This window comes from Streptococcus sp. SCPM-O-B-15294 (M123), from assembly GCF_058200455.1.
The window spans coordinates 57,672-115,342 of sequence record NZ_JBYQGU010000006.1; the positions used below are offsets into that span (position 1 = coordinate 57,672).

A 57,671-nucleotide genomic window follows, 5' to 3' on the forward strand; every position below is an offset into this window, starting at 1 on the left:
GTAACCTTTACAGCACGTGGAGAGCACAAGTATCAACGTAACTCTCAGGCAGTCATCGACGAAACTGTAGAACCATACATCGTTGACAAAGATGGTAACCGTGCAACTCTTGATGCAGAAGGTTACTACGTAGTTCCAGGTCAAGGTAAATACAAGATTACTGCCAATGGTAAAGACGTAGACGTTGAATTTATCCCAGAAGATAACTTCCTAGGAACTGCAGATGGTATCTCTATCCGTCGTGTAGATAACAATGGTTACGATACGGGTTGGTCATCAAAATTCCCAGATCAAGAACCAAACATTGATGGTCAGTTGAATACTATGGATGGTCAATACGTTCCAACAGTCACTCCGATTGAAATCGAAGGGGTTGACAAGACATCGACTGATATTCAAGGTGCAACTCAAAAAGAAACACCAACCTTTAACACAACTGCTACTAACGCAAAAGGTGACAAGATTGCAGTCACTCCAAGTGCAGAATATCCTGCTAAGTTGGTAGACCCAGCAACTGGTCGTACTACTGATGAGACGTCTGTAACAGTAGCTGGAGAAGGAACATACACGATCAATCCTTCAACAGGTGAAGTAACCTTCACTCCAGAACCAAGCTTTGTAGGAACAGCTAAAGGCATTGAAGTTACATTGTCAGCACCAGTTGGTCGTAATAAAGATGGTAAGGTTCAAGAGGAGTACATTAAGACTGCTACGGCTAAGTACACACCAACAGTTGTAGGAGTAACACCAACAGCAACACCAGCTGAAACAAAAGATATCCAAGGTGCCACTCAAACAGGTAAACCTGAATTCAAGGGTGGTACAGTTGAAGTAAACGGTGTTGAAAAGACTGTTCCAATCAACGAAGATGTTCCAGCAACATTTGACGATGGATCAACAACTAAGACCGTTGAAGGCGTTGGTAAATTTACGGTTGCAGCAGATGGTACAGTAACATTCGTTCCAGAACCAAACTTTGTAGGAACTGCACCAGCGGTGACAGTTGTCCGCGAAGATAAGAATGGAACAAAAGCTTCAGCGACATACACACCAACTGTTGTAGGAGTAACGCCAACAGCAACACCAGCTGAAACAACAGACATCCAAGGTGCAACACAAACAGGTAAACCTGAATTCAAGGGTGGTACAGTTGAAGTTAACGGCGTTGAGAAAACTGTTGAAATCAACGAAGATGTTCCAGCAACATTCGACGATGGTTCAACAACTAAGACTGTTGAAGGTGTTGGTACTTACACAGTAGCAGCAGACGGAACAGTAACCTTCGTTCCAGAAAAATCATTCGTCGGAACTGCACCAGCCGTGACAGTTGTCCGCGAAGATAAGAACGGAACAAAAGCTTCAGCGACATACACACCAACTGTAACTCCTGTAACACCAACGGCTGAAGATGCAACTACAACTGACAAACAAGGTCAAACACAATCCGGTAAACCAACCTTCACACCAGGTAATGAAAATGTCCCAATGGATGATGATACACCTGCAACATTTGAAGATGGATCAACAAGCAAGACAATTCCAGGTGAAGGAACTTACACAGTAGCTCCAGATGGAACTGTTACTTTCGTACCAGAAAAAACATTCACAGGAACAGGTACAGGCGTAACTGTGAAACGTGTTGATAAGAACGGTACACCAGTTACAGCTAAGTACACACCAACTGTAACTCCAGTAACACCAACTGCAACTCCAGCAGAATCAGAAGCACCTCAAGGTGTGGTTCAAACTGGAACTGTAACCTTCACAGAAGGTGACCCAGTTGCACCAATCGACAAGGATACCATTACTCTTCTTGACGAAAATGGCCAACCAGCAGAATCTGTAGTTGCCAAGTCACCAGAAGGTAAAGAAATCGGTACTTTCACAGTCGATAAAGAAACAGGTGTTGTAACCTTCACACCGACTGATAAATCTTACTCAGGTGAAGTCGTTCCAGTTAAGGTTCAAGCTAAAGATGCTAACGGAACAGCTGTAGAAACAACCTACACACCTAAGATTACTCCAGTCGTGCCAACTGCTGAACCTGCAACATCTACAGATATCCAAGGTAAAACACAAACAGGTACACCGACCTTCACTCCTGGTAACCCTGCAATCCCAATGGATGATGATGTGCCAGCAACCTTTGAAGATGGTTCAACTACGAAGACAATTCCAGGTGAAGGAACTTACACAGTTGCTCCAGACGGAACAGTAACCTTCGTACCAGAGAAATCATTCACAGGAACAGGTACAGGCGTAACAGTGAAACGTGTTGATAAGAACGGTACTCCAGTTACTGCAACTTACACACCAACTGTAACACCAGTAACACCAACTGCTGAGCCAGCAACTTCAACTGACAAGCAAGGTCAAACCCAAACAGGAAAACCAACCTTCACAGCTGGTCATGAAAATGTTCCTTTGAACGACGCAGTTCCTGCAACCTTTGAAGATGGTTCAACTACCAAAGAAATTCTTGGTGTTGGTATCTACACAGTAGCAGCTGATGGTACTGTAACCTTCACACCAGACCCACGCTTTGTTGGTGAAGCACCAGCAGTGACAGTCGTTCGTGAAGATATGAACGGAACCAAAGCTTCTGCAACTTACACACCAACTGTAACTCCAATTACTCCAACAGCAGAACCAGCTACATCAGAAGCACCTCAAGGAATTGTTCAAACAGGCAAACCAACCTTCACAGAAGGTGATCCAATTGCACCAATGAACCCTTCAACCTTGAAACTTTATGATGATTCTGGTAACCCAACTGATCAATTGGATGCCTTCTCACCTGCAGGAGATATCATTGGTATCTTCACAGTAGATAAAGAGAAGGGTGAAGTGATCTTCACTCCAACTAACAAAGCTTACTCAGGTGAAGTTCTTCCTGTAGGTGTTCAGATGGAAGATGCAAACGGTACAATTGCTCGTACAACTTACACACCATTCATCACTCCAGTAGTTCCAACAGCAGAACCAGCTACATCAACTGATATCCAAGGTGCTACACAAACAGGTAAACCAAGCTTCACAGAAGGAAACCCTGCAGTACCAATGGACGATGATGTACCTGCAACATTCGTTGATGGCTCAACGACTAAGGTGGTTCCAGGTGAAGGAACTTACACAGTTGCTCCAGACGGAACAGTAACCTTCGTACCAGAGAAATCATTTGTCGGAACTGCCACAGGTATCGTGGTTCAACGCCAAGATAAGAATGGTACAGTTGTGAAAGCAATGTACACACCAACTGTAACTCCTGTGACACCAACTGGTACTCCAGCAGTATCTACTGATGTACAAGGTGCGACTCAAACTGGTAAACCAAGCTTCACAGAAGGTGACAGCCGTGTGCCATTGAACGATGAAGTTCCAGCAACATTTGACGATGGATCAACTACGAAGACAGTTGAAGGTGTTGGTACTTATACTGTAGCCCCAGACGGAACAGTGACATTTGTACCAGAGAAATCATTTGTCGGAACTGCACCAGCAGTGACAGTGGTTCGTGAAGATGTGAACGGAACAAAAGCTTCTGCGACCTACACACCAACTGTAACTCCTGTGACTCCAACAGCTGAGCCAGCAACTTCTACAGACATCCAAGGTCAAACACAATCTGGTAAACCAACCTTCACACCTGGTAACCCAAGTGTACCAATGGATGATGAGGTTCCAGCAACCTTCGAAGATGGATCAACTACTAAAGTTATTCCAGGTGAAGGAACTTACACCGTTTCTCCAGACGGAACAGTAACCTTCGTACCAGAAAAATCATTCACAGGAACAGGTACAGGCGTAACAGTGAAACGTGTTGATAAGAACGGTACTCCAATTACCGCTACTTACACACCAACAGTAACACCAGTTGCTCCAACAGGTGAACCAGTTACATCAATTGGTAAGAAGGGTGCTACTCAAACAGGTAAACCAAGCTTCACAGAAGGTGATAGCCGTGTACCAATGAATGACGAAGTTCCAGCAACCTTTGAAGATGGTTCAACTACGAAGACAATTCCTGGTGTTGGTACTTACACAGTAGCAGCAGACGGAACAGTAACCTTCACTCCAGAACCTGAATTTACAGGAACTGCACCAGCAGTGACAGTAGTTCGTGAAGATGTGAACGGAACAAAAGCTTCTGCAACTTACACACCAACTGTCTTGCCAGTAACAACATTCGTTGACGAAAATGGCAAAGAAATTCCAGGCTTCCCAACTGAAGATGGTGAACAACCTAAGAAAGACATTCCTGGTTATGAGTTCGTGAAGACTGTGGTAGATGCAAATGGTAATACACAACACATCTACAAACAAGTTGTAACACCTGCTCCAGAAACTCCTTCAACTCCAGAAACTAAGGAAGTTGCATTCATCAATCCAACTGATGAAAAAGCAGTTCTTCCTAAGACTGGTACAGAGGAAAGTTCAAAAACTGGTCTTGCAATTCTTAGCGCTTTGACAGGTCTCTCATTATTCGGACTTGCTAAACGCAAAAAAGAAGACTAAGTTCTAGGATTTGTCTCATCAAAACCGCGAGAAATCGCGGTTTTTTTGACGAAAAAAATAGAAAGTTTTGATCGTGGAACCAATAGTTGGAAACTGTCTTTTCAAGAAAAATTTGATAAAATAGGAGTATCAGTGTAAAGGATGTAAGAATGAGTAAGAAAGTAATTGGCATTTGGGCTCAGACAAAGAATGGAGTTATCGGCAAGGATCAGGTCATGCCTTGGCATTTACCAGCTGAATTGCAGCACTTTAAACAAACGACAACGGGCCATGCGATCCTTATGGGGAGAGTTACCTACGAAGGATTAAACAAACGCGTCCTTCCAAATCGGACCAATATCATTCTCTCTAGAGATGACAAGTATGATGTAGAGAATGAAAGGGTCTTGTTAAAAACTTCCGTAGAGGACGTTTTAGACTGGTATAAGGATCAGGATCAGTCGCTCTTTATTATCGGTGGGGAGAAGGTGATTCGCCTGTTCGAGTCTTATCTAGAGGAGCTCTATCAGACTGTGATTGATGCTGAATTGGATGGAGATACCTATTTCCCAGAAGACTTCCATTGGGATCAGTTCCAGTTATTAGACGAGCGGACGATCGAAAAAGACGAAAAAAACCCTTATGACTTTACCATTAGACATTTTGAAAGAAAGGAAGACTAGTTCATGGAACGTAGTATCTTTGGCTTTTTTACAGCCGTTCTATGTGTGATTTGCTTAGTATGTGCTTCCCAGACTCTTCGGAAGAAGCGCTATGGCTTAGCCACCCTCTTCTTATTAAATGCCTTTACCAATCTTGTGAATTCGATTCACGCCTTTTATATGACTTTATTTAAATAAATTACAAACAGACTTTAGAATCGGGAGAAGAAAATGCCTACAAATCAATCAAATGATATGATGGTTTATTGTTCGTTTTGTGGTAAGAACCAAGACGAAGTACAGAAGATTATCGCAGGGAACAACGCCTTTATCTGTAATGAATGTGTTGAGTTAGCTCAAGAAATCATTCGCGAAGAACTAGCTGAGGAAGTCTTGGTAGACCTCTCAGAGGTTCCAAAACCAATCGAACTCCTCAATATCCTTAACCACTATGTTATCGGTCAGGATCGTGCTAAACGAGCCCTCGCAGTAGCGGTATATAATCACTACAAACGGATTAACTTCCACGAAAATCGTGAAGAAGACAATGATGTGGATCTCCAAAAATCAAACATTTTGATGGTGGGACCTACAGGTTCAGGAAAAACTTTCTTGGCTCAAACACTTGCTAAGAGCTTGAACGTGCCATTTGCCATTGCGGATGCGACAGCCTTGACAGAAGCAGGTTATGTCGGAGAAGACGTTGAAAACATCCTTCTGAAGCTCTTGCAAGCAGCTGACTTCAATATTGAACGTGCAGAGCGTGGCATCATCTACGTTGATGAAATCGATAAGATTGCTAAGAAGAGTGAGAACGTCTCTATCACCCGTGATGTGTCTGGTGAAGGGGTACAACAAGCTCTCTTGAAGATCATCGAAGGAACTGTAGCGAGCGTGCCACCTCAAGGCGGACGCAAGCACCCACAACAAGAAATGATCCAAGTTGATACCAAGAATATCCTCTTCATCGTTGGTGGAGCCTTTGATGGGATTGAAGAAATCGTGAAGCAACGTCTAGGTGAGAAGATCATCGGATTTGGTCAAAATAACAAAGCCATCGATGAATCAAGCTCTTATATGCAAGAAATCATTGCAGAAGATATCCAAAAATTCGGCATTATTCCTGAGTTAATCGGTCGTCTTCCAGTTCTTGCTGCATTAGAGCAATTGACAGTGGATGACCTGGTTCGTATTTTGAAAGAACCAAGAAATGCATTGGTGAAACAATACCAAGCTCTCTTATCCTTTGACGACGTTGAATTGGAATTTGATGACGAAGCGCTTGAAGAAATTGCAAGCAAGGCCATCGAACGTAAGACTGGTGCTCGCGGACTACGCTCCATCATCGAAGAAACGATGTTGGATGTGATGTTTGAAGTTCCGAGTCAAGAAGATGTCAAACTGGTTCGAATCACCAAAGAAGCAGTTAACGGAACTGAAAAACCAATTTTAGAAACTGCCTAGAAAGAAATTCTATGAAAGTAAATACTCATAATGCGGATATTCTCTTGAGCGCTACCAATAAAAGCCATTATCCTCAAGATGATATCCCAGAAGTTGCACTTGCCGGTCGATCAAATGTCGGCAAGTCTTCTTTTATTAATACCATGCTGAATCGTAAGAACTTGGCCCGTACATCAGGAAAACCAGGAAAAACACAATTATTGAACTTTTTCAATATCGATGACAAACTTCGTTTTGTCGATGTACCTGGCTATGGATATGCTCGTGTTTCCAAAAAAGAACGCGAGAAATGGGGCAAAATGATTGAAGAATATCTGACATCAAGAGAGAATTTAAGAGCTGTTGTCAGCTTGGTTGATCTTCGTCATGAACCCTCGGCAGATGATGTCCAGATGTACGAGTTTTTGAAATATTACGAAATCCCTGTTATCTTGGTTGCGACCAAAGCCGACAAAATTCCAAGAGGAAAATGGAACAAGCATGAATCCATGATCAAGAAGAAGTTAGATTTTGATAAAACAGATACCTTTATAATCTTCTCATCGGTCAATAAAACTGGAGTAGAAGAAGCTTGGGATGCAATTTTTGACTATAGTTTTTCGGAATAAATCGTATTATTACTAACCTGTTATTTATTTGTTTGATTTATCTCGATATTGTAATTAAAATGTAATATTGAGCTCAACAATTTAATGCTTTTCTGTGCTATAATCATCTTAAAGAGTTTTCATTAAAACATTAGGAGATTATCACATTGAAAAAATTACTAAATAAATCGAAATTGATTGGATCCTTAGTAGCTCTGGTAGCTGCAGGAACAGTTGCGGCAGCCATGAGTGAGCACGTAGGAAACGTTGGAGCTAATGATGAAGCATATTCTCAATATGCAGATCCAACAGAAGCCTTCATCTCACAAATCGGTGAATCTGCTCGCCAACTTGGTCAAGAAAATGACCTGTATGCATCAGTTATGATTGCTCAAGCCATCCTAGAGAGTGGAGCTGGTCAATCTGGTTTGTCATCTTATCCACACTACAACCTTTTTGGTATTAAAGGTAGCTATGCTGGTCAATCAGCAGTGATGCAAACATGGGAAGATGACGGTAATGGAAATGCTTATACTATCAACGATGCTTTCCGTTCATACCCTAGCTACTATGAATCATTGCAAGACTATGTTGCTGTTTTGAAACAAGGTCACTTTGCTGGCGCTTGGAAAAGCAATACAACTAGCTATCAGGATGCAACTGCAGCCTTAACGGGTGTCTATGCTACTGATACAAGTTACTATGCTAAATTGAACCACATCATCGAAACTTACAACCTTACTCAGTATGATTCACCTAGTGTCTATGGTGGCTATGAAGGCACAGTCTACAACCCATATCGCCAACAATACACAACTCAAGAGATCTTGAACTTGGATATCGCTTGGGCAAATCGTTTCTTGTAAGATATGAATTAAATTGAATGATAAACAGGCCATTAAGGTCTGTTTTTTCTTCTCTTCGGGTTAAATCGTTGTTTTATAGAACACAAAATTTTTGCTAATATTTTTTTGAAAACCTTTTCAGGGAGTTGGAACTATGATATAATGAAGAAGTTCACAAATTCAATATATAAGGAGATTCAGATGGGAGAATCAAATTTTGTTCTTAAAGTAGAAGCAGCATGTCAGAAGAAGGAAGAACTATATACAGCTTCTAAAGCTCGGTATGCTGTCCGCTCTATGTTTGCGGGTGCATTTCTAACAATGAGTACAGCAGTTGGGATTGTGGGTGCAGATTTGCTCAATACCTTCTTGCCAGGTTCTGGTCGTTTCTTGTTCCCATTTATTTTTGCCTGGGGATTGGTTTATTTACTATTTTTAAATAGTGAGCTAACGACTTCAAATATGATGTATCTGACAGCTGGTGTTTATCTAAAGAAGATAAATTGGAAGAAAGCTTTAGAGATTCTACTTTATTGTACATTCTTTAATCTAGTTGGCGCCTTGTTCCTCGCATTTCTTTTCAATCAGACAAGTGCTTTTTCTCATTTGAATCCAAAAGGATTCCTTGGCTCGGTTGTAGAGATGAAGCTCCAACGTTCCAATCAATTGATTTTCTTTGAAGGAGTGATTGCTAACATCTTTGTTAACATAGCAATCTTGTCCTACCTTTTCTTTAAAGATGAAACAGCGAAAGTTCTGATGGCTTTGTCAGCTATTTATATGTTTGTTTTCCTTACCAATGAACACATCGCAGCGAACTTTGCTTCTTTCTCATTAGCTACATTTAATTCTATTTCTAAAGATTTGCCTCATTTAGAGTTCTTCAATGTACTTCGTCATTATGCAGTCACTTTTGTAGGTAACTGGGTAGGTGGAGGAGTGATCATGGGCTTAGCCTATGCATGGCTCAATCGTACTAAGACGATCTATAAAGATTAATTATTTTTTAAAAAAAGTTTGCAAAAATACTTGCATTCTTTTTTTTTATGTGATACACTAAATAACGGTTTGAAAAAACTGCCTAAGACAGTAGGGGAGCTCGACTCATAAAGATCCTACCGAGGACAAAACGTATCATGTAAAAGAAGCGTATTGTACTTTCGTGTCTAGGTTTGGGCGCGTTTTTCTTTTGGAAAAATTCCCCAAGCAAAATAATTACGGAGGTGAACACACTAATGAGTGAAGCAATTATTGCTAAGAAAGCGGAACTAGTTGACGTAGTAGCTGAGAAAATGAAAGCTGCTGCATCAATCGTCGTTGTAGACGCTCGTGGTTTGACAGTAGAACAAGATACAGTTCTTCGTCGTGAGCTTCGTGGAAGCGAAGTTGAGTACAAAGTGATCAAAAACTCAATCTTACGTCGTGCAGCTGAAAAAGCTGGTCTTGAAGATCTTGCATCTGTTTTTGTTGGACCATCTGCAGTAGCATTTTCTAACGAAGATGTTATCGCACCAGCGAAAATCTTGAACGACTTTGCTAAAAACGCTGAAGCACTTGAAATCAAAGGTGGTGCAATCGAAGGCGCTGTCGCATCTAAAGAAGAGATTCTTGCTCTTGCAACTCTTCCAAACCGCGAAGGACTTCTTTCTATGCTCCTTTCTGTACTTCAAGCGCCAGTGCGCAACGTTGCTCTTGCAGTCAAAGCGGTTGCAGACAACAAAGAAGACGCAGCTTAATCTTAAGCTACGCAGCGTAGCCTAGCTACAATAAAATAAAAACATAAAATATATAAACTTATTTGGAGGAAATAACAATGGCATTGAACATTGAAAACATTATTGCTGAAATTAAAGAAGCTTCAATCCTTGAATTGAACGACCTTGTAAAAGCTATCGAAGAAGAATTTGGTGTAACTGCAGCTGCTCCTGTAGCTGTTGCTGCAGCTGGTGCTGCTGACGCTGGTGCTGCTAAAGATTCATTCGACGTTGAATTGACATCTGCAGGCGACAAGAAAGTCGGCGTTATCAAAGTTGTACGTGAAATCACTGGTCTTGGTCTTAAAGAAGCTAAAGAACTTGTTGATGGTGCACCTGGCGTTATCAAAGAAGGTGTTGCTACAGCTGAAGCTGAAGAAATCAAAGCTAAATTGGAAGAAGCTGGAGCTTCAGTTACTCTTAAATAATCGAGTTTCCAATCAAAACGAAAACCGAGGTTTAGGCCTCGGTTTTTTTATTCTTTAGGAATTGTAAATAATTATCAAGTTCAAGAATTCTTTATTTAAATTCTCCAATAATCAATATATTGAAAACGTTTTATTTATTTGTTAAAATAGTTTTAATAAGTTAAAAGGAGATTACTTATGAAATATTTTAAACGTCTGGTCTTTATTGCTTTGTTTGCTTTTAGCGCTTTGTTTCTTGTTTCCTGCGCTGGGGCTGGCTCTAGCGATAATGGTGTCTATGTATTTGAACCTACGTCAGAAGAAATCCTAGAAATGGTGGAAAAAGAAACTGGGACAAATAGTGCTGCTAACCTTTTCGTTGATCAACTAAAAATTAAAGTGGAACTTGAAATTAAGGATAATTCAGGAAAAATATCTGCTTCAGTTAGTATGTTTGGTAACAAGCAAGAGAAATCTGTAGATATAAAAGTAGATCAAAAGAACAAAACTTTTTGGTCAGAAGAGGATCCTGAGAAAAAGGTGACATATAAGATCGAAGGAGATGTTTTAACAGTCGAAAATTCTGACCTAGACATTGGAGATGAAAATACGTCAGCATTCTTAAAATACGTAAAATTCAAACGTCAAAAATAAAATATAGAAAGTAGATAGTATAGGGCTATCTACTTTTTTGTCTCTAGAAAATAGGTATTGAACCGATAAAAAGCCTGATTTCTGTTGGATTTATCAAATCGAAACCAAATTCTTTTGGTGAGTGTTAGCTCCACCGTATATTCTTATACTTCTTAAGTTCTTACTCATTTATTATGTTGTTAGACTTCTATTTTTTTGATAAAATAGTATTTATCAACAAAAAAGGAGATTTCTGATGAAATACTTTAAACGTCTTGTCTTTGCTGCTTTGTTGGCAGTTGGTGCGGTTTTCCTTGTAGCTTGTGGTTCTACAACTAGCGACAATGGGAAATATGTCTATAAAGCTGAAAAGGAACAAATTAAAAGCATCCTTAAAGATCAAGGGGCAACTGATGAGCAACTTGAGAAGGTCATTGATCAATTTTCATTGACAATGACAATTGAAATTAAAGATACAAAAGCTAAAATGATTTTCGAAATGAAAGCTCTTGGTGAAAGCAAAGAGAAAACTATTGACCTGAAAGCTGATCAAAAGGCTAAAACTCTTGAAGGCGGTAAAGACAAAGTCAAGTATAAGATTGATGGTGATGTTTTAACTTTGGATGTATCAAAAGCAGATTCTAGTGATTATGAAGTTTTTAATTTCTTCAAAGATGCAAAATTCAAACGTCAAAAATAATCGTATCTAGAGGGGGTAGCGGAGGCTATCCTCTTTTTTATTCTTTGATTTTCTTCTGCTCTTTTCCTTGCTAGCCTAGGGGGGATCTGATATAATAGGGATGACTTGAAGGAGCCAACGTGCTTTGTAAAATAGCTTAAAAAGTGCTTGAGGGTGCTTTTTTATTGTATAGGGAGGAGAAAGGTATGGGATATATTTGGTCCTATTTGAGAAAATATCCAAAATGGTTGTGTTTGAATTTTACAGCAGCCATCTTTTTTGTGATTGTCAATCTCGGTTTGCCAACTGTTCTAGCTCGTATGATTGATGAGGGGATCAATCCGAGAGATATGGAGCGGGTTTATTTTTGGGCTTGGGTTATGTTCGGTGTGATCATCGTCGGGATTCTAGGTCGAATCGTTCTGGCCTATGCCGTTGGGAAGATTACTACAACCATGGTCATGGATATGCGAAATGATCTTTATGAGAAGCTTCAGGAATATTCCCACCATGAGTATGAGAAGATTGGGGTTTCTTCCTTGGTAACGCGGATGACGTCTGATGCCTTCGTCTTGATGCAGTTTTCTGATCAGATGTTGAAGCTTGGCGTCATTACCCCTATCATGATGCTGTCCAGTATTCTGTTGATTTTACAGACGAGTCCATCCCTTGCTTGGATTGTGGCGATTTCGATGCCATTTTTGGCGGTGGTTGTCTGGTATGTAGCTGTTAAGACCAAACCTTTGTCAGAAAAGCAGCAGGAAACCTTGGATAAGCTCAATCAATATGCGCGCGAAAATCTTACAGGACTCCGAGTTATTCGTGCTTTTGCGCGTGAGGAATTCCAAGAGGAAAAGTTTGGCCAAGCCAATGCAGTCTATGCGGACAACTCCAATAAACTCTTTAAACTGACTGGTTTGACAGAGCCACTCTTTGTCCAAATCATCATCGCCATGATTGTAGCTATTGTATGGTTTGCCCTAGATCCTCTAGGGGATGGAAGTTTAGAAATCGGGAATCTTGTCGCCTTTATCGAATACAGTTTCCATGCCTTGCTTTCTTTCCTTTTCTTAGCTAATCTCTTTACCATGTACCCACGGACAGCTGTCTCTAGTCATCGTTTGAAAGAAATTATGGACATGCCGATTTCTATTGATCCAAATGAAAATGGGGTTACAGAGACAGAAACCAAGGGCTATCTGGAATTTGACAATGTTACCTTCGCCTATCCTGGTGAGACAGAGAGTCCAGTCCTTCATAATATTTCCTTTAAAGCTAAGCCGGGGGAGACCATTGCCTTTATCGGATCGACCGGTTCTGGGAAGTCCTCTCTAGTACAGTTGATTCCTCGATTCTATGATGTGACCCTAGGGAAAATCTTAGTGGATGGTGTAGATGTACGTGATTTCAATGTCAAAGCCTTGCGCCATAAGATTGGATTCATCCCACAGAAGGCCTTACTCTTCACGGGGACTATTGCCGAAAACCTTCGTTACGGAAAAGAAGATGCCAGTATTGAGGAGCTAGACAAGGCAGCAGATGTGGCCCAAGCTAAAGAGTTTATCGAAAGCAAGGAAGAGCAGTTTGACACTCATTTAGCAGAAGGGGGAAGCAACCTTTCTGGTGGACAGAAACAACGTCTATCCATTGCGCGTGCAGTTGTTAAAGAGCCGGATATCTATATCTTTGATGATTCCTTCTCTGCTCTTGACTACAAGACAGATGCAACACTGAGAAAACGTCTCAAGGAAGTAACAGGAGATGCGACCGTCTTGATCGTAGCCCAGCGGGTTGGGACCATCATGGATGCGGATCAAATCATCGTCTTGGATCATGGAGAAATCGTCGGTCGTGGAACCCACGAGGAACTCCTGGCAACCAATGAAATCTACAGTGAGATTGCTCGCTCTCAGTTGAATAACCAATCATTAACAGAAGAATAGGAGGGGAAGAAAATGAAAGAAAAACGTTCCAGCTTTGTACGTCTTTGGGGCTATCTAAGAGCTTATCGTTTTGCCGTTATTTTCGCTACACTCCTAAAGATTCTGAGTGTGGTTATGAGTGTCATTGAGCCCTATATTCTTGGACTCGCTATCACAGAATTGACCGCTAACCTGACAGATATGGCTAGAGGAGTAGCGGGAGCTGAGATTAATGCTGGCTATGTTGGCTGGGTCATGATTATCTATCTCTTCCGAGGAGTTTTGTATGAGCTTGGATCTTATTATTCCAACTATTTCATGACCAATGCCGTCCAAAGCATGATCGAGGATATGCGTAATGACCTATCTAAAAAAATCAATCGCATCCCTGTTTCTTACTTTGATCAGCACCAATTTGGAGATCTTCTGGGTCGCTTTACCAGCGATGTCGAGACAGTTTCCAATGCCTTGCAGCAGTCCTTCCTTCAAATTGTGAATGCTATTTTTACCTTAAGCTTGGTCATCGCTATGGTGCTCTATCTCAACCTCACTTTGGGGCTGATCGTGATTTCCTCTATCCCAATCACCTTCTTTGGAGCCCAGTTGATTATGAAGAAATCCCAGCCATACTTTAAAGAGCAAGCAGATGTCCTTGGAGCTTTAAATGGTTTTGTTCAGGAAAACTTGAGTGGCTTCAACGTCTTAAAACTCTATGTACGGGAGGAATCATCGCAAGAAGACTTCCGTGACATTACCCGTCGCCTGCAGCAAGTTGGATTTAAAGCGAATTTTATTTCTGGACTGATGATGCCTATTCTGAATGCAATCTCTGATTTGACCTATCTTTTGGTCGCAGTTATCGGTGCTATTCAAGTTCTTGCAGGTCGTCTGACAGTTGGGAACATGCAGGCTTTTGTCCAATATGTTTGGCAGATCAATCAGCCTATTCAAAACTTGAGCCAGTTAGCTGGAACCTTGCAAAGTGCCAAATCTTCACTAGATCGGGTTTTCCAAGTCCTTGATGAACCAGATGAAGTACTTGGTAAAAATGAAGCTCTGGACAAGGAATTGACTGGACAGGTTAGCTTTAATCATGTGGACTTCCAATACGTGGAAGATAAACCGTTAATCCGTAATTTTAACCTGGAGGTCAAGCCTGGGGAGATGGTGGCCATTGTTGGACCGACAGGTGCAGGAAAAACCACGCTCATCAATCTGCTCATGCGTTTCTACGATGTGACCAAGGGGGCTATTACGGTAGATGGACATGATATCCGTGACCTATCTCGACAAGATTATCGCAAGCAGTTTGGGATGGTTCTTCAGGATGCTTGGCTTTATGAAGGGACCATTAAAGAAAATCTGCGCTTTGGGAACTTGGATGCAACAGACGAAGAGATTGTCGCTGCTGCCAAAGCTGCCAATGTAGACCACTTTATCCGGACGCTTCCGGGGGGCTACAATATGGAGACGAACCAAGAGTCTAGTAATATTTCTTTGGGACAGAAGCAGTTGTTGACTATTGCGCGTGCTCTGCTAGCTGATCCTAAAATTTTGATTTTGGATGAAGCGACATCTTCAGTGGATACTCGTCTGGAACTCTTGATTCAAAAGGCTATGAAGAACTTGATGAAGGGACGGACTAGCTTTGTCATTGCTCACCGCTTGTCTACGATTCAAGAAGCAGACAAGATTTTAGTCCTTAAAGAAGGACAGATCATCGAACAGGGGAATCATGAGTCTCTTTTGGAAGCAAAGGGATTCTATTACGACTTGTACATGAGCCAATTCTCCAAGAAAGAGGAAGCTCAATAAAAACGTCAAAAAAGAGCAGTCGCTCTTTTTTGTTAGGCAAAACACTTCATTTTGTTAGAAGTCGGATTTCTTGAAGGTGGTTGTTTTATTTGCTATAATCGTAGCAGAAATGGAGGCTTTATGCGCTTAACCAGCCAATTAATCACTGAAACGTTCCCAGATTTGGACAAGGTCGAAAGGCTTAACATTGAGGCTTTTCCAGAAGAGGAACGGATTCCTTTATCGGAGTTTTTACGCTATACGGACAATGATGACGCTCACTTTTTCGCTTTTTACAATGAGGAAGAATTTGTCGGATTTGCCTTTGCTATTTCAAATGCCAAGGCCTTTTACGTCAGTTTCTTTGCCATTATGCCTCACTTGCGGAGTCACGGCTATGGTCAAGAAATTATTGAAAAATTAGTTGAATTTTACCAACGGACCATGCTCCTAGAGGTTGAGCGACTAGATGAAGAATGTGATAATCTAGAGCAACGTCAAGCTCGGATGGATTTCTATATCCGAAATGGCTTTAAAACAGCCAATGCTTTTCTTGAATACGAAGACCTTAGTTTCGAGATTCTCTACCGAGGAGAGGGTTTCGATGAGGAGGCCTACCGTGATATCTTCCGTAAACTTCAGGAAGAGAATTATTTTGATTTCCGAATCCAATACCGACGCTTTAGTGAAGATTAGAAACAAAAAGTGCTCCTCTGTTAGATAGCAGAGAAGCACTTTTTTAATTAATGGATGAAGAAGTATATAAGAATCTACAGTAGAGTCTTCTTTGTCTTAAGTTATTTTTAAATGCAATTATTCCAGTAAAAAGAATTGCCGTGGTGGAAGAAAGCTGTTATACTAGATAAGATTGAAAAATGTAAAGGAGAACACATGTTACGAAAAGGTTCCTTAACAGGTTTACTGTTATTTGGTATTTTCTTCGGTGCAGGGAACTTAATCTTTCCGCCTGCACTAGGTGCCCAATCGGGTAGCCATTTTTGGCCAGCTATTGCTGGATTTGTCTTATCAGGAGTAGGAATTGCGATTATTACCTTGATCATTGGGACGCTCAATCCTAAGGGCTATATTCACGAGATTTCACGTAAAATCGCACCTTGGTTTGCCATCGTTTATCTGGTAGCTTTGTATTTGTCTATTGGTCCTTTCTTTGCCATTCCAAGAACGGCTACTGTTTCCTACGAAGTTGGAATTGCCCCCTTGTTAGGACAATCAGGTAGTAGACTCTTCATTTTCACCTTGGTTTATTTCTGTTTAGCCTATTTGATTGCCCTTTATCCATCTAAGATCCTGGATAGTATTGGTCGGATTTTGACACCAATCTTTGCAATCTTGATAGTTGTATTGGTTGTCCTCGGCGCCCTCAAATACAGCGGACACGCGCCACAAGTAGCAACAGAAGCCTACCAAGCCTCTGCCTTTGGTCAAGGTTTCCTTGAAGGGTATAACACCTTGGATGCCCTCGCTTCAGTGGCCTTTAGTGTGATTGCGGTAACCACCCTCAATCAACTTGGTTTCACCAGCAAGAAGGAATACATTAAAACCATCTGGATCGTTGGAATCGTTGTAGCCATTGGCTTTAGTATTTTATACATTGGCTTAGGTTACCTTGGAAATCATTTCCCAATTCCAGCAAAAGTAATGGCATCTGATGCCAATAAAGGAGTCTATGTTCTTTCAGAAGCGACCAAGGCTATCTTTGGCCCAGCTGCTCAAATCTTCCTTGCAGGTATGGTGACGGTGACTTGTTTCACAACAACAGCCGGTTTGATCGTATCGACAGGGGAATTCTTCCATAAAACCTTCCCTAAAATTTCTTACAAGGTCTATGCGACTCTCTTTACCTTGATTGGATTCTCCATTGCCAATCTTGGTTTGAGTGCCATTATTGCCTATTCATTGCCTGTTTTGATGATCCTCTATCCAATCACCATTACTATCGTGTTGATTGTGATTGTAAATAAATTTACTCAACTATCAAAACCAGGAATGCAGATGACTATGTTCCTAGTTAGCTTGGTTGCGATTGCAGATGTTCTGGCAAGTACCTTTAAACTTGCAGGATTAGCAAACATCATTAAGCACTTGCCGTTTGCTGCCCAATCCCTCCCATGGTTGCTACCAGCAGTAGTTGGTATTGTCCTTTCGCTTTTCTTGCCAAATAAACAAAGTTCAGAAGAAGAATAAGTCGTCAATTGAACTCCAGAGTGAAATACTTTGGAGCTACAAAATAGACAAACTGTATTATATCCAGCAACCTAAGTGATGCTGAAAAAAATATAATGATAAACACTGAGCTCGTTAGGCTCATTCAAACATACACTGAAACTTTCCGCCGTGAGAAAAGTGCTAGAAACACTGTTGTTTCTAGCACTCGGGAGTTTTGAGACCTCAGGCTCAAAACTAAGTCATGGAACTTCTTCGAAGTTCGCTGACGTCCGTACTCACTTAAGGAAAGATTCTAGAATGACTTTGTATTTAATCTGACTCCGAAGTGATATGCTTTGGAGTTTTTGTTTGGCTTTGAAACTAGTTTCTAAATGATCGTTTAGAAATCAAAGCGTAGCAGAAATTTTTAATTTAGGAGCTGGAATGTTATACTAGTTGTAGCATATCAATATACGGAGTGTTTTATGAATCAAATCGTTTTCTCCTTCACTGTCTTTCTGGCAGGGATTCTCTCCTTTTTCTCTCCCTGTGTCTTTCCTTTGCTTCCGGTATACATCGGGGTCTTGCTAGGAAGTGATCAGGAAAAATCCATTCAGATTTTTGGGAAGAAGATTCGCTGGCATGGTCTTGTAAAGACTTTGTGTTTTATCGCAGGGATTTCTGTTATTTTCCTCATTATTGGTTTCGGGGCAGGTCTACTTGGTCAAATTATGTACACCAACTGGTTCCGATACTTGATGGGAGCGCTGATCATTATCCTTGGTCTTCATCAGATGGAAGTCTTTCACTTTAACTTCTTAGAAAAGCAAAAGACAATGGATTTCGGGGCGAACAAGCACAAGAATGAATTACTTTCAGCTTTTCTGCTTGGGCTTGGTTTTAGCTTTGGCTGGACGCCATGTATCGGTCCGGTTCTAGGCTCCGTACTTGCCTTAGCAGCATCCAATGGTCAAGATGCCCTCATGGGTGCTCTCTATCTCTTTATCTATACAATAGGGATGGCTATTCCGTTTTTACTTTTGGCCTTAGCGTCTGGGATTGTTCTCCCATACTTTAATCGCCTGAAGCCCCATCTCTTGTTACTGAAGAAGATAGGTGGCTTAATCATCATCATTATGGGGATTTTGTTGCTCTTGGGACAATTGAATAGCTTGTCTGCTATCTTTTCATAAATCAAATGGAGGTTTACTCATTATGAAAGTTATTAAATACGCCTGTTTTTCGCTTCTTTCTCTATCCATCCTGACTGCTTGCTCGATGAATCAGTCCGAAAGCGGCATGAACAATCAATCCATGGATAATCAGTCCATGACCAACACAACTGCTAGTAAACATCCCTTAGTAGGAAAAGAAGCTAGCGACTTCGAGCTAAAGGATATGAAGGGGAATACGGTCAAACTTTCAGACTATAGAGGCAAAAAGGTTTACTTGAAATTCTGGGCGACTTGGTGTGGTCCTTGCCGACAAAGTATGCCTGAACTGAATAAACTGGTCGAAGAAAAAGACCGAGACTTTGAGATTCTTACCGTTATGGCACCAGGGATGCAAGGTGAAAAAACAGAAGATGAGTTTGTTGAATGGTTTGCCCAACAAGATTATCAATCAGTCCCTGTTTTGTACAATCCAGACGGATCTGCCTTTATGGATTACCAGGTTCGTTCGATCCCTACTGAAGTCTTTATCGATAGCCAAGGAAAGATTGGACATGTTCAATTAGGGGCTATTTCAAACGAAGATGCCAAGAAGATTATCAAAGAGTTGAAATAAAAAAGAGAGTGGGACAGAAATCGGTAATTCGTTAGAATTCGATTTCGTTGTCCCACCTCCGCACAGTTGAGTAGGGCTGTAAAAGCTGATGAAATCAGCGTAGTAGAGGCCACTCAACCACTGCGTCTTGCTCGACAATCCAAAGACAATTAAGAGGCTAGGACTTTTGTCCTAGCCTCTTTTTATTAGTTGCTTGCACCAGATGTAGCATCAGCAGCTCCGTCACCGTGTCCTCCAGCATCTGAAGCACCTGAAGTTGCATCTGCATCACCATGACCACCAGCAGGAGCAAATGGTCCGCTACCGCCTACAAGGCGTTGACCTGTTGTTTGAAGATACCAGTCCAACCATGGTTGGAAGTTAAAGACGATCTCATTGATACCAGCATATGAGCCATCTGGATAGTACATTGCTTGGTAGTTATGAGTATTAATCACGCCTTCAGGGGATCCTGGAACAATAGTACGTACATATTCCTGGTTTCCGTTGCGAAGAGTACCGATTACCCATTCAACGTTTTTCATACGTGCTGGTGGAAGGGAACCGTGAACAGTTGACATCCGGCTACCAGATTGAGGTGGCACGCGTTTAGCAAACATGGTATCTGGATCTTGGTGGGCATTGTTGTAGTAAAGGAACTGGTTGTTGTCATCAGCATATGTTAATTCGAAAGGCATAGCTTTCAAGAACATATCGATTTGATTAACAGTCAGGATACCGTGGTCCAATTTAACATATGTATCGCCTGATACAGCACCTGTAATTTCTGCAACTTTTTCTACCCAATTTGGATCATCTGGGTCAACCTCGGTAATAGTAGTAGCGATTGGTTTTCCGCAATCCAAATCTTCTGGTTCAATTGGTTTTGGTTTTTTCAATTTAGAAACGACTCCTACGTATTTCACAAAGTTATCTAAACAAGTTTCAAGGAATTTAACTGTTCCTTCGTTCGTGATGTTGCCATCTGCATCAAAAGCTTCTTTCGCTTTTCCGAGAAGGAATTCGTTCCCCGGAAGGGTATAGGCATTGACACCTGGAGCATCCAGAATCTTACGAAGGTGAACTTGGGCACGAGAAGTACCTTGGTCGTAGTAAGAAGCACCTACAATCATGACAGGTTTGCTTTCAAAAGGATGCACTTCATAGGAAAGCCATTCTAAAACAGATTTTAGTCCTGCTGAAATGGTGTGGTTGTGTTCAGGTGTTGCGATAATCACACCATCGGCACGAGTGATTTTATTGTTAAGGAGACGCAATTGGAAGCTTTCGTCCCATTTTTCATCTTGGTTGAACATTGGAACTTCGTCGATTTCAAGAACTTCTAATTCAAATTTGATCTTAAAATGACGACGGATGAATTCCAAAAGTTTGCGGTTATATGATTGGTCGTAGTTAGATCCTACAAGTCCTACAAATTTCATGCTAGTATGTCTCCTATCTTACAAGTTTTCCCAGTCGAAGTCTTCGGCATCTTTACGAAGTAATTCTTGAGCGTTGCGCAATTTTTCAGTAACTTTAACAAAGATACGGAAGTCATCAAAGATAGCATCCAATTTCTTGATGACGTCAAGATCTACTAAGTCACCATTTTGATCAAATGCTTGAAGAGAGTGAGAAAGCAAGAATTCGTCTGGAAGGACAGTGGCTTTAATTTCTGGTGAGTTCAAGATTTGACGCAGTTGCAATTGGGCACGAGATGAACCAAGTGTACCATAAGAAGCACCAGTAATCATCACTGGTTTGCTTAATAATGGGTAGATCCCATAAGATAGCCAAGCAAGTGCACTCATCAATACAGCAGGGATGGAGTGATCATATTCTGGTGTACCAATGATTACGCCATCAGCGTCCTCAATTTTCGCAGCAATCTCTAAGATAGCTTCAGGAACTTGTTTGTTGGCTGGCTTGTTGAAGACAGGGATATCTTTGATCTCAACTAACTCAATCTCTGCCTTGTCAGCAAAATGCTTTTGCATGTATTGAAGTAGTTGGCGGTTTGTTGAACGTTTGGAGTTTGTTCCAACGATCGCAATAAGTTTTGTCATGGAAATTCCTTTCTGAAATTAAAATTACAAATAATCATGAAGCCCACTAGTATAGGCGATGCGACCTGACTGATAGACTAGAATAGCATCCATGCCAGGTAAGGTTTCAACAATATTTAAAATGTTGGTCGGTTCTTCACCGAACAAGCGGGTGGTCCAAATCTCTCCGTCAACTGATCGATCAGAAATCATCGTGAGACTTGCCAGTTCCGTTTCGACAGGATAGCCAGTTTGAGGATCAAAAATATGATGGAAGGACCGGCCGTCAACCTCGAGGTGACGAACATAGGTACCTGATGTTACGACGGACTTATCTGTAACAGATAGAACTAGTAAATGTTCCCCTCTAGGAAGCTGAGGATCTTGAATCCCGATTCGCCAAGGGCGATGACTGACAGGGTTTTGACCAAGGGTAAGGATATTGCCCCCCAAATCAATTAAAGCCTGTTCAATCCCCTGACTCCTGAGATAGTTAGCTAGTAAATCAGCACTAAATCCCTTTGCTAAAGCACCTAGATCAATTTTCATCCCTTTTCTTTTGAGAAAAATAGTTTGTTGATCCGGATCCAAGAAAATCTGATGAGGGTCAATGACTGTTAGGGCTTGTTCAATTTCCCCTTGTTCAGGTTTCCTAGCATCAGAGAAACCAATTCTCCAAGTTTGGACAAGTGGACCAATCGCAATGTTTAAATGACTTCCTTGCGCCTGACTATGGCTGGTCCCTAGAGCAATCAGTGAAAAAAGATCAGGATGAACCTCTACGGGTTCAATGCCAGCCTTTTGATTGACCTCCATCAATTCAGAAGAAGGGTCATTAGCACTAAAGCGATGCTCATAGGATCGCAGGAGACTAAAGCAATCGGCAAGTATTTGGTCAGCTTGTTGATGAGAAATCGAAACGGTTATGGTGGAGCCCATTAGGCGTTCGGATCGACTAGTTAGTTCCACAAATAATAAACCACCTTTCCAATATTCACCTACTTCAAGTTTAACAAAAAGAAAGCCATTTCACAATCCCCTCGAGCAAATTTATTGACATTTTTCAGGACTTATGCAAATAGAATTGAAAATAATATCACAAATTGTAAGCAAATTAATTGGAAACGATATCATTTTCATGTTATAATTGTATGGTAAATAAAATTAAAGGTAGGATTATTTCTATGAGTAAAATCGTAGTTGTGGGTGCTAACCACGCTGGAACTGCATGTATCAACACAATGTTGGATAATTTTGGAAACGAAAATGAAATCGTTGTTTTTGACCAAAACTCAAATATCTCATTCCTCGGATGCGGAATGGCTCTTTGGATTGGTGAACAAATTGATGGACCTGAAGGCTTGTTCTATTCTGATAAAGAAAAATTAGAAGCTAAAGGCGCTAAAGTTTACATGAACTCACCAGTTCTTTCAATTGATTACGACAACAAAGTTGTGACTGCAGAAGTCGAAGGTAAAGAACACAAAGAAACATATGAAAAATTGATCTTCGCAACTGGTTCAACTCCAATCTTGCCACCAATTGAAGGTGTTGAAATTGTAAAAGGGAACCGTGAATTCAAAGCAACTCTCGAAAACGTACAATTCGTTAAATTGTACCAAAATGCTGAAGAAGTTATTGAAAAGCTTGAAGATAAGAGCAAACACCTTGAGCGTATCGCTGTTGTCGGTGGTGGATACATCGGTGTTGAACTTGCTGAAGCTTTCGAACGTCTTGGAAAAGAAGTGGTCCTTGTTGATATCGTAGACACTGTCTTGAACGGATACTATGACAAAGACTTCACACAAATGATGGCGAAAAACTTGGAAGACCACAACATCCGTTTGGCACTTGGTCAAACTGTTAAAGCTATCCAAGGTGACGGTAAAGTAGAACGCTTGATCACTGACAAAGAAACATTTGATGTGGATATGGTTGTTCTTGCAGTTGGTTTCCGCCCAAACACAGCTCTTGCTGATGGTAAAATCGAACTCTTCCGTAACGGTGCCTTCCTTGTAGACAAGAAACAAGAAACTTCTATCCCAGGTGTATTCGCTGTAGGTGACTGTGCGACTGTTTATGATAACGCTCGTAAAGACACTAGCTACATCGCTCTTGCTTCAAACGCTGTTCGTACTGGTATCGTAGGTGCTTACAATGCTTGTGGACATGAGCTTGAAGGAATCGGTGTTCAAGGTTCTAACGGTATCTCTATCTATGGACTTCACATGGTTTCAACTGGTTTGACTCTTGAAAAAGCAAAAGCAGCAGGATACAACGCTGTTGAAACTGGCTTCAACGATCTTCAAAAACCAGAATTTATCAAACATGACAACCATGAAGTTGCCATCAAGATCGTTTATGATCAAGATAGTCGTGAAATCCTTGGTGCCCAAATGGTATCACGCGATGCTGCAATCTCAATGGGTATCCACATGTTCTCATTGGCAATCCAAGAGCATGTAACAATTGAAAAATTGGCTTTGACAGACCTATTCTTCTTGCCACACTTCAATAAACCATACAACTACATCACAATGGCAGCACTTACTGCTAAATAATGTTGTCCAAAAAACGCTCATTCGAGCGTTTTTTTAATGATCTTATACTCAGGAGCTGTGAAAAATAGTATAATAAAGACAATCAATTTTGGAGTTTAAGAAAATTTATGAAACAAAGTCAGCAAATCCAAAAAGAATTTAAATCGACCTCAAGATCTATTTTATCTCAGGTTAGCAGAGGTGCTTTAGTGGGACTCGTAGTTGGCGCGATCGTCTCGAGTTTTCGTTTTTTTATTGAGCATTTCTTTCATTTTGTTCAGGGGTTATATAAAGATCTTGGAAGAAGTCCGATCAATTGGATCATCATCCTCTCTATGTATCTTTTTATTATTCTATTAGCAAGCCAACTGATCAAAAAGAACCAAAACGTAAAGGGCTCCGGTATTCCCCAAGTTGAAGCAGAATTAAAAGGATTACTTCAGATAGACTGGTGGGCCACACTTTGGCAGAAATACATTTTAGGAATCCTAGCAATTGCAAGTGGCTTGATGTTAGGTCGTGAGGGTCCAAGTATCCAGCTTGGCGCTATGGGAGGAAAGGGCTTGGCTAAAAAACTTGCTCTTAGTCCAGTAGAAGAAAGGGCCTTGATTGCAAGTGGCTCTGCAGCAGGTTTGGCAGCAGCTTTCAACGCTCCGATTGCGGGTCTTCTCTTTGTAGTAGAAGAAGTTTATCATCACTTTTCTCGAGTCTTCTGGGTATCTACCTTGGCTGCTAGTTTGGTCGCCAACTTTGTCTCTCTCAACGTTTTCGGTCAAACTCCTGTTTTAAACATGCCCGATCACATCCCCCATATCGATTTATCCAGCTATTGGATTTTTCTTGCCATGGGTATTTTTCTCGGACTATCTGGCTATCTCTATGAAATAGCTGTTTTAAATATTGGACGTGTCTATGAAAAACTAGGCAACTGGCTTCATGTAACAGCTCCTTATCGTTCCATCTTTGCCTTTCTTTTGATTCTACCAATTGGTTTCTATTTCCCTCATCTACTGGGAGGTGGTCACCACTTAGTTTTAGACCTAGCCCACATTCCTCTTAGCGTCCAGACCTTGTTCCTTTATTTTGCTATTCGTTTTATCTGGAGTATGATCAGTTACGGTAGTGGTCTTCCTGGTGGTATCTTTCTACCTATCTTAGCTCTTGGCTCTGTCTTAGGAGCCTTGGTTGCTGCGGTATTATTGCCGTTCGGTCTCATTCAGTCCAATCAACTACCTTTGTTTGTCATTTTGGGGATGAGTGGCTATTTCAGTGCGATTTCAAAAGCTCCCTTAACGGCTATGATTCTAGTGACCGAAATGGTCGGAGATATTCGAACCTTGATGCCGATTGGCTTGGTTACATTGACAGCCTACATTACCATGGATCTACTAAAAGGAGCCCCTGTCTATGAGGCCATGCTAGAACAATTGATGCCTGAGGTGACCAGCGGTTCGGATCTCTTAACCTTGATCGAAATTCCTGTATCAGAGAAAATAGCAGGCCGTCAAGTACGAGACTTGAACCTGCCGAGAGACCTCCTAATCACAACTCATCAGCATAATGGCAAAAATAGTACAGTACATGGTAGCACCCGCCTCTATCTAGGAGATAGCATCTACCTCGTAGTAAAAGAGACAGATATCGGTCGGGTGAAAGAGTTGCTCCTCTAATTCGTTTTATTAAAGTTTTCTGACAATTATTGAAAAATGAGAAAAACTTTGCTATAATAGACCACGTAAAAAACGAATCTAGGAGAAAAGACTCATGAAAAAACTTGCAGTAGCACTCTTATCCGTTGCTTTATTAGCAGGATGTGCCAATTCATCCTCAAATAAAACCACCTCAAAAAGTTCCTCATCGACAGTGACTTTGTCTAAAGAGGACCAAAAAGCTTTGGATCAGGCGACAAGTGAATACAAGGAGTTTGTGCAAGGCCAAATCGACCAATTGTTAAAAGATACAGAGGAATTTCAAAGAGTCCTCAAAAGTGGTGATTTAGAAGAAGCCAAGAAGGTCTATCCTTTGATTCGGATGTCTTATGAACGCTCTGAACCGATCGCTGAAAGTTTTGGGGAGTCTGATGTCAAGATAGACTTCCGTTTAGTTGACTATGTTGACGAAAACAAATCTGAAGAAGGATGGTCAGGCTTCCACCGTATCGAACGCATCTTGTGGGAAGAAAATACCACCGAGGGAACAGAAAAATATGCAGAACAATTGGTAAATGATATCAAAGAGTTGAAAGCTAAGATTGCGACAGTAGAAGTGACGCCAGATTTGATGTTGACTGGTGCGGTTGACCTCTTGAATGAAGTGGCGACACAAAAGATCACTGGGGAAGAAGAAATTTTCTCTCATACTGATCTCTATGACTTCCGTGCCAATATCGAAGGGGCTGAGAAGATCTTTGCTCTCTTTAAACCTCTTATTGAGAAGAAGGATGCCAAGCTAGTGAAAACCCTTGAAACAGAATTCAAGGCGGTGAATGACCTGTTAGACAAACATATGACAGATGATTCCAACTATAAATCATATACAGATCTAACAGAAAAAGATACCAAAGAACTAGCAGAAGCAGTAACGAAATTAGGGGAACCTCTCTCTCAAATGGGAATCATTTTAAACGGTAAATAACGATGACAAAAGACGAAAAATTTTTTGAAAAGAAAATGGATCGTCGCGAATTTCTGAAAAAAGCAGGTATTGGGGGAGCAGGCTTAGCACTTGGTCTCTCCGGTGCTTCTGCTTTTTTCGCTAATAAGGAGCAAGGCTCCAGGAAAATCGCAGACGGTCAAGAAGAAATTAGTTTTTACGGTAAGCATCAGGCAGGGATTACAACGCCCATGCAGAAGAATATCTATTTTGTGGTGCTCGATCTCCGGACGACAGATAAAACTGACGTGATTCAGTTGTTTAAGGATTGGACAGATTATAGTGAGAAATTAGTTAACGGAGACTTGGTCAAAAAGGATGGTTCCAACGCCCTCTTGCCGCCAAGTGATACAGGTGAAACTGTCGGACTTAATCCTTATCGCCTGACCCTAACCTTTGGTGTTTCGGCTAGCTTTTTGACCAAACTAGGCCTTGAGAAGAAGCGTCCCAAACTCTTTCGGGATCTGCCAGCTTTTCCTAAGGAACAGTTGAGAGAGCAGTATACAGGTGGTGATATCGTTATCCAAGCATGTGCAGATGATGAGCAGGTGGCCTTTCATGCTGTCCGCAATCTGATCCGTAAAGGACGGAACAAGGTGACCATGAAGTGGAGCCAATCAGGATTTGCTGCTATTGGGGATCGCATGGAAACTCCAAGGAACCTCTTCGGCTTCAAGGATGGGTCTGCCAATGTCACGACAGAGAAAGATTTTGATAAGGTCGTTTGGGCTGATAGTCAAGACTGGATGAAAAACGGCTCTTACATGGCTGTCCGCAGGATTATCATGCACCTAGAGACCTGGGACAGGACCAACCTGCAGGAGCAAGAAAATACCTTTGGACGCTACAAAGAAAGTGGCGCACCATTTGGAAAGAAAAACGAGTTTGACGAAGTGGACCTCTCCCTCTTACCAGTTGACTCACATGTCCGTTTGGCCAAAGAAGTGGATCTGCCAATTTTGCGACGCTCTTATTCTTACTCTGATGGGATTGATCCGAAAACAGGGCAGTTTGATGCAGGATTGCTTTTTATTGCCTTTCAAAAGGATCCAGACCGCTTTGTGAAAATCCAAACCAATCTTGGGGCAGACGATAAGATGAATGAATATGTGACCCATATTGGCAGTGGCCTCTTTGCCTGCTTCGGAGGTGTGAAGGAAGGAGGGTACATTGGTCAAGACTTATTTGAATAAATTATTAGTCGTCCTAGTAGCCTGTCTCTTTTTCATCGTATCCCCTGTCCAAGCAGAATCATATAGTGATCTCTTTATCAAAATTACCGACGCAACAACCGCAGTTCAGGATAAGGATCAAGAAAAGGCTCACACTCTTGTCGCAGAGATAAAAGAAGAGTTTCTAAAGAAGGCCAATCATGATTCCAAGGCAGGAAAAGAAGTCCAGAAAAGTCTGGACTTGGAAGGCGAGATCACAGAAAAGCAATTGGTGACCGTCTCTACTTCCTTGTTAGCCTTTGAAAAAGAGCAAAATCCAGTCGATCTGGATGCTGAAAAGGAGAAGCTAGAAACTCGCTTGCAGCCTTACTTTGAGAAGCTACAAGAGGCGATCACAGCAAAGGATCTCCAAGCGACACGAAAGGCTTACGCTGATTTAAACAATACCTGGACTCGGAATGAAGCGGTTGTCAGAGATCACAGTACCGCTTATTACGGAAAGGTAGAAACAGCCATTTCCTTCTTGAGAAGTGCGATCGAAACAGAGCCTACAAACTTTGACTCCATCCAATCTTCTTACAATGACCTAAAAAATGTCTTGGATCAGTTTATCAGTGGGGAAAAGATTGAGGAAACCTCCACCAATCTGACCCTTTCTGACGGGATTAAGCTCCTCAAGAAAGCCCTTGGCCTCTTCCAAGCCAATGATACCACTCAAGCTACTCAAGTTATGAAGGAATTTATTACCATTTGGCCAACGATCGAGGGCGATGTCAGCACGACCAATCCGGGTCTCTATACCCGAGTGGAAAGCCAAAGTCCAGTCATTATGGTTAAGGGAAATGAAAGTAAGTATCAAAAGCAACTAGAAGCACTGATTAGTGATCTGTCTGCTATTGATACCACTGCCTCCTATACAGCGGTTGACGCCATGTTGATCCTCTTACGTGAGGGAGTCGAAGCACTCTTAATTGTCATGGCTTTGGTGACGGTCCTCAAGTCAGCAAAACTATTCAAAGGCTTGAAGTGGGTCTATGCAGGGGCTCTTCTAGGTATCCTGGCTAGTGCAGCCATTGCAGTTGCTCTTCAATTCTTATTCCCAGCTGTTACCTCGGCTTCCAACCGTGAGGTCATCGAAGGGGCAGTAGGGATCATCGCAGTAGGGATGATGATTGTCATTGGGATTTGGCTGCATCGCAAGTCCTCTGTTCAAAAATGGAACCAATTTATGGAAAGTCAGATGAAGGCTGTGACAGCAACTGGAAGTTTCATTTCCATGTTTGCTCTCAGTTTCTTAGCTGTCTTCCGTGAGGGTGCTGAGACGATCCTTTTCTATGTGGGAATTCTCCCTCGTATTCGCTCCTTTGATTTCTTCCTAGGGATCGGCTTGGCTCTTGCAGTTTTAGCCATTCTCGCCATTCTCATGACCAAGGCAAGTCATCTGATCAAGCCTCATAAGATTTTCTTCATCCTGACTTGGATGATCTATGCCCTGGCCTTTAAGATGCTAGGGGTGAGCCTGCACGCGCTCCAATTAACCAATATGCTTCCAAATCATATCTTGAGTAATTTCCCGACCATTGATTGGGCAGGGATCTATCCAAGCTGGGAAGTTCTTACTTGCCAAGTTCTATTCGTTCTTATTATCGTAATTGTGACGGTGAAGCAGCATGAAAAATGAAGATAGTAATCTCACTATTGTAGAGCATTTAAGCGAGTTTAGACGACGCTTCATCGCTTGTATCCTTTGTTTTTTCGTTGTCTTTTGTGGAGCCCTCTTGTTTTCTGATCAGCTTTATGCCTTTTTGACGGCTGGCTTTCGGGAAAAACTCTTGGTGCTTGGACCTAATGACATTTTAAGCATCTACCTTCAGTTGGCAAGCTTAATGGCTTTTACCATCACCCTGCCCTTCACCCTCTTTCAAGTCTGGCAATTTGTAAAACCAGCTTTGAAAAAGGGAGAAGCAGGAGCTATTCTGCTCTATGTGCCGGCCAGTTTGATTTGTTTCTTGCTAGGCTTACTCTTCGGCTATTATCTGGTTAGTCCAGCTATCTTAGAGGTGCTCTTAAAGTTGGGGCAAGGCCAATTTACCATCCAGTTAACGGCACAGAACTACTTGGCTTTCATCTTTCATACGACAGTGCCTTTGGGTGTCTTGTTTGAATTGCCGGTCCTTGTAGCCTTTTTGACCTCGATTCATATCTTAACGCCAGACTGGTTAAGGCGCTATCGTCGAATAGCCTACTTTCTATTGCTAGTACTAGCGGTCATCCTGACGCCGGCTGATTTTATCAGTGACTTAGCAATGACCGTGCCTCTGATCTTGCTTTACGAAGTAAGTCTGGGCATCAGTCGCATCATCTATAACCGCATACAAAAAAGGAGATAAATATGGGAATTTTACGTGATATTGGAGCACCAGGACTGATTATTATCATCCTGGGAGCCCTCTTAATCTTTGGACCAAAGCGTTTGCCTGAGTTAGGACACTCGCTTGGAAAAATGTTTTCTGAATTCAAGTCAGCCGTCAACAATGGTGCTGCTGAAAAAGAAGAGGACAAAGAAAAGAGTGGCAAAACTGAAGAGAACTAGTCTTATAAGTAGTTTAAAAGCATTTCATGATGATGGAATGCTTTTAAATTTTGTTTCCTTTCAAATATTCATACACTAAAGTAGCAGGAATAACGATGAAAACGCAACCAAATATGCTATACTATAAGAGTAGATAGAAGGAGGAACAACTGATGAGAAGAAAATGGGTCATGATCATTTCTATTTTGTTTTTAATCCTATCTGGTGGTTACTTTGTCTATAATAAGATTACTAAGCCGAATCTTGGACCTAAAACAACTAGATTATACAAGCGTGGCTTTCGACTTCTAGAAGAGCAAATCGGAACCTACATCAAAGAACACTATACTGGGATCGAAAAGATTGAATTTTCCCCAATCTATGTTACCGAAGAAGGGTCAACATTCTCAAATGTCTATATCCGTCCAACTATTTATGATAAGCATGGAAATAAAGCTACTCTCGGTACTAAAGTTAAAAATTTAATTCCAAGTGATATTGGTATCATCTCATACATAATAGTTGATTTTGATGGAGATGAGAATGAAGTTATAGAATTAATGGACTCAAATGGGAAATTTATTGATGTTTCCAATGAACAACACTTAACTAATGAAGTTAAACTGACTAGACAGGAGCTTATTGATGAAAATATAGAATTATTAGTAGAAGATGGTCAGTTAAAGGGAGTCGTGAAGGATGGTAAAGGAAGTCCGAATGCAAAAATTGTTTATAATACGGAACTCCAAAAAGGGGGAGCAGAATGAAAAATAAAATGCTAATTGTCAGAGCAGTTCTTGTAGCTTTACTTTTTGGTGGAGTGTTTTACGTATCACAGTATAACTTCTTAACCGGTTTGAGAAGGAAAGAAGAAAAAATTATTAAACATGGTTTTCGTTTGTTAGAAGAACAGATTGGGACTTATATCATAGAAAATTACTCTGGAATTGCTAAAATTGAATTCTCGCCTATTTTCATCCAAGGTGGCAAGGATAATCCGCCATTTACAGCGCATGTCCTTCCAGTAATCTATGACACAGAGGGAAATAGAGCTGTTTTAGGAGGACAGTTTGGGAAAAAAGAATATCCGGCTTATGGATTAAGTAGTGATCTAAAGTTAGATTTCGACTATGATGATCATGAAATTATTGAATTAGGAAATTCAGCAAAGGGATTAGGGGTTGAAATAGATGTAAGTAACGCTAAATCCTTACCAAATGAAGCTAAGATTAAGACAGATATTAAACCGATTGATGAAAATATTGCAGCGTTAGTAGATACTAAAAAATTAAAAAATGTAAAAAAGGACAAAGCAAGTAGCCCTAAAGCCAAGATAGACTATAACTTGGAAATCAAAAGAGGAGAATATTGGAAATATCAATAGACTTTGAAAAAGATAAATGATGTTATCATTTTTCATATCTCTGCCCAGAGGAAAGAAGTTATGAAGAAAAAAATCTTACTAATTTTTAGCACACTTATTATTTTATTTTCGACTGGCTTTGTTTATATGACTCAATTTCACAGCTCAACCGGTTTAGACCGGAAGGAAGAAAAAGTTATCAAACATGGTTTCCGTTTGTTGGAAGAACAGCTGGGGCTCTATATCAAAGAAAACTACTCAGGAATTTCTAAAATAGAATTCTCGCCTATTTTCATTCAAGGTGGCGAGGATAATCCGCCATTTTCAGCTGAAATAGTACCAGTAATTTATGATGAGGATGGGAATAGGGCTGTTTTTGGAACTTTAATTGGCAACCATCTTTATGCTTCCTATGGGATACCCTATAGCATTTATCTAGATTTGGATGAAGAGGATACGGAATATATATTATTAAGAGATTCAAATGAGGAACATATTGAAGTATCTAATTATAATGAATTACCTAAGGAAGCTAAATTGACTTCTAATCCTCCTATAGATGAAAATATAAAAGGTTTACTTGATGATGGTCAATTGAAAAAAATCAAAAAAAATAGGGCTGGGAGTCCGAATGCTAAAATACGCTACAATTTGGAAATCAAAAGAGGGAGTCGATTAGAATGGGATTAAGTTACGAAAATAGCGTGACAAAAATCTTACTCTGAATTAGATTTTCCATAGGAGGGAAACAATGAAGAAAAGAATTTTGACGGTACTAGCTCTCATTATTGTCTTAGTATCTGGTGGCGTTTTTATCTATCATAAACTAACGAAACCTGACCTTGGACCTAAAACAACCAAACTCTATCAGCATGGCTTTCGTTTGCTAGAAGAGCAAATTGGAACGTACATCAAAGAACACTATACTGGGATTGAGAAGATTGAGTTTTCGCCCATTTATGTAACTGGAGATGACGGATCTTCTATGTTGAATGCAGAAGTGGTTCCAATAGTTTATGATTCTCACGGAAATAAAGCGATATTTGGAGGATCATATAAAAATTTTCAACATCCTGCTTATGGAATTATAGGGTCATTGCGTTTAGATTTTGACTATGATTTGAAAGAATCTATTGAATTAAATACAGACTCAGGAGAATTTGTAAGTGTTGTTTTTGGTAAACCACTCCCTCGTCAAGCTTTTCGTACATTCATAGATTCAATAGATGAAAATTTTCAAACTTTGATTGAAGAAGGAAAGCTACAAGGTGTTGAGAAATCAGACCTGGGAAGTCCAAGTGCTGAAGTGATTTATAATTTAGAACTGAAAAAAGGAGTGATTCCGAATGACACTGAATAATACGGAACTCCACAAAGGAGGAGCGGAATGAAGAAGAAAATGCTAATTGTCAGCGCAGTGCTTGTAGCTTTACTTTTGACTGGTGTGTTTTACGTATCGCAGTATAACTTCTCAACCGGTTTGAGAAGGAAAGAAGAAAAAATCATCAAACATGGGTTTCGTTTGTTAGAAGAACAGACGGCAACATATATTATGGAAAATTATTCAGGGATTTCTAAAATAGAATTCTCGCCTATTTTCATCCAAGGCGGTGAGGATAATCCACCATTTACAGCTGATGTACTTCCAGTAATCTATGACGAAGATGGGAACCGAGCGGTGATGGGTCAGCGAATTGGTAAAAAAGGTTATCCATCATATGGAACAACAGGAGATTTAATTCTGGACTTTGATCAACAGGGGAATGAAATTATTTTTCTAGAAGTTTCACCAACTCTGGATAAAAAAATCGATGTTAGTAATGCGGATCAGTTACCAGAGGAGGCAAAATTAACACCTCCAATTAAAGGGACAGATGATAACATTGATGCACTGGTAAATGATGGTCAGTTGAGAAATGTTAAAAAAAGCGATTCTGGTAGTCCAAATGCTAAAATTAGCTACAACACGGAAATTAAGCGTGGGAGTTATTCAGAATGGAAACCATGATTTGAAAGCTGATTTAAATAAGTAAAGGTAGAAGAAAATGAAGAAAAGAATTTTAGCGGGATTAACCCTCATTCTTGTCTTGCTATCAGGTGGCTTCTTTGTCTATCATAAGCTAACTAATCAGGATTTTGGCTCTAAAACAACTAAATTATATAAGCGTGGCTTTCGACTTATTGAAGAGCAAATCGGAACTTACATCAAAGAAAACTATAAAGGGATCGATAGAATTGAATTTTCACCCATTTATGTAACTGGAGATGACGGTTCTTCTATGTTGAATGCGGAGATTGTTCCAATTGTTTATGATAGACAAGGAAATAAAGCAAATTTTGGAGGATTATATAAAAACTTTCAACATCCTGCTTATGGTACTATAGGGTATTTACGTCTGAGTTTTGATTATGCAGGGAAACCTCATATCGAATTAAGCACAGATTCAGGAGAATTTAAAGACGTGACCTACGGACAACCACTACCAGAAGAAATAAAAGGGAAGAAAATGAAGGATATTGACTTTAATTTTGAAACCTTAATAAAAGAAGGAAAGCTAAAAGGTGTTGAGAAATCAGACCTGGGAAGTCCAAGTGCTGAAGTGTTTTATAATTTAGAACTAAAAAAAGGAGTGATTCCGAATGACACTGAATAATACGGAACTCCATAAAGGAGGAGTGGAATGAAGAAGAAAATGCTAATTGTCAGCGCAGTGCTTGTAGCTTTACTTTTGACTGGTGTGTTTTACGTATCACAGTATAACTTCTCAACCGGTTTGAGAAGGAAAGAAGAAAAAATCATCAAACATGGGTTTCGTTTGTTAGAAGAACAGATGGCAACATATATTATGGAAAATTATTCAGGGATTTCTAAAATAGAGTTTTCACCGATTTTAATACAAGGTGGTGAAGATAATCCACCATTTACAGCTGATGTACTTCCAGTAATCTATGACGAAGAAGGTAATCGAGCTGTTTTAGGTGGGCAAATTGGAGATACTGGTTATCCAGCATATGGGCTAACTATAGATATAAAATTAAGTTTCGATGATAACGATAATGAAATTATTTATTTAGTAGATTCTGCAAAAGGATTAGGTGTTGATATAGATGTAAGCAATGCACAAACCTTACCGGAAGAGGCTAAAATAAAAACAGAACTAAGTGGTACAGACGAAAATATTAGAGCATTAGTAGACATCGGGAAATTAAAAAATGTCAAAAAGGACAGATCAGGTAGCCCTAAAGCTAAGATAAACTATAATCTGGAAATCAAAAGAGGAGAATATTGGAAATGGGAGTAGATTGTGTAATAGCACGACAAAAAACTTATTCTGAATTAGCTTTTCCATAGGAGGGTAATAATGAAGAAAAGAATCTTAACAGGCCTAGCTCTCATTCTTGTCATGCTATCAGTTGGCTTCTTTGTCTATCAAAAACTAACGAAACCAAATCTTGGCCCCAAAACAGCCAAACTTTATCAGCATGGCTTTCGTTTGCTAGAAGAGCAACTAGGAACTTATATAAAAGAGTATTACTCAGGGGTTGAAAAGATTGAATTTTCTCCGATCTACGTTACTGAGGAAGGGTCAACTTTCTCCAATGTCTATATTCGTCCAACTATTTATGATAACCATGGAAATAAAGCCACTCTTGGTACTGAAGTTAAAAATGTAATTTCAAGTGACATTGGTATCGTCTCACATATAATAGTTGATTTTGATGGAGATGGGAATGAAGTTATAGAATTAAAGGACTCAAATGGGAAATTTATTGATGTTTCAAATGAACAACACTTACCTAATGAAGTTAAACTGACTAGACAGCCTTTTATCGATGGAAATATCGAATTATTAGTTGAAGATGGTCAGTTAAAAGGAGTTGTGAAGGATAGTAAAGAGAGTCCGAATGCTGAAATTGTTTATAATACGGAATTCCAAAAAGGAGGAGCGGAATGAAGAAGAAGCTCTTTAGGCTTGCCTTAGTTCTTGCTATTATGATTGCTGCAAGTATGTTGTATCTTAACAAAAAGATGGAAGAGCAGAAAGATCCATACAATGTGAGTGTTGTGTTAGATAATAAAGGTGTAAAGCTTTACAAACGAGGTTTTAGATTATTAGAAGAACAACTGGCGACTTACATCAAAGAACACTATTCAGGAGTTAGTAAAATTGAGTTTTCACCAATTTTTGTTCAAGGTGGGGATGGGCAGACCCTGTTTAGCGCTAATATTGTTTTTTCTATTTATGATAAGTATCAAAATAAGGCATATTTTGGTGGAACAATAGGAGATATTACTTATCCAACTTATAATAATGTTTGGGATGTAAGAATGGATTTTAATGGCTGGGATGAAGAAATCATTGAATTAAGAACTAGCGATAAAAAGTTAATTGATGTATCTGATTTTCAGCATTTACCACCAGAGGCTAAACTTAAAGTAAGTGATAAAGTAGATGAAAATCTTGAAGCATTGATTCAAGATAAACAAATTGAAGGAATAAAAAAGGATGCAAAAGGAAGCGCAGATTCAGATGTAGTCTATAACGATGAAATAAAAAAAGTGGATGAGAGAGATTGGCGCTAACCAATGAAACTGTTTGAGTAAATAAAGGAATGTATAATGGAAAGTGCATAAAAATTATCATTCAGGTTATGGTTTTGTAGATTCTCTTTTGTTGAAGATGATCCAGGAGAGTATATTTAATTAAGGTCAGACGCTGTTGAAATGGTTGAGGAAATGTATGTGATCCTCTTTCAAAAATTATGAGACGTACAAAAATAGTAACTATAGATTAAAACATATAATACTTAATGTTGCAAATAGACTTTGATAAATGTTGGAAAATCATCTAAGAGTAACCCGAATGCTAAAAGTGATTTACTATTTGGAAGTGAAATAGAGAGGCTTACGTATGACACTGAATATTATAGAACTTTTAGAATGGTAAAGGATGGTTAAGAAGTACTAGAACCTACTTCAAAAAGAGTAATATACGAGCAAATTAAAAAGAACTGAAATTCTAATCTATAGAATAATTTTATTAGAATTTTATGAGTTTTACTATAATGTGTAAAAATGCTAAATGAGTTTAAATGAATGTCAATAATATACAGAAATTATGTTATAATAATTAGTGTAAGCGGTTTTTTTGGGAGCCCGTTTTGATTGGAGGAACTTATGAAGAGAAAGATAGTAATAGCATTTGCTGCAGTACTCATTCTTATATTTGGAGGAACATATATGTATAATAAGCTGACTAAACCAAATCTTGGTCCTAAAACAACTAGATTATACAAGCGAGGCTTTCGCCTTTTAGAGGAGCAAATTGGTACTTATATTAAGGAATATTATTCGGGGGTTGAAAAGATTGAGTTCTCCCCAATCTACGTTACTGATGAAGGTTCAACTTTCTCAAATGCCTATGTGCGTCCGACGATTTATGACAAGTATGGAAATAAAGCAACATTAGGAACAACAATCAAGAAATACACACCTAGTAGCTATGGTTTGATTACTCATATATTTCTTGATTTTGATGGTTCAGGAAATGATATTATAGAATTAATGGACTCAGAAGGAAATGACATTGATGTTTCAAATTCAAAACATTTGCCAGATGAAGCTAAGCTTTCAAGGGCTAAGGGGACTGATTTGAATATTGAATTATTAGTTGAAGATGGTCAGTTAAGGGATGTTGTTAAGGATAAAAAAGGAAGCCCAAGAGCTAAAATTATTTACAATATTAATCTAAATAAAGGAAATGAATGATATGACTTTATCTGATCAAGAGGTTCGAAATTTACAGTTAGGCCTTAAGGGGAATGTTAAAAAAAGTGAGGGAGAAGTTATAAATGTTGGAAAAAATGATAAACCTGAGTTCTATCAAATAGTTTATCGACTGGATAGTACAACTCAAGCATTGGCAGTTGTACCTGTCGATAATGAAAAAGGGGAGAATCCAAATTATAAAGAAACAACTATTGTTGTTGCAGGGACTCAGGTTCCGGGTGATAATTTTGAAGAGCTTGGCAATCAACCTTTTTTTTGGAAAAAGAATCGAGATATTGTTGATTCATCTGAAAGAGCATTCATTGCTAGTGGGGCGTTTGGTTTATTTCCAGGAATGCTTACTCCCCAAGCAGATGATATTGATAGATTTTATCAAATTACTGACGAAAAGATAAAACCTAATAATGGTACCATTTCTAATATGTCGGGGTTCAGTCAAGGAGGACCCGGTGTTGCCTACACAGCATCAAAATATGGACTAAAACAGAACCGTACAATTAAAGTAACAAATTTCATGGATTTTGCAGCTAAAAAAGCTGTCGACACAGGTGGTATATCAAAAGAACAAGTAGACTATCTTAATAAAAATGCTACTATTTATAGAGATAGTCAAAGGCAGGTTGTTAATCTTGACGGTAATGGTGGTGCAGTTCCCTATGGAAAAACAATGATGTTTGAAGTTGTCGATGGAGAAAATGGGCATTCCCCTAGAGCACCTAAATTAAAAGGGAATGTTTTAGACGTTGACTGGTATTATAAACGTAATCGGTTTGCCTCTGGCATGACAGAAAAACAGGTTCGAAAGATAGCAGAGCATAAAGCAAAGAATTTTAAACCAAATTTAGCTCTTTCCAATTATGGGTTAGAAGATAATTTTGATAGGCCGGAACATTATATTAAAGAGTATTTAGATAATTACGGTCCTTTCGCTCCTGAACCAACTAAACAAGATTTGATCTCTTTAAATATCAAACAAATCAAGGAGTTAAAGACTTCCTTGAAGACTAGTTCCGGTAGTAAAAAAATTAGTTTAAGAGAAGAATTGGTCCGAGTAAGTGCGGAAACCACGAAACTTCAAGCTGAGGTTTACGAGGAAGAAATTAAATCAAAAATTGAGTCTGAAAAGGAAAAGGTTTCTCAAAAAATTTCATCCCTTAAAACTGAAGCATATAGTATTGCTCGTCACTTACCATCTAGTGAAGTAGAGGTTTTATTATCTGAATTAACTTTGGATACTGCATGGAACAGTGGCAAAGAGACAAAAACTATCACTGCAGCAAGCGACTATAAGAATACAATGTCTCAAATTTCCGATAATCTGAATAAGGTTGCTGATAGAATTATTGAAAGTGATCAAATAGGTGCCAAGATTTTTAGCAATTAAAAGGAGTTAACGAATGATTGAACCGAATACTGAAGATCGATTAGAAGCGGAGCGCATAAAAACTGAATACATGAAAGTTCAAGAACGATTGGCAATCCAGGCCCTAGTTTCAGCAACAAAAGGTGTCCTAATGGTCGAAGGGGCTATTTTACAAACTTGGCTGGCTAATCAGGCGTTTAAAATGCAGAATTTTGCCACTTCTCAAGTGCCTGCTTCCCTAGAAGGAGGATTAACTGGGGGTGCTGCTGATGCCATCAAAAAGATTTTAACAGAAGTACCTAAACCCGATCTTTCCAGTCCAATACTTTAGGAGAATTCATGAATATCAATGATAAAATTAGTAAAGTTGAGAGTGATCATCAAGCTTTTAGAAGGAAAGTGGCGGATTATGAATTGGATTATCAAGATATGAAGCGAGAAGCAAAAAGACTATCTGAATCTATGACCGATCTTATCATCTCCTTTTGTCATAACAACAATCAAGAACTTCCAATACATGAATTAAGACAATTAGAAGAAAATAGAGATAACTTTGAAAAGAGAATTTCTAGGTTTGAAACTAGATTAAGCCAAACCTATCAGGAAGAAAATAAACTTTACAATAAAAGTATGGAATCTCTTGAAAAAGAGAAAAAGAAGTTATAGCTCTGATGACTGTTTATACCACTCTCTAGTATAGTTCACTCGTTCCTCCTGTCTGAAAATTTTTGTAAATTACAAGTTGAAAACAAATCAATTTTTGATAGCGTTTTCCTTGAATCTAAAATAGGCCAGGAGTATAATAGAGGGTGGAAAAAGTACATTAAAAAGGAGTGTGTCATGATGATCATTAGTGTGATTTTTGCTGTAGCTTACTTTTTGCTGGTTGCCCTTGTTGCGGCTCTCGTTTTCCGAGCGATAGGAAAGATTTTTGAGCTCTTTGATGGCTACCTGATGTACCATTAAGAGATAGACAAGCCCACTCACTATGAGTGGTTTTTTACTATATGACGGAGATAATTATGAATACGGAATATGAAAAGATGATTGCTGGCGAGTTTTACAGTCCTATGGATCCAGAATTGAGGACATTAGCCCAAGAAGCTCGGGCCAAGCAATTTGCCTTTAACCAAGAAGCAGACGGTGAGAAGCGGAGTCAACTCATAAAAAGTTGGTTCGGATCTACTGGAGAAAATCTATCCTTGCATCCCTTCTTGGCTTGTGACTATGGGGTCAATATCCACTTGGGAGAGAACTTTTATGCTAACTGGAACTTAACCATGCTGGATGTCTGCCCGATCAGGATTGGTAATAACGCCATGATCGGTCCCAATTGCCAATTTCTTACCCCTCTCCATCCGTTAGATCCACACGAGCGAAATGCTGGAAAGGAATATGGAGCTCCGATAACGATAGGAGATAACTTCTGGGCGGGTGGTGGAGCTATCATCCTTCCAGGTGTTACCCTAGGCGATAATGTCGTCGTTGGAGCAGGAGCAGTGGTGACCAAATCCTTCGGGGATAATGTAGTCCTAGCTGGTAATCCAGCCAGAATCATTAAAGAAATAGAGGTGAAAGAGTGAAGTTTTACTTTATGGGAGGACTCGGAAGTAACGAAAATCATATGAGCGAATTTGCTCACTGCTTTCCATTCCCCATCACCTATCTAGATCCCTATAAGCTGAAACTGGAATCTCCCCAAGATTTAGTAGACTGGTTTGAAGCCCATGCCGATTCTAATGAAAAGACTTGTATCATTGCCCATTCGCTTGGTGGAGATTTGGCTCGATACCTAGCATCCAATATGCCACAAATTACACACCTGGTTCTTCTAGATGGTGGCTATCTTGACATGGACCAGATCCTACCACTAGAGCAGGAAATCGAAGAGACACTCGCCTATCTGAAGCAACAGGTATTTCCATCTCTAGAGGAAGCTGTTGCAAGTGAACTTGGAGATACTGACAATCCTTCGGAAGCCGCTATAAAAGCCATCCAATCCAGTTACCGTTGGAATCCTGAACTCCATCATTATGAACTGGATTTGGATCCACAAGCGGTTCTTTCCTTGCTGAGAGTCAGACGAGAGCTCCGATCTTATCAAGCTCCTCTAACGGATACCAAGGCCTTGTTTATCGGTCCTAGATACGAGGATGAGCCTGAATGGAGAGCTAGAGCACTTGAAAATTTAGATCCTTCTATCAAGAAGGTCCTCTTAAAGGATCTAGGCCACGATTTTTATACAACAGTTCCCGAGCTTGTCAGCAAAGAAATCATCACTTGGATTCAGATTTGTTCATAAACAACTCATATATAGAAGTTGTTCTATACAATAGTCTAGTAATTTCCGAACATTATTTATATAATCAGCATTCTATTTGAATCGCCTCCGTATCTTTGTTATAATCTTGAATGGAAACGTCGGAAGACGAAGTGATGACCCATCACGATTTAAAATTTAGAAACGAGATTTCAATCCGTATGTTAAACGAATTTCCAATCTTTGATTACGAAGATATTCAACTAATCCCTAACAAGTGTATTATCAAAAGTCGTGCAGAAGCAGACACGACAGTTCAGTTTGGTAAGCACACCTTCAAGATACCAGTCGTACCTGCCAACATGCAGACCATCCTGGATGAAGATGTGGCCGAACAACTGGCTAAAGGGGGCTATTTTTACATTATGCACCGCTTTGACGAAGCTGGTCGCATTCCCTTTATCAAACGGATGCACGATCAGGGCTTAATTGCTTCCATCTCAGTTGGAGTAAAAGACTATGAGTACGATTTTGTGACTCAACTCAAGGACGATGCACCTGAATACATCACCATCGACATCGCTCACGGTCACTCAGATAGTGTCATCCAAATGATCCAGCATATCAAGAAGGAATTACCAGATACCTTTGTCATCGCAGGAAATGTCGGAACTCCAGAAGCTGTTCGTGAGTTGGAAAACGCTGGAGCAGATGCTACCAAGGTTGGAATTGGACCTGGCAAGGTCTGCATCACAAAAGTGAAGACTGGCTTTGGTACTGGCGGTTGGCAGTTAGCCGCCCTTCGTTGGTGTTCAAAAGCAGCTCGCAAGCCCATTATTGCAGATGGTGGAATTCGGACCCATGGAGATATTGCTAAATCCATTCGTTTTGGTGCCAGCATGGTCATGATTGGTTCTCTCTTTGCAGGTCACATCGAAAGCCCAGGGAAAACCGTTGAAGTCGATGGTGAATCCTTTAAGGAGTATTATGGATCTGCTTCCGAGTACCAAAAAGGGGCTTATAAAAATGTTGAAGGCAAGAAAATTCTCCTACCAGCCAAAGGTCATCTGCAAGATACCTTGACAGAGATGGAGCAAGACTTGCAAAGCTCTATTTCCTATGCTGGAGGCCGCAAGGTTGCTGATCTCAAGCATGTCGATTATGTCATCGTTAAGAATTCTATCTGGAACGGTGACTCTCATTAAAACTACAATTACTTATTTATCTTGCGGATTGGCGCAAGGTCTCTACAAGGTGCCGGAACACCTAACAATAAGTAAGTCTTAGATTGATCCAGGGATACTTGGATTCTGTAGAGGCTTACTTGGTAAGTCTCTATTTTTTGTTCCAAACTGTTTAGGAGAAAACATGAAATTATTAGAAGAACGCATATTGAAAGACGGAAATGTCCTGGGAGAGAATATCCTCAAGGTCGATTCCTTCTTGACCCACCAAGTGGATTACCAGTTGATGAAAGAAGTTGGGAAGGCTTTTGCGGAACGCTTTAAAGATGCTGGTCTGACTAAGATTGTGACGATTGAAGCTTCCGGAATCGCTCCTGCCCTCTATGTGGCAGAAGCTTTGGAACTTCCCATGATCTTTGCTAAAAAAGCCAAGAATATTACCATGAATGAAGGGATTTTGACAGCAGAAGTCTATTCCTTTACCAAGCAAGTGACCAGTACGGTTTCCATTGCTAGCAAGTTTTTAACACCAGATGATCGCGTCTTAATCATCGATGACTTTCTGGCAAATGGCCAAGCAGCTAAAGGCTTGATCCAGATTATCGAACAAGCTGGTGCGAGTGTAGAAGCAGTTGGTATCGTTATTGAGAAATCCTTCCAAGATGGCCGTGGACTGCTAGAAGAACTCGGCTACCCAGTTGTTTCACTTGCTCGTTTGGACCGTTTTGAAAATGGTCAGGTTGTATTTAAGGAGGCAGACATCTAATGCAAAAACAAGAAAACCATTCACAGGCAGCCATTCTAGGCTTGCAGCACCTATTGGCCATGTATTCGGGCTCTATTTTAGTACCGATCATGATTGCGGGAGCTTTGGGTTATAATGCCCAGCAATTGACCTATCTCATCTCTACAGATATCTTTATGTGTGGGGTAGCCACCTTCTTGCAATTGCAATTAAACAAATACTTCGGGATTGGTCTTCCAGTCGTCCTCGGGGTTGCCTTCCAGTCTGTGGCACCTCTCAGCATGATTGGGGCTAGTCATGGTAGTGGGGCTATGTTTGGTGCCTTGATTGTTTCCGGGATTTATGTGGTTCTGGTCTCAGGTTTCTTCTCTAAAATCGCTAACCTTTTCCCATCTATTGTGACGGGATCTGTCATTACAACCATTGGTTTGACCTTGATTCCAGTAGCGATTGGGAATATGGGGAACAATGCTGAAGAACCAACAGTTCAAAGTCTGATCTTGGCCGTGATTACCATTCTTATCATTCTGGTGGTTAACATCTATACAACTGGCTTTATCAAATCTATCTCTATTTTGATTGGGTTGATTGTAGGGACAGCTATTGCGGCTTCAATGGGCTTGGTGGACTTCGCACCAGTAGCACAAGCTCCAGTTGTTCACGTTCCGACGCCGTTCTTCTTTGGAGCTCCTAAGTTTGAAATTACTTCAATCGTCATGATGTGTATCATCGCAACTGTTTCCATGGTTGAGTCGACTGGTGTCTATCTTGCTCTTTCAGATATTACAAAAGATCCAATTGATAGCACGCGCCTTCGTAATGGCTACCGTGCTGAAGGATTGGCTGTCCTTCTCGGTGGTATTTTCAATACCTTCCCGTACACTGGATTCTCACAAAATGTCGGCTTGGTGAAATTGTCTGGGATCAAGACCCGTCTTCCAATCTACTACGCGGCTGGTTTCCTCGTTCTTCTTGGTCTCCTTCCTAAGTTTGGAGCTTTGGCGCAAATCATTCCAAGTCCAGTACTTGGAGGAGCTATGCTAGTCATGTTTGGTTTTGTATCTATTCAAGGGATGCAGATCCTTGCGCGTGTTGATTTTGAACACAATGAGCACAATTTCCTCATCGCAGCTGTATCGATCGCAGCAGGGGTAGGATTGAACAACAGCACCCTCTTTAATGGCCTACCAAGTGCCTTTAAAATGTTCTTTGCAAACGGAATTGTTGTTGCCAGTGTCTTGGCTATCATTCTGAACGCTATCTTAAACCGCAACAAAAAATAATCTAAAAAGAGGCTGGGACAAAAGTCCTGGCCTCTCAATTATTTTTGGATTGTTGAGCAAGACGCAGTGGTTGAGTGGGCTCTACTACACTGATTTCATCAGCTTTTACAGCCCTACTCAACCGTGCGGAGGTGGGACGACGAAATCGAATTCTAACGAATTACTGATTTCTGTCCCACTCTCTTTTAATTTTTTTGACATTTAAGGAGACATATAGTAGAGTGGTAAGAGAAAATTTCAACTTGATAAGAAGAGAGTCGTCCCATGTATCTAACCCATCATTTTAAAGAGCGCTTGCGCTTATTTATCAGTCTATTTATCCCCCTCCTGGTCTATCAACTCGCCAACTACTCTGCCAGTTTTGTGGATACGGCCATGACGGGGCAATACAATACCTTGGACTTAGCTGGAGTCTCGACTGCCACAAGTCTCTGGAACCCCTTTTTTACCTTTTTAACGGGGATTGTATCAGCTTTAACACCAATTATCGGTCATCATTTAGGGCAGGGGAATAAAAAACGAATAGCTTCTGATTTATATCAATTTATCTATCTCTCTTTCATGATGGCTGTCCTCTTGATTGCTTTCGTCTTGCTGATTGCACCGATCGTCTTAAGAAAAATTGGTCTAGAAAGTGTCGTAGCTGGGATAGCAACCCGTTATTTAGCCTTTCTCTCTCTGGGGATTTTGCCTCTTTTACTCTTTAGTGTGGTCCGTTCCTTGCTGGATACCTTGGGCCTCACTCGCTTGTCCATGTACCTCATGCTCCTCTTATTGCCTTTAAATGCAAGTTTCAACTACATGTTGATCTATGGAGCTTTTGGTCTACCTGAGTTAGGAGGAGCAGGAGCAGGACTGGGGACATCCTTAGCTTACTGGGTTCTCCTTGTCATTGCATTTTTGATCCTTTTCAAACATCCTAAAGTAGCTATCTACCAACTATGGAAGATCCAACCTCTCAACCTCAAAGAGATGAAAGAGACGATTCGCCTCGGATTACCGATTGGAGGGATAGTATTTGCTGAAGTGATTATCTTCTCTGTAGTAGGCTTGCTCATGGCTAAATTCCCATCTATGACCATTGCCAGTCACCAGTCGGCTATGAACTTCTCAACCCTTATGTATGCTTTCCCAGCTAGCATCTCCAATACCATGGCTATTATCGTTTCCTTTGAGATTGGGGCTGGGCGTCCCGATGTCGTTCGTCAATATTGTCGGATTGGACGCTGGACAGCCTTTGGATTTGCCTTCTTTACCCTCACTTTCCTCTATCTGTATCGCTATCAAGTGGCGGGTCTCTATGGAACTGACTCAGAATTTATTCATCAGACAGCCATCTTTATGTCCTATAGCCTACTGTTCCAAATAGCAGATACGGTCGCAGCACCGATTCAAGGGATTCTTCGGGGTTACAAGGATACAACTGTCCCTTTCCTACTTGGAGTCTTTAGTTACTGGTGTGTCTCTATTCCCTTGGGGATCTTTTTAGACCATGTCACTAACCTAGGTCCGTATGCTTACTGGATTGGCCTAATTTCTAGCATTGTCGTTAGTGGTATTTGTTACCAGATGCGACTATGGCAGATTCAAAAGAAATACCAAATTTCCTAAAAGAGGCTGGGACAAAAGTCCTAGCCTCTCAATTGTCTTTGGATTATCGAGCTAAACGCAGTGGTTGAGTGGGCTCTACTACGCTGATTTCATCAGCTTTTACAGCCCTACTCAACTGTGCGGAGGTGGGACGACGAAATCGAATTCTAACGAATTACCGATTTCTGTCCCACTCTCTTATTTAGTGCGCATTTCACCTTGAGGGAAGTAGGTTCCTTCAGGCATATCATTGATAATGACATGAACAGCAGATTGGGGAGCACCTGTATTCCGAACGACTGCCTCGGTTACTTCCTTGGCCAAAGCTTTCTTTTGCTCCAAGGTGCGCCCTTCGAATAAATCAATACGTACAAATGGCATTGCGCCACCTCCTTTATAAATCTTAACCTTATTTTATCACATTTTATTTGAAAAGAAGAAGTCTATATAGATGTTGCGAGTATAACTTTAATAACCATATAAAAATTTTTTACCAATATTTAGTACTACCTACTTACATAACTTCACTTATTATGGTATAATTAATTTGTGAGAAGTGGTCTCTCACCTTGCGTTTGTCATTTTGTCAGGGAAATGATAGACGCTTTTTTTATTCTCAAATCACAAAAATGATGTGGCAACAGAGTTTAATTTTTGCTAGTGCAAACAGGAAAAACAAGCCACCGTAGAACTCATCATCCATAGCGCATCATTCATTGGTGAACCTCTCTATAAGTTGCCCTAATTTACTGCCCGTGTTATAATATAATGAAACACATTTTAGAGAGAACAGAAGGAAAATGGCACAATTATATTATAAATATGGGACCATGAATTCAGGGAAAACCATTGAAATCTTGAAGGTGGCCCATAATTATGAAGAGCAAGGTAAGAGCGTCGTCATCATGACCTCGGCAATCGATACACGAGATGGAGTTGGAGTAGTTTCTAGTCGGATCGGTATGAAACGAGAAGCCATGGCTATCGAAGACGAGACAGATATCTTTGGTTATATTCAAAGTTTGGAAGAGAAACCCTATTGTGTCTTGATCGATGAAGCTCAGTTTTTGAAACGCCACCATGTCTATGACTTGGCAAGGGTTGTAGATGAACTGGATATACCGGTGATGGCTTTCGGCCTCAAAAATGATTTCCGAAATGAACTCTTTGAAGGTTCCAAACACCTCCTCTTATTAGCCGACAAGATTGAGGAGATCAAAACTATTTGCCAATACTGTTCCCGCAAGGCGACTATGGTCTTGCGTACCCAGGCGGGCAAACCCGTCTATGATGGAGAGCAGATCCAGATCGGTGGACACGAGACCTATATCTCGGTTTGCCGCAAGCATTATTTTAATCCAGATATTAAGCAAGAAAAGAAATCTTAAGGAGCAAACATGAATATCTATGATCAACTACAAGCTGTAGAAGACCGATACGAAGAGTTAGGAGAATTGTTGAGTGACCCAGATGTGGTCTCTGATACCAAACGCTTTATGGAGCTTTCAAAAGAAGAGGCTTCCACTCGTGATACGGTAACAGCCTACCGTGAGTACAAACAAGTCCTTCAAAATATCGTTGATGCTGAAGAAATGATTAAAGAAGCAGGTGGAGACGCGGACTTGGAAGAAATGGCCAAGCAAGAACTTAAGGATGCTAAGGCTGAAAAAGAAGAATACGAAGAAAAATTGAAGATTTTACTTCTTCCAAAAGATCCAAACGATGACAAGAACATTATCTTGGAAATCCGTGGGGCAGCAGGAGGAGACGAAGCTCAGTTGTTTGCTGGGGACCTCTTGCAGATGTACCAAAAATACGCGGAAAGCCAAGGCTGGCGCTTTGAAGTCATGGAAGCTTCCTACAATGGTGTTGGCGGGATCAAAGAAGTAGTGGCCATGGTTTCTGGTCAATCGGTTTATTCAAAACTCAAGTATGAATCTGGTGCCCACCGGGTACAACGGGTTCCAGTGACTGAAAGCCAAGGTCGTGTCCATACCTCAACTGCCACTGTTCTTGTCATGCCAGAAATCGAAGAAGTCGAGTACGACATTGATCCAAAAGACCTTCGGATCGACATCTACCACGCATCTGGTGCGGGTGGACAGAACGTCAACAAGGTTGCAACAGCCGTCCGTATCGTCCACTTGCCAACCAATATCAAGGTAGAGATGCAAGAAGAACGGACGCAACAGAAGAACCGTGAAAAAGCCATGAAGATTATCCGTGCGCGTGTGGCTGACCACTTTGCTCAGATTGCCCAAGACGAGCAAGACGCTGAGCGGAAGTCCACTATCGGTACTGGTGACCGTTCAGAGCGGATCCGGACTTATAACTTCCCTCAAAACCGTGTAACCGATCACCGGATTGGCTTGACCCTTCAAAAACTGGATACTATCTTATCTGGTAAACTGGACGAAGTGGTAGATGCTTTGGTCTTGTATGACCAAACTCAAAAACTAGAAGAGTTGAATAAATAATGTTGTTGGGACCATTATTAGCCCAGTATGAAGAAGCATTAATAGCCGTTGGAGAGGAAGCAGAAAGCCTCTCCTTCGCGTATCGAGCTTTAAAAAACTGGACCTTTACAGACTTTGTCCTGGCCTTGCAAAAAGAAGTTGAAGTAGAGGACCAGGTCTTGCTTGAATCCATCTTTGAGCAGCTGAAACATCACGTGCCTGCCCAGTATATTATTGGTAGTGCAGACTTCTGTGGCCATGTTTTTACAGTTGACGAGCGCGTGCTGATTCCACGACCAGAGACAGAGGAGTTGGTGGCTCTCATACTTGAGGAGAACGATGAGGAAGCCTTACGAGTTCTGGACATTGGTACAGGAAGTGGTGCTATCGCTATTAGCTTAGCCCTTGCTAGACCTACCTGGCAGGTTCAAGCTAGTGATGTCTCAGAAGAGGCTTTAGCCCTGGCTCAAGAAAATGCCAAGCAGTTAGAAGCAGTCCTTGAATTCAAGTCGTCAGATGTACTGGACGAACTAGAAGGTCCTTATGACCTGATTGTGTCCAACCCTCCCTATATCTCTCGGGATGATGTAGAAGAGGTTGGAGCCAATGTTTTAGCCTCTGAACCCCACTTAGCTCTTTTTGCGGATCGTGATGGATATGCCATCTACGAAAAGATTGCCCAGCAAGCACCAAGTGTTTTAACACCAGATGGAAAGATCTATCTGGAAATCGGCTATAAGCAAAGATCAAAAGTAAAAGAGGTTTTTCAAGAAGCATTTCCCAACAAACGCGTTCGTGTTCTGAAAGACCAATTTGGACAAAATAGAATGGTAGTAGTAGACAATGGATCACATTGAGAAAGAATTAGAAGCAGGCCGTGCGGTTATTCTGCCAACTGAAACAGTCTATGGTATTTTTGCTAAAGCTTTAGACCAAGAGGCAGTTGATTATATTTACGAATTAAAACGTAGACCCAGAGACAAGGCTCTAAATTTAAATGTAGCCGATGAAAAAACGATTCGACTTTATTCGAAAAATCAACCTAGTTATTTAACAAAACTGATTCATTCATTTTTACCTGGGCCTCTAACTATTATTCTTCAAGCGAATGACAAAGTACCAGACTGGATTCATTCAGGCTTGGATACAGTTGGTTTCCGTATTCCGGCTCATCCAAAAACATTGGAATTAATTCGTAAATACGGTCCTTTAGTGGGCCCTTCGGCTAATCTTTCAGGTCATGCAAGTGGAACAAAGTATAAGGCCATTGTAAGCGAATTTGATCAAGTGGTTCCTGGTATCAAGGATGATGACTTCTTGACTGGCCAAGATTCAACTATTTTGGATATCTCTGGTTCCAAAGCAATGATTTTGCGGCAAGGTTCGATCACCAAAGCTGATCTGCTTGCACAAGTGCCAGAGCTTTTCTTTGAGGAAGATGAACTTCTTCAGTGATAATGTACATAAATAATTTTTTTTAAAGGAGTAGATCTATGATTTTTGACAAAGAAGATTACGAAGCCTATGATGCTGATCTATGGAATGCCATTGCTAAGGAGGAAGAACGTCAACAAAATAATATTGAGTTGATTGCTTCTGAGAATGTCGTCTCTAAGGCTGTTATGGCAGCTCAAGGATCTATTCTGACCAATAAATATGCCGAAGGCTACCCTGGTCGTCGTTACTACGGCGGGACAGATGTTGTCGATGTGGTTGAAAGCTTAGCCATTGAACGCGCTAAGGAAATCTTTGGAGCTAAGTACGCTAATGTTCAACCGCATTCAGGAAGTCAGGCGAACTGCGCTGCCTATATGGCCTTGATTGAGCCTGGCGATACAGTTATGGGGATGGATCTGGCTGCTGGTGGACATTTGACACACGGAGCTTCTGTAAGCTTCTCAGGGCAAACATATAACTTTGTGTCCTATAGTGTAGATCCTGAAACAGAGCTCTTGAATTTTGATGCCATCCTAAAACAAGCCCAAGAAGTGAAGCCAAAACTCATCGTTGCTGGTGCCTCAGCCTACTCTCATATCATTGATTTCTCTAAATTCCGTGAGATTGCAGATGCAGTAGGAGCCAAGCTCATGGTTGACATGGCCCATATTGCTGGTCTCGTGGCAGCAGGTCTTCATCCAAGTCCAGTGCCTTATGCTCATATCACGACGACGACCACTCACAAGACCCTTCGTGGCCCTCGTGGTGGCTTGATCTTGACCAATGATGAAGACTTGGCCAAGAAGATCAATTCAGCTATCTTCCCTGGTATTCAAGGAGGACCTTTGGAGCACGTCATCGCAGCCAAAGCAGTCGCTTTTAAAGAAGCGTTGGATCCTGCCTTTAAAGAGTATGCAGCGAACGTCATTAAAAACAGTCAAGCCATGGCTGATGTCTTCTTACAAGACCCGGATTTCCGTGTCATTTCAGGCGGAACAGAGAACCACCTTTTCCTTGTCGATGTGACGAAAGTCGTTGAAAATGGGAAAGTGGCGCAAAACTTGCTAGATGAAGTCAATATTACTCTCAACAAGAACTCTATCCCTTATGAAACCTTGTCACCATTCAAGACCAGTGGAATTCGGATTGGAGCAGCAGCCATTACCGCTCGTGGTTTTGGACTAGAGGAAAGCCGTACAGTGGCTGAACTGATGATCAAAACCTTGAAAAACGCAGAGAACTCAGCTGTATTAGAAGAAGTGCGGAACCAAGTCAAAGCCTTGACAGATGCCTTCCCACTTTACGAGGACTAAACCATCTTATGGACATTTACGTAAAAAAAGCCATTATTCATCAATTTAGCCCAGACGATACTGATCTTTATCTAGCAGACAAATTCCTGAATATCACACCAAAAATTGAGGAATACTTGCGCAAGAAGATTGAGCGGGTCTATTCCGATGAGGCCAAGACCGGCATTTTTGAGGAAGACAATCCATTCCTTGAGATGATCACGGATGATCTCCTAGAAACTTCAGTAGCCGTAGCCAATCGCTGGAAAGAAGAATTTGTCGTCTCTGAGAATCAAAAGACCAACGATTTGGTGTTTATCCAATTCTCGAAAGAAGGAGTGGATCATTTTGCCTTTCTTCGGATTGCCTTACGGGAAACCTTGACCCATCTTGGTGGGGAAGTGGATAATCCGATTAAGTTGACGCAAAACAATCTACCTGGTTTTGGAACAGGCGCCGATGAAGCTTTGGTCATTAATCTTCAAAGCCGCAAGTACCATTTGATCGAAAAACGAATCAAGTACAATGGGGCTTTCTTAAACTATTTCTCTGAGAATCTCCTCCAGGAGCAACCCAAGATTTCGCCTAAAAAATCGATCAAAGAAATCGAAAAAACGGCTCAACGAATTGCTGAGAACTTCCAACAAGATGATTTTCAGTTCCAATCCAAGGTCAAATCAGCAATTTTCAACCAACTGGAAGAAGAGAATGAATTGTCACCTGAAAAGTTAGCCAATGATTTGTTCGATAACAACTTAACGGCTCGACTCAGTTTTGTCGATCAGGTGAAAGAGACTATTCCAGATCCTATTCGCTTCGATGAGATTGATGCCAGCCGCCAATTGAAGAAATTTGAAAACCAAAAACTCTCCCTTTCAAACGGAATTGAGCTTTTGGTCCCTAACCATGTTTACGAAGATGCTGAATCGGTAGAGTTCATCCAGAATGATAATGGGACCTACTCGATCCTCATCAAGAATATAGAGGACATTCAGAATAAATAATGATGAAACGAATAATAAAAATTTTCTTTTGCCTCTTGCTCGTCTTTTTCATATATAAGGGCTATCAGATACACCGGGATGTCAAACAGGTCATGACTTATCGTACTTTAGTGCGTGAAGTACTGGCTGAAGAAGATACCGGTACAAATGAAGATCTGATCCTTGCTATGATTTATACAGAGACCAAGGGTAAGGAAGATGATGTCATGCAGGCCAGCGAAAGTGCAACAGGCCAGACAAATTCTATCACCAATAACAAAGAAAGTATCCGGCAAGGGATTCAAACCCTCTCTGAGAATTTGCGAAAAGCAAAGGAGAAGGGAGTTGATCCCTGGACAGCAGTTCAGGCTTATAATTTTGGACAGGATTACATTGAATATGTAGCAAAAAATGGCGGAAAAAATAGCCTTGAATTAGCCCGTAAATACTCAAAAGAAGTGGTTGCACCGAGTCTTGGAAATGTCACAGGAAAGACCTATCTTTATCTCCATCCTATTTCATTTTTACATGGCTCAGAGCTCTACGTTAATGGGGGAAATTATTATTATTCACGTCTCGTTGAAATGAATCAGTTCATTATGAAACTATTTTCCTGGTTCTAATACAAGCAGTCACTCTAAACAAGGGAAGAATCCCTTGTTTTTTTATGGAGCAAACTGTCATCTGTTTTTAAAGAAGCTGTAAGCCAGTCTTAAGATAAAAAGGATAAACTAGTTGGGAGGCAAAGGGGAAAAACCTGCTTCCTTTTTATTGTCCGAAAGAGGTATAGTATGATAGAAGTAGTTATGGAGAAAGTATGAAACCATTCAGGAAATTTATTGGAATCTTTATCATTGGCTGCTTGGCACTACTTGCAAGTTCTTCAACAGTTTTTGCCGACGCAACCATTCAAAAGGTCATTGATCAAAAATATAGCCAACCTGACTATGTCATTGGCTCATCATTGGATGAATTTCAAGTCGAACAAACCCTCAGTCTCTTGATGTATAACTTGTATAAGGAGAAGGAATGGAAAGCCATGAATCCTTCTGCTTATACAAGTTTTACAATTGATGAGAACGGAGATCATTATTCCTCCGTTAAGCTACAGAAACAAGCCAAGAAAGCGCCTATTAGCGTGCACATTGTCACTCCTCAAAATATAACAGAAGTAACAGCGGATATGCATCGCAATGCACTGACCACTCTTGGGCTAGAACATGCGGATATCACGATTGCGTCTCCAACAGAAGCATCAGGACTGAGTGCCCTTGCAGCGGTCGCATACTCCCTTGAGCAAAATGGTAGCACCATATCTGATGAAAACAAAACACTTGCTCAGGAAGAATTATCCCTGCTTGCATCGATCTATAAAGAGAGTGCCCGTAAAAAAGGCTTCCATGAAGATAAGCTCAATGTAGCTGTCATCGATCTTAAAATCGCAGCGCTAACAGGAAGCAACCAAGATAAAAGGCTCGAGAAGAATGATTTTCAAAAGTTGGTTACAAAGATTCTAAAAAACTACCAACTAGAGGACGCTCTAACGGATAAACAAACCAAACAATTAATTGATTATGTAAGCAAGCTTTCTAGTAGTCAGCTTAGCACTGATAAAAACCTAGTCAAGTCCCTCAAAGCTCTAAAACAGGATATCATTGAGAAAGCAGGAGATAGCTTTAATACGATTGATACCAAGCTCAATACAGAAACACTACTGAAAGAAACCAACAAACTTCCTTTGTACCTTATGATTGGACTAGGAGTCCTCATGCTCCTTGGGATTGGATTAACGGCTTGGCATGTTCATAGTCATCAAATCAAGAGGAAATAAACCATACAAAAAAGCCATCGAATGATGGCTTTTTAATCTGTTACTTCGATTGAGAGATAAGGAATACCTAAGATTTTTCCGAAGATACCTAGAAAAGTCTTCCATGCTGAGCCTTTAATGATAGCGGTTTGACCAGCTTTTACGATAACTTCCTTAGAACGAGTAAAGGCTCCTCTTTGATCTACGTAGACCTTAACCATATTAAGACCTTCAGGTAGCGGAAGCGTCACAGTTTCATCTTTACTTAACCTAGCCACACATTCACCGTTAATATAAACGTTTACTTTCATTAAAACACCAACAAGGCCTGTTTGACGAGATACGGTAATTTCTGACATATTGTTTCTCCTAAGTTTTTGACTGTTTACTCAAAAATAGTAGTTCTTTTTAACTATCATAACACAAGCATTGAGTTTAAACAAGACAATAAAATATTTTACCTATTATATTATTTGAGGTTCAAATTATTACTTGAAAAACATTTTATTTTATGGTATCCTAAATTAAAATGATTCACCACAAATTCGTGAATCAAGTAAAGAAATGAGGGAATTATGAATAAAGGTTCATTTAAACAACAACGATTTTCATTACGTAAATTAAAAGTAGGATTGGCCTCTGTAGCAGTTCTTTTCTCTTTTGCCCAACTTGGACAAGCATCTGCTGACGAAACTGTTGCCCCAGCAGCAAGCGAAGCAACAAAACCAAGCGAAGCAAGCAAATCACCCATTGAATCTGCAGCGGATGAAATTGCAGCAGCTAAAAAGCAACCAGTTGTGAAAGAAGCAGAAGCAAAAGCTGGAGATGTCATTGATATTTCTACAAAAGTATCACCTGTAGATGTAAAAGAAAGTCAAGAAGGCAATCAAAAAGTCCATGTAGAAACAGCGACTGCAGAAGTTTCAAAAACAGAAGTGATTGCATCTAAGGATGAGGCAATTCCAGCACCAGCAACGACAACAACAGAAGATACTGTTACTGGTAAGGATGAAAAAGGAAATACCTTTACGCAGTACGAACGTGTTGATAAGACAACTACAGTTGAAATGACCACAACACCAGCTACTGTACAAAAAACAGGAACGGCTGATATTGTTTTCGTAATTGACCGTTCATTATCAATGTCCTATTCGATCCATGTCGTTCGTAAGAATATCAATGAATTTTCAAAAAACCTTTCTAAAGAGGGAATCTCTGCTCGTTTTGGGCTAGCAACATTCAGTGATGAAGTTTACGGCCGTGAGAGAGGTAGAACGGATGAAGGAACTATTTTAACTGATTTCGGTGGCTCTTATTTCACATCCGATCCAGCTAAACTTGAAAAAGCCTTAGCAGATGTGAAGTTAGCAATCGGTGGGGATGCTCCAGAAACTTCAACTCCAGCCTTGAATCAAATTATTTCAACTTACGACTGGTCCAAGGCAGCCAATAGTAGAAAGTTTGTAGTGCTGTTAACAGATGCTGATATGAAAGAAGATCCATCAGTACCGACAATCGCTGAAACAATAGCCAATCTAAAAGCAGCTGGTATTGAAAGATATGTTTCAACTCCGTTATATGGAGAAAAGTATTACAAAGATTTTGTGTCTGAAGGCCGTTGGATGAATATGTCCAATGACTTGGCTGGTACATTAACCAATGAAGCAACTAAGTGGATTGCAGAAACTGTCAAAGAAGGACGTAGCTACAAGATCACAAAAGATAGCTATAAGTTCTATCAAGAGCGTCGCACAACAATTCCAGTTGTTGAGAAGGAAACACCACAACCTAAACTAACTCCTCAACCTCAACCACAACCTAAGCCAATCCCGCAACCAAAACCAACTGCTCACGTTCCAGTTCCAATGATTACTGCAACTAAGCCAGCAGCTGCTCCAGCAGTCATCAAACAAGAACCAGCTAAACTTCCTGAAACTGGAAGTGAGGCAAATGCTACTGGTCTAGCAGGACTTTCATTATTGATTTCTGGTCTTGGTTTAGTTGTTGCAAACAAAAAATCAAAAGAACAATAAGATAAATCAATAAAAACAAAACACCTGAAATTAAGCTATTTAGGCTTCATCAGGTGTTTTTGTTTAGTGTTAACGATAAATTAAAAAGCTGAAATTATAAATTTCAGCTTATTTTTGAATAACTCATTCTATTCCCACTCAACGGTTGCAGGTGGTTTACTTGTGATATCGTAGACGATGCGGTTAACGTGATCAACTTCGTTTACGATACGGACTGAGATTTTTTGAAGGACTTCCCATGGAATCTTGGCAAAGTCAGCTGTCATACCATCGATCGAAGTGATAGCACGGATAGCAATCGTATAGTCATAAGTACGACCGTCACCCATAACACCTACAGAGCGAACGCCAGTGTTAACAGTGAAGTATTGCCAGATATCACGGTCAAGGCCAGCTTTAGCGATTTCTTCACGAAGGATGGCATCAGATTCACGAACAGTTTCGAGTTTTTCTTCAGTAATTTCACCCATAACACGGATCGCAAGCCCAGGACCTGGGAATGGTTGGCGCCATACGATGTGGTCTGGCATGCCAAGCTCAGTACCGAGGGCACGAACTTCGTCCTTGTATAGAGTGTTAAGTGGCTCGATCAATTCAAACTGCATGTCTTCTGGAAGTCCACCCACGTTGTGGTGAGACTTGATGGTTTGAGCAGTATCCGTACCTGATTCGATAACGTCTGTGTAAAGTGTTCCTTGAGCCAAGAATTTTACATCTTTTAACTTGCTTGCTTCGTCATCAAAGACATAAACAAATTCATTACCGATAATCTTCCGTTTTTGTTCAGGGTCAGATACACCAGCCAATTTATCAAGGAAACGTTTGGCAGCATCTGCCTTAACAATGTTCAGCCCAAACTTACCACCAAGCATATCCATAACTTGATCAGCTTCCCCTTTACGAAGAAGACCGTGGTCTACAAAGATACAGATCAATTGATCACCGATGGCTTTTTGGAGTAGAACCCCAACGACAGAAGAGTCAACACCACCTGAAAGACCAAGAAGGACACGTTTGTCTCCAACTTTCTCACGGATTTTTTTGATCTGCATGTCAATGAAGTTGTCCATGGTCCAGTCACCTTTAGCTCCACAGATGTTCAAGGCGAAGTTACGCAAGATGTCATAACCGTGAACAGAGTGACGAACCTCAGGGTGGAATTGGATACCGTAGATTTTCTTATCTGGATTTTCAATCGATGCAAATGGACAGTCAGCAGAAGTACCAGTGCGGATAAAGTCAGCCGGAATTTCTGTAACAGCATCTCCATGGCTCATCAAGACCAATTGTTTATCTGGTGTGCCGGCAAAAAGAGCAGAAGATTCTGTCAAAGTCAGTTCAGATTGACCATATTCGCGGTTACCAGCATCACCTGCAGGAACAACCTTCCCACCAAGCTTGTGTGTCAAAAGCTGCATTCCGTAGCAGATCCCCAAAATCGGAATTCCAAGTTCAAAAATCTCTGGATCAATGTCGAAAGATCCTTCTTCATATACTGAGTTTGGTCCGCCTGAAAGAACGATCCCGACTGGATTGATTGCACGAACTTCAGCTGCAGTAATCTTGTGGCTCTTCAATTCTGAAAAGACACCAATCTCACGAATACGACGAGAGATGAGCTGATTGTACTGGCTACCGTAGTCAAGCACGATGATTTTTTCAACATCATGCAAATCAGTTGATAGGTTTGTCATCTTTTCCCCTTCTTCTAGAAAATTCTTTTCCTCTATTCTAACACAAAAGCCCCTTCATTACCAATCAAGACTGACTAGGATTGAAGATTTAACAAAATTGCGCTACAATAGGGTATAACACACAGAAAGAGTAGCAAGATGATTCCAGCTTACATACAAATTCACGATCAAATTAAAGCCGAAATTGACCAGAAAATCTGGAAAATTGGACAGCGCCTCCCTAGTGAGCGGG

At 40.6% G+C, this 57,671-nt stretch carries 60 protein-coding genes, 1 riboswitch and 1 other annotated feature (2 of these 62 cut by a window edge); of the genes, 54 read left to right on the forward strand and 6 right to left on the reverse strand.

Features of this window, described 5'->3' with window-relative positions:
- The 17 genes from AC3E8G_RS05490 to AC3E8G_RS05570 form a co-directional block, all read left to right on the forward strand.
- Positions 1–4,515: the 3' portion of a CshA/CshB family fibrillar adhesin-related protein gene (locus AC3E8G_RS05490; RefSeq protein ID WP_490677200.1), read on the forward strand. 2,169 nt of this gene lie to the left of the window's left edge; the window shows 4,515 of its 6,684 coding nt (coding positions 2,170–6,684); its start codon lies off the left edge, out of view; its stop codon occupies positions 4,513–4,515.
- 149 nt (positions 4,516–4,664) lie between these two features.
- Positions 4,665–5,177: a dihydrofolate reductase gene (locus AC3E8G_RS05495; protein WP_154858044.1), complete on the forward strand. Its 513-nt coding sequence runs from the start codon at positions 4,665–4,667 to the stop codon at positions 5,175–5,177.
- A 3-nt stretch (positions 5,178–5,180) separates the two neighbouring features.
- Positions 5,181–5,354, forward strand: a complete 174-nt coding sequence (locus tag AC3E8G_RS05500; protein ID WP_006596311.1) for a hypothetical protein — start codon at positions 5,181–5,183, stop codon at positions 5,352–5,354.
- Positions 5,355–5,387: 33 nt separating this feature from the next.
- Positions 5,388–6,620, forward strand: a complete 1,233-nt coding sequence (gene clpX / locus AC3E8G_RS05505; RefSeq protein ID WP_490677201.1) for an ATP-dependent Clp protease ATP-binding subunit ClpX — start codon at positions 5,388–5,390, stop codon at positions 6,618–6,620.
- Positions 6,621–6,631: 11 nt separating this feature from the next.
- Positions 6,632–7,228: a ribosome biogenesis GTP-binding protein YihA/YsxC gene (gene yihA, locus AC3E8G_RS05510; RefSeq protein WP_048788790.1), complete on the forward strand. Its 597-nt coding sequence runs from the start codon at positions 6,632–6,634 to the stop codon at positions 7,226–7,228.
- A 146-nt stretch (positions 7,229–7,374) separates the two neighbouring features.
- On the forward strand, positions 7,375–8,073 hold the full coding sequence (locus AC3E8G_RS05515) for a glucosaminidase domain-containing protein (RefSeq protein ID WP_414284056.1): 699 nt from the start codon (positions 7,375–7,377) through the stop codon (positions 8,071–8,073).
- A 180-nt stretch (positions 8,074–8,253) separates the two neighbouring features.
- Positions 8,254–9,051, forward strand: a complete 798-nt coding sequence (locus tag AC3E8G_RS05520; RefSeq protein WP_414285919.1) for a formate/nitrite transporter family protein — start codon at positions 8,254–8,256, stop codon at positions 9,049–9,051.
- A gap of 63 nt (positions 9,052–9,114) precedes the next feature.
- Positions 9,115–9,249, forward strand: a sequence feature (ribosomal protein L10 leader region).
- A 38-nt stretch (positions 9,250–9,287) separates the two neighbouring features.
- Positions 9,288–9,788, forward strand: coding sequence for a 50S ribosomal protein L10 (gene rplJ / locus AC3E8G_RS05525; protein WP_001287273.1), 501 nt, complete (start codon positions 9,288–9,290; stop codon positions 9,786–9,788).
- A gap of 77 nt (positions 9,789–9,865) precedes the next feature.
- Positions 9,866–10,234: a 50S ribosomal protein L7/L12 gene (gene rplL, locus AC3E8G_RS05530; protein WP_154858055.1), complete on the forward strand. Its 369-nt coding sequence runs from the start codon at positions 9,866–9,868 to the stop codon at positions 10,232–10,234.
- Positions 10,235–10,411: 177 nt separating this feature from the next.
- Positions 10,412–10,867, forward strand: a complete 456-nt coding sequence (locus AC3E8G_RS05535; RefSeq protein WP_414285920.1) for a hypothetical protein — start codon at positions 10,412–10,414, stop codon at positions 10,865–10,867.
- A 235-nt stretch (positions 10,868–11,102) separates the two neighbouring features.
- Positions 11,103–11,546 carry a hypothetical protein gene (locus AC3E8G_RS05540; RefSeq protein ID WP_414285921.1) on the forward strand — a complete coding sequence of 148 codons (444 nt, stop codon included), beginning with the start codon at positions 11,103–11,105 and terminating at the stop codon, positions 11,544–11,546.
- Positions 11,547–11,731: 185 nt separating this feature from the next.
- Complete coding sequence (locus tag AC3E8G_RS05545) at positions 11,732–13,468, forward strand: ABC transporter ATP-binding protein (RefSeq protein WP_154858061.1); 1,737 nt, start codon at positions 11,732–11,734, stop codon at positions 13,466–13,468.
- Between the two features lie 12 nt (positions 13,469–13,480).
- Positions 13,481–15,262, forward strand: coding sequence for an ABC transporter ATP-binding protein (locus AC3E8G_RS05550; protein WP_490677202.1), 1,782 nt, complete (start codon positions 13,481–13,483; stop codon positions 15,260–15,262).
- A 120-nt stretch (positions 15,263–15,382) separates the two neighbouring features.
- On the forward strand, positions 15,383–15,937 hold the full coding sequence (locus AC3E8G_RS05555) for a GNAT family N-acetyltransferase (protein WP_048716068.1): 555 nt from the start codon (positions 15,383–15,385) through the stop codon (positions 15,935–15,937).
- A 195-nt stretch (positions 15,938–16,132) separates the two neighbouring features.
- Positions 16,133–17,446: a branched-chain amino acid transport system II carrier protein gene (gene brnQ / locus AC3E8G_RS05560; protein WP_490677203.1), complete on the forward strand. Its 1,314-nt coding sequence runs from the start codon at positions 16,133–16,135 to the stop codon at positions 17,444–17,446.
- A gap of 446 nt (positions 17,447–17,892) precedes the next feature.
- The gene (ccdA2, locus tag AC3E8G_RS05565) at positions 17,893–18,600 is read left to right on the forward strand and encodes a thiol-disulfide oxidoreductase-associated membrane protein CcdA2 (protein WP_272078506.1); all 708 of its coding nucleotides are present in this window, start codon (positions 17,893–17,895) and stop codon (positions 18,598–18,600) included.
- 22 nt (positions 18,601–18,622) lie between these two features.
- Positions 18,623–19,195: a TlpA family protein disulfide reductase gene (locus tag AC3E8G_RS05570; RefSeq protein ID WP_238656409.1), complete on the forward strand. Its 573-nt coding sequence runs from the start codon at positions 18,623–18,625 to the stop codon at positions 19,193–19,195.
- 185 nt (positions 19,196–19,380) lie between these two features.
- On the opposite strand, the gene AC3E8G_RS05575 is transcribed toward AC3E8G_RS05570, so the two are convergent.
- Genes AC3E8G_RS05575 through AC3E8G_RS05585 form a run of 3 tightly spaced genes read right to left on the reverse strand, consistent with a single transcriptional unit; the run spans position 19,381 to position 22,158 of the window.
- A complete protein-coding gene (locus AC3E8G_RS05575; RefSeq protein ID WP_490677204.1) occupies positions 19,381–20,616 on the reverse strand; it encodes an NAD(P)H-dependent oxidoreductase in 1,236 nt (411 codons plus the stop codon).
- An 18-nt stretch (positions 20,617–20,634) separates the two neighbouring features.
- The gene (locus AC3E8G_RS05580) at positions 20,635–21,240 is read right to left on the reverse strand and encodes an NADPH-dependent FMN reductase (protein ID WP_490677205.1); all 606 of its coding nucleotides are present in this window, start codon (positions 21,238–21,240) and stop codon (positions 20,635–20,637) included.
- A gap of 24 nt (positions 21,241–21,264) precedes the next feature.
- A complete protein-coding gene (locus tag AC3E8G_RS05585) occupies positions 21,265–22,158 on the reverse strand; it encodes an FAD:protein FMN transferase (RefSeq protein ID WP_490677238.1) in 894 nt (297 codons plus the stop codon).
- Between the two features lie 245 nt (positions 22,159–22,403).
- Between AC3E8G_RS05585 and nox the strand changes: the two genes are divergently transcribed.
- From nox to AC3E8G_RS05720, 27 genes are all read left to right on the forward strand, one after another.
- A complete protein-coding gene (gene nox, locus AC3E8G_RS05590; RefSeq protein ID WP_490677206.1) occupies positions 22,404–23,780 on the forward strand; it encodes a H2O-forming NADH oxidase in 1,377 nt (458 codons plus the stop codon).
- Positions 23,781–23,887: 107 nt separating this feature from the next.
- Positions 23,888–25,429, forward strand: coding sequence for a ClC family H(+)/Cl(-) exchange transporter (locus AC3E8G_RS05595; protein WP_490677207.1), 1,542 nt, complete (start codon positions 23,888–23,890; stop codon positions 25,427–25,429).
- A 94-nt stretch (positions 25,430–25,523) separates the two neighbouring features.
- Positions 25,524–26,393 carry an iron uptake system protein EfeO gene (gene efeO, locus AC3E8G_RS05600; RefSeq protein WP_490677208.1) on the forward strand — a complete coding sequence of 290 codons (870 nt, stop codon included), beginning with the start codon at positions 25,524–25,526 and terminating at the stop codon, positions 26,391–26,393.
- Positions 26,394–26,395: 2 nt separating this feature from the next.
- On the forward strand, positions 26,396–27,604 hold the full coding sequence (efeB, locus tag AC3E8G_RS05605; RefSeq protein WP_490677209.1) for an iron uptake transporter deferrochelatase/peroxidase subunit: 1,209 nt from the start codon (positions 26,396–26,398) through the stop codon (positions 27,602–27,604).
- On the forward strand, positions 27,582–29,264 hold the full coding sequence (locus tag AC3E8G_RS05610) for an FTR1 family iron permease (protein ID WP_490677210.1): 1,683 nt from the start codon (positions 27,582–27,584) through the stop codon (positions 29,262–29,264). The genes efeB and AC3E8G_RS05610 overlap by 23 nt, the downstream gene beginning before the upstream one ends.
- On the forward strand, positions 29,254–29,973 hold the full coding sequence (gene tatC, locus AC3E8G_RS05615) for a twin-arginine translocase subunit TatC (RefSeq protein ID WP_490677211.1): 720 nt from the start codon (positions 29,254–29,256) through the stop codon (positions 29,971–29,973). Before AC3E8G_RS05610 ends, tatC begins: the two co-directional genes overlap by 11 nt.
- 2 nt (positions 29,974–29,975) lie before the next feature.
- Positions 29,976–30,176 (forward strand): twin-arginine translocase TatA/TatE family subunit, encoded by a 201-nt coding sequence (locus tag AC3E8G_RS05620; protein ID WP_233331488.1) that lies wholly within the window; start codon positions 29,976–29,978, stop codon positions 30,174–30,176.
- Between the two features lie 152 nt (positions 30,177–30,328).
- A complete protein-coding gene (locus tag AC3E8G_RS05625) occupies positions 30,329–30,922 on the forward strand; it encodes a hypothetical protein (protein ID WP_490677212.1) in 594 nt (197 codons plus the stop codon).
- Positions 30,919–31,539: a hypothetical protein gene (locus AC3E8G_RS05630; protein ID WP_490677213.1), complete on the forward strand. Its 621-nt coding sequence runs from the start codon at positions 30,919–30,921 to the stop codon at positions 31,537–31,539. The genes AC3E8G_RS05625 and AC3E8G_RS05630 overlap by 4 nt, the downstream gene beginning before the upstream one ends.
- A 60-nt stretch (positions 31,540–31,599) precedes the next feature.
- Positions 31,600–32,208 carry a hypothetical protein gene (locus tag AC3E8G_RS05635; protein ID WP_490677214.1) on the forward strand — a complete coding sequence of 203 codons (609 nt, stop codon included), beginning with the start codon at positions 31,600–31,602 and terminating at the stop codon, positions 32,206–32,208.
- A gap of 61 nt (positions 32,209–32,269) precedes the next feature.
- Complete coding sequence (locus tag AC3E8G_RS05640) at positions 32,270–32,878, forward strand: hypothetical protein (protein ID WP_490677215.1); 609 nt, start codon at positions 32,270–32,272, stop codon at positions 32,876–32,878.
- A gap of 27 nt (positions 32,879–32,905) precedes the next feature.
- Positions 32,906–33,526, forward strand: a complete 621-nt coding sequence (locus AC3E8G_RS05645; RefSeq protein WP_490677216.1) for a hypothetical protein — start codon at positions 32,906–32,908, stop codon at positions 33,524–33,526.
- A gap of 37 nt (positions 33,527–33,563) precedes the next feature.
- The gene (locus AC3E8G_RS05650; protein WP_490677217.1) at positions 33,564–34,172 is read left to right on the forward strand and encodes a hypothetical protein; all 609 of its coding nucleotides are present in this window, start codon (positions 33,564–33,566) and stop codon (positions 34,170–34,172) included.
- Between the two features lie 27 nt (positions 34,173–34,199).
- Complete coding sequence (locus tag AC3E8G_RS05655; protein WP_490677218.1) at positions 34,200–34,820, forward strand: hypothetical protein; 621 nt, start codon at positions 34,200–34,202, stop codon at positions 34,818–34,820.
- A gap of 60 nt (positions 34,821–34,880) precedes the next feature.
- On the forward strand, positions 34,881–35,474 hold the full coding sequence (locus AC3E8G_RS05660) for a hypothetical protein (protein WP_490677219.1): 594 nt from the start codon (positions 34,881–34,883) through the stop codon (positions 35,472–35,474).
- On the forward strand, positions 35,471–36,103 hold the full coding sequence (locus AC3E8G_RS05665; protein ID WP_490677220.1) for a hypothetical protein: 633 nt from the start codon (positions 35,471–35,473) through the stop codon (positions 36,101–36,103). Before AC3E8G_RS05660 ends, AC3E8G_RS05665 begins: the two co-directional genes overlap by 4 nt.
- A 594-nt stretch (positions 36,104–36,697) precedes the next feature.
- A complete protein-coding gene (locus tag AC3E8G_RS05670; protein WP_490677221.1) occupies positions 36,698–37,288 on the forward strand; it encodes a hypothetical protein in 591 nt (196 codons plus the stop codon).
- A 1-nt stretch (position 37,289) separates the two neighbouring features.
- Positions 37,290–38,693, forward strand: a complete 1,404-nt coding sequence (locus AC3E8G_RS05675) for a hypothetical protein (protein ID WP_490677222.1) — start codon at positions 37,290–37,292, stop codon at positions 38,691–38,693.
- Positions 38,694–38,706: 13 nt separating this feature from the next.
- Complete coding sequence (locus tag AC3E8G_RS05680) at positions 38,707–39,003, forward strand: hypothetical protein (protein WP_223363996.1); 297 nt, start codon at positions 38,707–38,709, stop codon at positions 39,001–39,003.
- An 8-nt stretch (positions 39,004–39,011) separates the two neighbouring features.
- Positions 39,012–39,338 (forward strand): hypothetical protein, encoded by a 327-nt coding sequence (locus AC3E8G_RS05685; protein WP_414285941.1) that lies wholly within the window; start codon positions 39,012–39,014, stop codon positions 39,336–39,338.
- 174 nt (positions 39,339–39,512) lie between these two features.
- Positions 39,513–39,638, forward strand: a complete 126-nt coding sequence (locus AC3E8G_RS05690; RefSeq protein ID WP_023023285.1) for a hypothetical protein — start codon at positions 39,513–39,515, stop codon at positions 39,636–39,638.
- A 56-nt stretch (positions 39,639–39,694) separates the two neighbouring features.
- Positions 39,695–40,255 (forward strand): sugar O-acetyltransferase, encoded by a 561-nt coding sequence (locus AC3E8G_RS05695; protein WP_233331499.1) that lies wholly within the window; start codon positions 39,695–39,697, stop codon positions 40,253–40,255.
- Positions 40,252–40,974 carry an alpha/beta fold hydrolase gene (locus AC3E8G_RS05700; protein WP_233331500.1) on the forward strand — a complete coding sequence of 241 codons (723 nt, stop codon included), beginning with the start codon at positions 40,252–40,254 and terminating at the stop codon, positions 40,972–40,974. The genes AC3E8G_RS05695 and AC3E8G_RS05700 overlap by 4 nt, the downstream gene beginning before the upstream one ends.
- Positions 40,975–41,153: 179 nt before the next feature.
- Complete coding sequence (gene guaC, locus AC3E8G_RS05705; protein WP_233331501.1) at positions 41,154–42,137, forward strand: GMP reductase; 984 nt, start codon at positions 41,154–41,156, stop codon at positions 42,135–42,137.
- Positions 42,130–42,225, forward strand: a riboswitch (purine riboswitch). Its footprint overlaps the gene before it by 8 nt.
- Before the next feature lie 75 nt (positions 42,226–42,300).
- A complete protein-coding gene (locus tag AC3E8G_RS05710; protein WP_490677223.1) occupies positions 42,301–42,882 on the forward strand; it encodes a xanthine phosphoribosyltransferase in 582 nt (193 codons plus the stop codon).
- Positions 42,882–44,144: a nucleobase:cation symporter-2 family protein gene (locus AC3E8G_RS05715; protein WP_048691230.1), complete on the forward strand. Its 1,263-nt coding sequence runs from the start codon at positions 42,882–42,884 to the stop codon at positions 44,142–44,144. Before AC3E8G_RS05710 ends, AC3E8G_RS05715 begins: the two co-directional genes overlap by 1 nt.
- Before the next feature lie 264 nt (positions 44,145–44,408).
- Entirely contained in the window at positions 44,409–45,755 is a 1,347-nt protein-coding gene (locus AC3E8G_RS05720; RefSeq protein WP_490677224.1) for an MATE family efflux transporter, read from the forward strand.
- A gap of 177 nt (positions 45,756–45,932) precedes the next feature.
- Here AC3E8G_RS05720 and AC3E8G_RS05725 read toward each other — a convergent pair whose 3' ends face one another.
- Positions 45,933–46,115 (reverse strand): 4-oxalocrotonate tautomerase, encoded by a 183-nt coding sequence (locus AC3E8G_RS05725; RefSeq protein WP_001117401.1) that lies wholly within the window; start codon positions 46,113–46,115, stop codon positions 45,933–45,935.
- A gap of 419 nt (positions 46,116–46,534) precedes the next feature.
- On the opposite strand from AC3E8G_RS05725, the gene AC3E8G_RS05730 reads away from it, so the two are divergent.
- From AC3E8G_RS05730 to AC3E8G_RS05765, 8 genes are all read left to right on the forward strand, one after another.
- The gene (locus tag AC3E8G_RS05730; protein ID WP_490677225.1) at positions 46,535–47,122 is read left to right on the forward strand and encodes a thymidine kinase; all 588 of its coding nucleotides are present in this window, start codon (positions 46,535–46,537) and stop codon (positions 47,120–47,122) included.
- A gap of 9 nt (positions 47,123–47,131) precedes the next feature.
- On the forward strand, positions 47,132–48,211 hold the full coding sequence (gene prfA, locus AC3E8G_RS05735) for a peptide chain release factor 1 (RefSeq protein WP_003007273.1): 1,080 nt from the start codon (positions 47,132–47,134) through the stop codon (positions 48,209–48,211).
- Positions 48,211–49,047 carry a peptide chain release factor N(5)-glutamine methyltransferase gene (gene prmC / locus AC3E8G_RS05740; RefSeq protein WP_490677226.1) on the forward strand — a complete coding sequence of 279 codons (837 nt, stop codon included), beginning with the start codon at positions 48,211–48,213 and terminating at the stop codon, positions 49,045–49,047. The genes prfA and prmC overlap by 1 nt, the downstream gene beginning before the upstream one ends.
- The gene (locus AC3E8G_RS05745) at positions 49,034–49,645 is read left to right on the forward strand and encodes an L-threonylcarbamoyladenylate synthase (RefSeq protein WP_490677227.1); all 612 of its coding nucleotides are present in this window, start codon (positions 49,034–49,036) and stop codon (positions 49,643–49,645) included. Before prmC ends, AC3E8G_RS05745 begins: the two co-directional genes overlap by 14 nt.
- A gap of 38 nt (positions 49,646–49,683) precedes the next feature.
- Positions 49,684–50,940, forward strand: coding sequence for a serine hydroxymethyltransferase (gene glyA / locus AC3E8G_RS05750; protein WP_490677228.1), 1,257 nt, complete (start codon positions 49,684–49,686; stop codon positions 50,938–50,940).
- An 8-nt stretch (positions 50,941–50,948) separates the two neighbouring features.
- A complete protein-coding gene (locus AC3E8G_RS05755) occupies positions 50,949–51,923 on the forward strand; it encodes a nucleoid-associated protein (RefSeq protein WP_490677229.1) in 975 nt (324 codons plus the stop codon).
- On the forward strand, positions 51,923–52,525 hold the full coding sequence (locus AC3E8G_RS05760) for a lysozyme family protein (RefSeq protein WP_023026820.1): 603 nt from the start codon (positions 51,923–51,925) through the stop codon (positions 52,523–52,525). Before AC3E8G_RS05755 ends, AC3E8G_RS05760 begins: the two co-directional genes overlap by 1 nt.
- A gap of 194 nt (positions 52,526–52,719) precedes the next feature.
- Entirely contained in the window at positions 52,720–53,733 is a 1,014-nt protein-coding gene (locus AC3E8G_RS05765) for a DUF1002 domain-containing protein (RefSeq protein ID WP_490677230.1), read from the forward strand.
- Positions 53,734–53,765: 32 nt separating this feature from the next.
- Here AC3E8G_RS05765 and AC3E8G_RS05770 read toward each other — a convergent pair whose 3' ends face one another.
- A complete protein-coding gene (locus tag AC3E8G_RS05770) occupies positions 53,766–54,071 on the reverse strand; it encodes a hypothetical protein (RefSeq protein WP_154858127.1) in 306 nt (101 codons plus the stop codon).
- Between the two features lie 216 nt (positions 54,072–54,287).
- Between AC3E8G_RS05770 and AC3E8G_RS05775 the strand changes: the two genes are divergently transcribed.
- A complete protein-coding gene (locus tag AC3E8G_RS05775; protein WP_490677231.1) occupies positions 54,288–55,745 on the forward strand; it encodes a VWA domain-containing protein in 1,458 nt (485 codons plus the stop codon).
- A gap of 128 nt (positions 55,746–55,873) precedes the next feature.
- Here AC3E8G_RS05775 and guaA read toward each other — a convergent pair whose 3' ends face one another.
- Positions 55,874–57,439 (reverse strand): glutamine-hydrolyzing GMP synthase, encoded by a 1,566-nt coding sequence (gene guaA, locus AC3E8G_RS05780; protein ID WP_490677232.1) that lies wholly within the window; start codon positions 57,437–57,439, stop codon positions 55,874–55,876.
- Between the two features lie 138 nt (positions 57,440–57,577).
- On the opposite strand from guaA, the gene AC3E8G_RS05785 reads away from it, so the two are divergent.
- Positions 57,578–57,671, forward strand: partial view of a GntR family transcriptional regulator gene (locus tag AC3E8G_RS05785; RefSeq protein ID WP_023023243.1) — the beginning only. It continues 605 nt past the right edge of the window; only the first 94 of its 699 coding nucleotides appear in the window; its start codon is at positions 57,578–57,580; its stop codon lies beyond the right edge, outside the window.

Bases quoted from the DNA above. Each gene is read 5' to 3' on its own strand.
- guaC (WP_233331501.1), top strand. From the start codon at position 41,154: ATGTTAAACGAATTTCCAATCTTTGATTACGAAGATATTCAACTAATC.
- AC3E8G_RS05645 (WP_490677216.1), top strand. From the start codon at position 32,906: ATGAAGAAGAAAATGCTAATTGTCAGCGCAGTGCTTGTAGCTTTACTT.
- AC3E8G_RS05570 (WP_238656409.1), top strand. From the start codon at position 18,623: ATGAAAGTTATTAAATACGCCTGTTTTTCGCTTCTTTCTCTATCCATC.
- AC3E8G_RS05620 (WP_233331488.1), top strand. From the start codon at position 29,976: ATGGGAATTTTACGTGATATTGGAGCACCAGGACTGATTATTATCATC.
- efeO (WP_490677208.1), top strand. From the start codon at position 25,524: ATGAAAAAACTTGCAGTAGCACTCTTATCCGTTGCTTTATTAGCAGGA.
- AC3E8G_RS05690 (WP_023023285.1), top strand. From the start codon at position 39,513: ATGATGATCATTAGTGTGATTTTTGCTGTAGCTTACTTTTTGCTGGTT.
- AC3E8G_RS05630 (WP_490677213.1), top strand. From the start codon at position 30,919: ATGAAAAATAAAATGCTAATTGTCAGAGCAGTTCTTGTAGCTTTACTT.
- AC3E8G_RS05635 (WP_490677214.1), top strand. From the start codon at position 31,600: ATGAAGAAAAAAATCTTACTAATTTTTAGCACACTTATTATTTTATTT.
- prmC (WP_490677226.1), top strand. From the start codon at position 48,211: ATGTTGTTGGGACCATTATTAGCCCAGTATGAAGAAGCATTAATAGCC.
- AC3E8G_RS05535 (WP_414285920.1), top strand. From the start codon at position 10,412: ATGAAATATTTTAAACGTCTGGTCTTTATTGCTTTGTTTGCTTTTAGC.
- AC3E8G_RS05640 (WP_490677215.1), top strand. From the start codon at position 32,270: ATGAAGAAAAGAATTTTGACGGTACTAGCTCTCATTATTGTCTTAGTA.
- rplJ (WP_001287273.1), top strand. From the start codon at position 9,288: ATGAGTGAAGCAATTATTGCTAAGAAAGCGGAACTAGTTGACGTAGTA.
- clpX (WP_490677201.1), top strand. From the start codon at position 5,388: ATGCCTACAAATCAATCAAATGATATGATGGTTTATTGTTCGTTTTGT.
- AC3E8G_RS05680 (WP_223363996.1), top strand. From the start codon at position 38,707: ATGATTGAACCGAATACTGAAGATCGATTAGAAGCGGAGCGCATAAAA.
- AC3E8G_RS05745 (WP_490677227.1), top strand. From the start codon at position 49,034: ATGGATCACATTGAGAAAGAATTAGAAGCAGGCCGTGCGGTTATTCTG.
- efeB (WP_490677209.1), top strand. From the start codon at position 26,396: ATGACAAAAGACGAAAAATTTTTTGAAAAGAAAATGGATCGTCGCGAA.
- AC3E8G_RS05585 (WP_490677238.1), bottom strand. From the start codon at position 22,158: ATGGGCTCCACCATAACCGTTTCGATTTCTCATCAACAAGCTGACCAA.
- AC3E8G_RS05540 (WP_414285921.1), top strand. From the start codon at position 11,103: ATGAAATACTTTAAACGTCTTGTCTTTGCTGCTTTGTTGGCAGTTGGT.
- AC3E8G_RS05500 (WP_006596311.1), top strand. From the start codon at position 5,181: ATGGAACGTAGTATCTTTGGCTTTTTTACAGCCGTTCTATGTGTGATT.
- AC3E8G_RS05655 (WP_490677218.1), top strand. From the start codon at position 34,200: ATGAAGAAGAAAATGCTAATTGTCAGCGCAGTGCTTGTAGCTTTACTT.
- AC3E8G_RS05770 (WP_154858127.1), bottom strand. From the start codon at position 54,071: ATGTCAGAAATTACCGTATCTCGTCAAACAGGCCTTGTTGGTGTTTTA.
- tatC (WP_490677211.1), top strand. From the start codon at position 29,254: ATGAAAAATGAAGATAGTAATCTCACTATTGTAGAGCATTTAAGCGAG.
- AC3E8G_RS05760 (WP_023026820.1), top strand. From the start codon at position 51,923: ATGATGAAACGAATAATAAAAATTTTCTTTTGCCTCTTGCTCGTCTTT.
- AC3E8G_RS05650 (WP_490677217.1), top strand. From the start codon at position 33,564: ATGAAGAAAAGAATTTTAGCGGGATTAACCCTCATTCTTGTCTTGCTA.
- AC3E8G_RS05665 (WP_490677220.1), top strand. From the start codon at position 35,471: ATGAAGAAGAAGCTCTTTAGGCTTGCCTTAGTTCTTGCTATTATGATT.
- AC3E8G_RS05685 (WP_414285941.1), top strand. From the start codon at position 39,012: ATGAATATCAATGATAAAATTAGTAAAGTTGAGAGTGATCATCAAGCT.
- AC3E8G_RS05670 (WP_490677221.1), top strand. From the start codon at position 36,698: ATGAAGAGAAAGATAGTAATAGCATTTGCTGCAGTACTCATTCTTATA.
- rplL (WP_154858055.1), top strand. From the start codon at position 9,866: ATGGCATTGAACATTGAAAACATTATTGCTGAAATTAAAGAAGCTTCA.
- AC3E8G_RS05550 (WP_490677202.1), top strand. From the start codon at position 13,481: ATGAAAGAAAAACGTTCCAGCTTTGTACGTCTTTGGGGCTATCTAAGA.
- prfA (WP_003007273.1), top strand. From the start codon at position 47,132: ATGAATATCTATGATCAACTACAAGCTGTAGAAGACCGATACGAAGAG.
- AC3E8G_RS05625 (WP_490677212.1), top strand. From the start codon at position 30,329: ATGAGAAGAAAATGGGTCATGATCATTTCTATTTTGTTTTTAATCCTA.
- AC3E8G_RS05545 (WP_154858061.1), top strand. From the start codon at position 11,732: ATGGGATATATTTGGTCCTATTTGAGAAAATATCCAAAATGGTTGTGT.
- ccdA2 (WP_272078506.1), top strand. From the start codon at position 17,893: ATGAATCAAATCGTTTTCTCCTTCACTGTCTTTCTGGCAGGGATTCTC.
- AC3E8G_RS05715 (WP_048691230.1), top strand. From the start codon at position 42,882: ATGCAAAAACAAGAAAACCATTCACAGGCAGCCATTCTAGGCTTGCAG.
- AC3E8G_RS05520 (WP_414285919.1), top strand. From the start codon at position 8,254: ATGGGAGAATCAAATTTTGTTCTTAAAGTAGAAGCAGCATGTCAGAAG.
- AC3E8G_RS05720 (WP_490677224.1), top strand. From the start codon at position 44,409: ATGTATCTAACCCATCATTTTAAAGAGCGCTTGCGCTTATTTATCAGT.
- brnQ (WP_490677203.1), top strand. From the start codon at position 16,133: ATGTTACGAAAAGGTTCCTTAACAGGTTTACTGTTATTTGGTATTTTC.
- yihA (WP_048788790.1), top strand. From the start codon at position 6,632: ATGAAAGTAAATACTCATAATGCGGATATTCTCTTGAGCGCTACCAAT.
- AC3E8G_RS05595 (WP_490677207.1), top strand. From the start codon at position 23,888: ATGAAACAAAGTCAGCAAATCCAAAAAGAATTTAAATCGACCTCAAGA.
- guaA (WP_490677232.1), bottom strand. From the start codon at position 57,439: ATGACAAACCTATCAACTGATTTGCATGATGTTGAAAAAATCATCGTG.
- glyA (WP_490677228.1), top strand. From the start codon at position 49,684: ATGATTTTTGACAAAGAAGATTACGAAGCCTATGATGCTGATCTATGG.
- nox (WP_490677206.1), top strand. From the start codon at position 22,404: ATGAGTAAAATCGTAGTTGTGGGTGCTAACCACGCTGGAACTGCATGT.
- AC3E8G_RS05775 (WP_490677231.1), top strand. From the start codon at position 54,288: ATGAATAAAGGTTCATTTAAACAACAACGATTTTCATTACGTAAATTA.
- AC3E8G_RS05695 (WP_233331499.1), top strand. From the start codon at position 39,695: ATGAATACGGAATATGAAAAGATGATTGCTGGCGAGTTTTACAGTCCT.
- AC3E8G_RS05555 (WP_048716068.1), top strand. From the start codon at position 15,383: ATGCGCTTAACCAGCCAATTAATCACTGAAACGTTCCCAGATTTGGAC.
- AC3E8G_RS05730 (WP_490677225.1), top strand. From the start codon at position 46,535: ATGGCACAATTATATTATAAATATGGGACCATGAATTCAGGGAAAACC.
- AC3E8G_RS05755 (WP_490677229.1), top strand. From the start codon at position 50,949: ATGGACATTTACGTAAAAAAAGCCATTATTCATCAATTTAGCCCAGAC.
- AC3E8G_RS05765 (WP_490677230.1), top strand. From the start codon at position 52,720: ATGAAACCATTCAGGAAATTTATTGGAATCTTTATCATTGGCTGCTTG.
- AC3E8G_RS05580 (WP_490677205.1), bottom strand. From the start codon at position 21,240: ATGACAAAACTTATTGCGATCGTTGGAACAAACTCCAAACGTTCAACA.
- AC3E8G_RS05710 (WP_490677223.1), top strand. From the start codon at position 42,301: ATGAAATTATTAGAAGAACGCATATTGAAAGACGGAAATGTCCTGGGA.
- AC3E8G_RS05575 (WP_490677204.1), bottom strand. From the start codon at position 20,616: ATGAAATTTGTAGGACTTGTAGGATCTAACTACGACCAATCATATAAC.
- AC3E8G_RS05725 (WP_001117401.1), bottom strand. From the start codon at position 46,115: ATGCCATTTGTACGTATTGATTTATTCGAAGGGCGCACCTTGGAGCAA.
- AC3E8G_RS05675 (WP_490677222.1), top strand. From the start codon at position 37,290: ATGACTTTATCTGATCAAGAGGTTCGAAATTTACAGTTAGGCCTTAAG.
- AC3E8G_RS05495 (WP_154858044.1), top strand. From the start codon at position 4,665: ATGAGTAAGAAAGTAATTGGCATTTGGGCTCAGACAAAGAATGGAGTT.
- AC3E8G_RS05660 (WP_490677219.1), top strand. From the start codon at position 34,881: ATGAAGAAAAGAATCTTAACAGGCCTAGCTCTCATTCTTGTCATGCTA.